Consider the following 56,226-nt stretch of genomic DNA (forward strand, 5'->3'; position numbering starts at 1 on the left):
AGGCCGCTCTGCCGCACCTGGACGCTTCGCGCGGCACGTTGATCAACGTCGCCTCCGCCCTCGGCGACCGAGCAGTCCCATTGCAAGCCGCATACAGCGCGGCCAAGCACGGCATCCTCGGATTCTCGGAGGCGCTTCGCGTCGAGTTACGGGCAGCCGGCTCGCCGGTGCATGTCGTCAACGTGCTGCCGTCGTCGATCAACACGCCATTGTTCGTTCACGCCCGCTCCAAACTGGGGGTGAAGCCAAAGCCCCTCGGACGCGTATACGAGCCGAGAGTGGTCGCCGAGGCGATCGTCGCGGCGGTCGAGCATCCGGTTCGGCGGGTGTACGCGGGTTTCGCCGGCCGACTGCTCGCCCTGGGCGAGCGGCTCAGTCCGCGGTTTCTGGACTGGTATTTCAGCGGACCAGGCGACGCGATAGCCGGCCAGAAAACCACACAGACGGATGTCGCTGCCGACAACCTGTTCACGGCGAGCACCGGCCCTGGCCGAACGACGGGGGACTTCGGGCAGCGCTCGAAGTCGACGAGCGTCTATACCCGCTTCATCGCCCCGAACCCAACCGCCACCCGTGCCGTGCTGGTAGTCGGAGGCGCGTTACTGGTGTTGATCATTCGCCGCGCGAGCGCCGGGCGATGAACCGGGTCCGGGACGCCCGGGTCAGGCCGGAACTGATCCACGTCTCGAGCGGCTGGAATGTGGTCATCACGGACGTCAATGGCCGAATCCGCACGAACCCGCACGGCTTCTTCGCCCGCAATACGCGCATCCTCAGCCTTGAACGAATCACGGTCAACGGCTCGGAGCCGCTGATCTTCAGCACCGCGCGGGTGGGGGCTCACGCACAACTGTCATATGCACAGTTGGTCGAGGGCGAGTCGTTGCCGCGCAGGGGTGCCTACCTGATGGTGGAGCGGTTCCTCGGCGAAGGGCTTCGCACCCGACTGCGCGTGCAGAGCTACTCGGACGTCGAGCACCGGTTTCACGTTGCCATTGAGGTGGACGCTGACTTCGCCGACACCGACGAGGCTGACCGAGGCGAGCGGCGCCAGACCGCGCCGGTGACCGACCGGTGGGATCCCGCCAGCAGCAGCGTGACCTTTCGATACGAGCACCCCGATCTCGACCTGGCCGCGGTGATCGCTGTCGAGGCGACTGCCGCAGTGTCTTACGAAGGCAAGGTGCTCACGTTCGATCTGGTCGTTCCACCCGGCGGCAGCGCCGCCGCCGACGTTCTCACGCAGCCGGTCTTTGACGGAGTGACGGGCCGCGCGCCTGACGCCGGTTATTCCGAGCGGGGGGACTCTGCGGCGGTCGCTCGAACCGCGCTCTGGGCGGAGTTAGCCACCCTGCGCTCAACCAATGCCACCGTCGCGCAGGCGTGGCAGACGGCGATCGGCGATCTGGCCTGCCTGCCGCTTGGCGAGCACCCAGGTCCGGCAGCTCCGGCGGCCGGATTGCCGATCTATCAACAGATCTTCGGACGTGACTCGCTGACGGCCGGCTGGCAGGCTCTGCTCGCCGGACCGACGATGCTTCGGGACGCGCTGCTGCTCGCCGCGGATCGAATCGGGCAGCGCATCGATGATTGGCGTGACGAGGAGCCCGGCAAGGTGTTGCACCAGGGCCGCCACGGTCCGCTGTCGAGGCTGGCCATCGACCCCTACAGCGCCTACTACGGCGACTGGTCGACCAGCCCCGACTTTCTCATCTTCCTCGGCCAATACCTGGCGTGGACCGGCGACCTCAAGCTGGTCAGAAGGGTGCTGCCTGCGGCACGAGAGGCTCTGCAGTGGCTGGAGCGGTACGCCGACCTCGACGGTGACGGATTCGTCGAGTACGAGACCCGCTCCCCGCAGGGGCTGAAGAACCAAGGCTGGAAAGACTCTGACAGCGCGATCGTCGACGAGCACGGCATATCGGTCGAGAATCCCATTGCCAGCAGCGAACTACAGGGCTACCACTACGCCGCGCTGCGGTATGCCGCCTTCGCCTTCGGCACCGCAGGCGACCGCGCCTACGCCGCTGAGCTGGTCGCGAGGGCAGCCACATTGCGGCGACGGTTTCATGGGGCATTCTGGATGCCGGAGCACGGGTCATACGCGCAGGCGCTCGGACCGGACAAACGCCCGGTGCGGTCGGTGAACTCCAACGACGGTCAACTGCTCGCCACCGGGATCGTGCCCAGCCGCTATGCACCGACCGTGGCACGGCGTCTCCTCGAGCCAGACATGTTCAGCGGGTGGGGGATGCGCACCCTGTCGGCTGAGCATCCGGCCTACGACCCCTTCAGTTACCACCGCGGCAGCGTGTGGCCGGTTGAGAGCGGCACCTTGTCCTTGGGGCTGGCGCGCTACGGATGCTTGCCGCAGTTGCACGCTGTCGCGGAAGCGACCTTCGCCGCAGCAGCACTGTTCGAGGGTCATCGGCTGCCCGAGGTGATCTCCGGTCTTCCGCGGGGAGCGGAGCATCCGTTCCCCGGCGTCTACCCGAACGCCTGCTCGCCACAGGCGTGGTCGGCGAGCGCGATCATCGCGATCATCCAGGCGATGCTGATGCTGCGACCGGTGGTCGCTGCCCGTTGCATTCTCGTCGATCCGCATCTGCCGCCATGGTTGCCGGACTTCACTCTTGAGGGAGTGAGACTAGGGCGCACCACCTTCGACCTGGTTGTGCGGCGCACCCGCAACGGTGGGGCGCGCGTGAGCGTTCCTGGCGGTGCAATCGGTGTCATCCACAGGCCCACCTTCCAGACCAGACACGCCCGGGCTAATCGCGTCGGCGCGACCTAATCCGCACGCGGTCCCCTGTGGAGGACTGTCGCGGTGGCCACGACAATCATCGCGATGCCCGCCGCGGCCGTCGACGCCGCAACGACCGTCTCCGACCATGGAGTCGTGTCGTGTGACGCGTACCCGGCGACCATCGGCGCGATCACGAAAGTGGCCAGGAGATAGCCGAGCCCGGTTGCGCCGAACAGGAACCCGCACGCCAACATGGCCGCCCGCGACTTGCGAAACCACAACACCGCGAGAGCGACCAGACCGAATACCGCGACCCAGCCGAGCGCCCCGAACCCTTGCAGTGCAGATGGACTGCCCTCGAGCCCAGAGAGCAGGGCATGCGCTCCGTGGATCGCGAACGAGCCGGCGACGAGGATGGCAAGCACAATCTCGACGATGATGACGAGCACGGCCACGCCGCGTCCGACGGTGGCACGCGCGATCAGCGAGACGCCGAGCGGCATGACCAAGACACCTGCTGCCATAAGCAAGGTGCCGGCGCCAAAGAACTCAGCGGCAGTCCCGATTGGTTCCCAAGGAGCCCAGGGAAACGTGTAATCGTAGAGGTGGTCTTCGGCGGCGAAGTTGGCGCCTTCTGGCGAGTTACGGAACACAACCCACCGCTGGAGCGACGCCACGAGCTGCAGCACGGCCGAGCCGAGAAACAGTGCGGCCGCGAGAAGTGATCCAATGATGGAAACCCAACGGAAGCGAACGGTGCGCGTTCGGTGGTCGGGCAGATCGATTGCCGACATGCGCTCACCTTAGCGACCTGCCCCGACCTGTCAAGCAACAGGGGCGATGGCTCGGGTAGCTGAACCGCGATAACCCACGGCGTTACAGTCGTAACGGCGGCATTATCGTTCGATGATGAGGACGACGGAGGGACACTAATGGCCGGACACCGGATCTTCGGCATCAGCTTTGCCAGCATCTATCCGCTTTACCTGCAGAAGGCAGAGCGGAAGAACCGTAGCAAGGAAGAGGTGGACGAGGTCATCACCTGGCTCACCGGCTACGACCGCACCGGCCTGGACCGGGTGATCGCCGACGGCGTCGATCTGGAGACCTTCTTCGCTGAGGCTCCTGCGATCAATCCGGATGCGTCCCTCATCACCGGCGTGATCTGCGGCTACCGAGTGGAAGAGATTGAAGACCCGCTCATGCAGAAGATTCGTTACATGGACAAACTGGTCGACGAGCTGGCGCGCGGCAAGAAGATGACGTCCATCCTGCGGAGCGCCGCGTAGGAGGCTGGCTAGGCTGTGCACCGTGACCACGCCTGAGCCCTACTACTTCGCACACGGGAATGGCCGATTCGAGTCCACGATTCATGCGCAAGGGGCGTGGAACCCGCATGAACAGCACATGGCACCGGTGTCCGGCATCCTCACCCATAGCCTCGAGCAGTTCCATCCGCGCCCGGAGCTGCGGATGGCGCGGATCAGCTTCGACATCCTCGGGCTGATTCCGGACGGCAAATTCGAGGTGCGCACCACCATGCTGCGCCCCGGCCGAACGATCGAACTCATCCAGGCCGAACTGATCTCGGACGGTCGCGTCGCCGTCCGGGCGACCGCCTGGCGGCTGCAGCGCTCCGACACCAGCACTGTTGCTGCGATCGAAGACGAGCGGATGCCGGGACCGGACGTGTCGATGGAACCGCTCGACCTGTCAGAGTGGCCCGGCGGCTACATCCAGTCGATCGACGCGCGTCCGGCGCCGGCTCATGGGAAGGGCCGCGGGCGCGTGTGGTTGCGCACCGCGCATCCACTGGTCGCCGATACCCCGTTCTCCGACGTCGCCCGCCTGGTCGGCCTCATCGACACGAGCAACGGAATCGCGGCCAGGGTCAGGCCAGGCGCGGGCAACTACCTGTTCCCCAACGTCGACCTGCAGGTGCACCTGTACCGGGAGCCCACAGGGGAGTGGCTGGGCCTTGCGAATTCGGTCACCTTCGGCCCGGACGGGATCGGACTCACCTCAACGGTGTTGCATGACGCGAACGGCCCGGTCGGCCGTGCGGAGCAGATCCTCACCATCCGGGCACCCTGACCAGCCGGGGATCGCTGCTGCGCGGTTTAGTTGTGACGTGTGCGCTAGCGCTGACTCGTTGCCCAAGGCGTGTCAGTCAGTCAGTCCGCAGCCAGATGTTTTCCGAAATCACGGTGACGTCATCCGGCGGAGGGGCATGGCTGCTCACCACGTGGTACGACCCGGTTGACGCCCCGACGCTGAACCCGGCTCCTTCCATGCCGCAAGTGGTGCTCCATTCGGTTTCGTCGGTGTACACCACCAGGCAGAGCTGGTCTGGTTTAGTACCGCGGACCAAAGACAGGTCGTTTTCGCCGTGCGTTGCGACCTGGCGGGCGCTATCGAGGTCGAGCCCGTCGAGGGTGTAGTCGGGCAGTCCGGCGGGCAGTAGGTCCTCCGAACCCGCCTCTGCATTCAAGACTTCGTAGCCGGATGTGCTGGCGCAGGAGCTGAGCGCGATCGCGGACAAAAGTACAGCGATACAAGTACCGGCCGTGCGTATGCGTCTCACGATGGTCCCGGGCATGCTTCGTTCAGGGCGATCTCTTCGGCTGGCTCAAGCGGCATTCCGGGCGGTGACGGCCACCATCCCTGGTTGGGCCAGCGAGCGATGAATTCGTCTCGCGCCGGCGGCGGTGGAATTTCGTAGTTGTTCGCTTCGTAGCACGGGGCGAGGAACTGGGTCAGATAGTCGTAGAGCCACCCGAGTTCCGCTTCGGTGCTCGGCCCGCGCGGACGGCCTCGATGCATCTCCCTACAAACGAACACACCGACAGCGTTCGCCTCCGTGTCGAGGTTCACCTCGTAGCCGGCTCTGTTGCCGTACGCATCGGTGCCGTACCCGAACGGAACGCCTTTCTCGGTTAAGCAGGCGGTGACCAGGTCAAGGCTCTCGTCCGCTGAGATGTATCCCACGAACGGATCCTCGGGACGCACGGCGCTCGGGTATTGGTCGGTAACGAGCTTCCACGACTCATCCTGCAGCTCGAGGCGCCGAGCGTTCGCCTGCTCGTCGCTGAGCGGATCCGGCGTGGGTCTGGGGCCGAGGTCCGGCATCGGCACGGTCACGGCCAGGGGCTCGAATGTCTCGGTCTGGCGTGGCTCCGGAGCCGTGCCGGGCGTCGCGCAGCCCGCCCCGATGAAGACCGTGCCGATGGCCAAGGCGAGCGCACCGATGGAGCGAGCACGGGATGTCGGCATCGTTCTCCTTCGCGAGTGGCGGCTGAACGCCACTCACGCTAGCGGACGCCGACCCCTAAAGTGAAGGAACCTCTCGCCATGGCGCTCAGCGAGTTTTCGCCAGGCCGGCTTCACACCTTCGCGCCCACGCCCTGCGGAACCGGCTCATGCCGCAGATACGTCCGCCGGAATTCCCCGGTCCCGGCAGTCAGTGCCCGCAACTCAATCGCGTACCGCAACAGCTCCTGGTCCGGAATCTCCGCCGTGATCTCGGACCGCTCCCGCCCGACCGAGTTCGTCCCGGTCAGATGGCCGCGCCGGGATGACAGGTCGCTCATTACCGCGCCGACATAGTTATCTGGCACGGTGATGGTCACCGCCGACACCGGTTCCAGCAACTGGATCCGCGCTGCCGCCGCGGCCTCCCGCAACGCCAACGCGCCCGCGGACTGGAACGCGGCATCCGATGAATCGACACTGTGCGCCTTGCCGCCGGTGAGCGTGACCCGGATGTCGACGACCGGGAAGCCCGCCGACACGCCCTTCTGCATCTGCTCGCGGACACCCTTCTCGACCGAACCGATGAACTGCCCGGGGACGACGCCGCCGACGACCTTGTTGACGAACTGGAAGCCCTCGCCGCGCTCGAGCGGTTCGACCTCGATGTCGCAGACACCGAATTGGCCATGCCCGCCGGACTGCTTGACATATCTTCCGTGCCCGGTGGCGGGCGTCGCGAACGTCTCCCGCAATGGCGTGACGATGTCGACGGTGCGCAGTTTGACGCCCTGGCCGCGCAGCCGGTCGAGCACCACCTCGGCATGCGCCTCACCCATGCACCACAGCACCAGCTGGTGCGTCTCGGCGTTCCGCTCGACCCGAAGCGTCGGGTCGATCGCCGCCGCCCGCGCCAGGCTCTTCGCCAGATTGTCCTCATCGGCCGGCGACGCCGCCTCGACCGCGATCGGCATCAGCGGCTCGGGCATCTCCCACGGCACGATCAGCAGGGGCGCCTCACGGTCCGACACCGTGTCACCGGTCTCGGCATTGCTCAGCTTGGTCAGCGCACAGATGTCTCCGGCCACGCTGTACGTCACCGGCCGCAGGTTCGCGCCCATCGGGGTCTGCAGGTGCGTGACTCGCTCATCGGCGTCGTGATCCTGGTGACCGCGATCGGCCAGCCCGCGTCCGCCGATGTGCAGCAGGGTGTTCTCCCGCAAGGTGCCCGAGAAGAGTCGCACCAGACAGACCCGACCAAGGAACGAGTCGATTGTCGTACGCACGATTTCGCCGACCAGCGGCCCGGACGGGTCGACGGTCAGCGCTCGGGCGGGGGCCCCATTCAAGCTCGTCACCGCCGGCACGTCACGCTCCACCGGTGACGGGAATGCCCGGGTCACGAACTCCAGCAGTTCGGCCATCCCGACGCCGACCTCCGCCGACACGGCCAGCACCGGATAGAACGATCCACCGGCGACGGCCCGTTCCAGATCGGTGATCAGGATGTCGAGATCGACCGCTTCACCGCCGAGGTAGCGGTCCATGAGCGTCTCATCCTCGCTCTCGGCGATGATGCCCTCGATGAGCACGCCCCGGGCGGCTTCAGCCTCAGCCAGTTCCGCCTCCGTCGCAGCACGCTCAAGCGGATGCCGCTCGCCCGCGCTGTAGTCCGACACCGTTCCGGACAGCAGCCCGAGCAGCCCGGTGATGGCACCGTTCGTCCGCATCGGCAAGTAGAGCGGCAACATGGATGCCCCGAACGCCTCCTGGCACGCGGCGAGCACTCCCTCGTAGTTCGCCCGGGGATGGTCGATGCGGCTGATCACGACGGCCCGCGGCATCCCGACGTGCTCGCATTCGGCCCACAGGGCAGTGGTTGCGGCATCGACGCCGTCGACCGCGGAGACCACGAACAGCGCCGCGTCCGCCGCCCGCAGCCCGGCGCGCAGATCCCCGATGAAATCGGGGTACCCGGGAGTATCCAGCAGGTTCACCTTGATATCGCCGACCGCCACCGGCAACACGGCGAGCGCCACCGAGCGCTGCTGCGTGACCTCGGACGGGTCTGAGTCGCTCACCGTGGTGCCGTCGATGATCGATCCCAGACGAGTGATGGCGCCGGTGGCCAGCAGCAATGCCTCGGCAAGCATCGTCTTGCCCGCCCCGGAACGACCGACGAGCGCCACGTTGCGGATCTTCTCCGGATGGTTGGCATAGATTGCCGCGGATGCGTCCGCTCGATGTTGCTCCGGACCTCGACCCGAGCCCTTCGACGGGCCGGCACCTTTCGTCGACATGAGGACTCCCGCCGTGGATTGCGCCGCATCGTATTAGTCGATTTGACACCCGGAAGAGACTCGGCGGCAAGAGTGGTTCGCAGCAGATCCGCAGCCGCGCACCGCTCGCCCCGGATTAGGTTCGAGTATGAGCGATCAGCGGGGGAGCAGCCTGGGCGCCACACGCTGGCGACCCAGCCGCCGTCAGCGCCGAGACCCGCCAGCCTGGACGCGTTCCCTCGCCGAGGGTGACGACGCCGGGTTCTTCGGACCGGGCAGCGCGGTGTGGGCCGTCAATGGCGCGCTGCCGACGCTGGTTGCGGGGATCCGCGCTCTGCTGCTGCAGACGCTGCATCCCGGGGCCATGGCCGGCGTCCACGATCACTCGCGGTACAACGAGGACCCGCTCGGACGCCTCGACGGCACCGTCCGCTGGGTCGCCATGACCACCTTCGGCGATCGCCGCAGTGCCGCCGCGGCATCCGCCCACGTGTCCCGCCTGCATGAGCGGATCACCGGCACTTACGTCGATGCCCGGGGGACCGAGCGTCCTTACTCGGCGAACGATGAAGAGCTGCTGAGGTGGGTGCACGACGCGTTCACCGAGGCGTTCATCGGCGCCCACGAGCTCTGGGGTGGACCCATACCGGGCGGCGCGGACGCCTACGTGCGCGAGTGGGCGCAGGCCGGCCGGCTGATGGGAGTGCAGAATCCCCCGACCACGGTCGCGGAACTGCGCGCGGAGATGGCCGGGTTTCTGGATGACGCGAAACCTGACGAGCGCGTGGCTCAGGCGGTGCGATTCCTGCGCCGGCCCGGACTGCCTGGCCTCACCGGTGCCGTCTATCCGATCCTCTTCGGCGGAGCAGTCGCCTCGCTCGAGCCGCACTACCGAAACCTGCTCGGGCTGGAACGGCCGTGGTGGCCCGCGGTGACCTTGACCCGCGTTCTGCTCACGGTGGCAAAACGCGTGCTCGGACCGGTGTCACCGAGTGAGCAGAACGCTCGCGCCCGACTGGCGAGACTGGACAGTACGGCCCCTAGCCATCCGCACCGCTGAGGTCGATCATTGCTGGTGTGACTGGATCGAGTGAGTCGATCGGGCGCCGGTTATGAACCAGGCGGCGCGGCGCATCCAGCGCGTCTACCTGGTGCTCCTGCTCGGGAACACCCTGGCAGCGTCCTTCATCTGGGGGATCAACACACTGTTCCTGCTGGACGCCGGACTGTCCAATTTCGAAGCGTTCGCCGCGAACGCATTCTTCACCGCGGGCATGGTGATCTTCGAGATCCCGACCGGTGTTGTCGCCGACACGGTGGGGCGCAAGGCGTCCTACCTGCTCGGTACGATCACGCTGTCGGCATCCACAGCGCTCTACTGGTTGCTGTGGGTCTGGCACGCGCCGTTCGGCTGGTGGGCGCTCGTTTCGGTGCTGCTCGGACTCGGCTTCACCTTCTTCTCCGGTGCGGTCGAAGCCTGGCTCGTCGATGCGCTGACTTTCCATGACTACACCGGCAGTCTCGAGGCGGTATTCGGTCGCGGGCTGGTGGTGACCGGCATCGCGATGTTCGCCGGGTCGGTGCTGGGCGGTGTCGTCGCCCAAGCGACCAACCTCGGTGTCCCATTCCTGCTGCGCGCGGGACTGCTCGTGGTGATGTTCGTGTTCGCGTTCTTCGTGATGCGGGATCTCGGATTCACCCCGGATCGCGGGGCCGGTCCTCTGAAGGCGACGCGCAACGTGCTCACGCAATCGATCGAGCACGGGCTGAAGCGGCGCTCGGTGCGCTACGTGATCCTCGCCGCCCCATTCGCGTCCGGTGTCGGGATCTACGCGTTCTACGCGCTGCAGCCGTACCTGCTGGAGCTGTGGGGCGACGAGTCGGCATACTCGATCGCCGGCCTCGCCGCCGCAATCCTGTCGCTGTCGCAAGTGGCAGGCGGCGTGCTCGCGCCTCGCGTCCGGGGTCTGTTCGCCCGGCGAACCAGCACGATTATCGGGGCATCGATCGCCAGCGGAGTGAGCCTGATCATCCTCGGGGTGAACAGCCTGTTCTGGCTCGCGATCGCGCTTCTTGTCGTCTGGGGATTCGTCTTCGCGGTCGCCGAACCCGTCACTAGGGCCTACCTCAACGACATGATCCCGTCGAAGCAGCGGGCAACCGTGCTCTCGTTCGATTCATTGTTCGGCAGTCTCGGCGGCGTCTTCATCCAGCCGGCGCTGGGCCGCTCGGCCGACCTCTGGGGTTACGGAACCTCGCTCGTGATCGGTGGCGTGATCGAACTGATCGGCATTCCCCTGCTGTTCGCCAGCCGTCGACAGCGCGACCCGGCGGATACCAACGTGGTGCGAGCGGATGCCGCCCCGCAAGCCTGACCGACGCGGGCCTGCCCCGCCTCACTCCGCGGCAACGCGACCGGACTCGATCGCCTCGCGGAACTTGTCGTAGTCCTTTTCCACGCGATCCGCGTAGGTCAGGGCGTACTCGGCGAACGCCCGGTCGGCGGTGTCGCTGCGCCCAAGGTAGGCCGCGATCGGGACCGGGTTGCTCGCCCGGGCATGCGCGAGAGCGAGGGCGGTTGCGGTCAACTTGGCATACGCGAGCATCGGCCGCGGCTGGACGGCCTGGAGCTCAGGCGACCACTTCATATCCCGCAATTGCCGCACGTAGTAGAACTGACCGTTCACATTCGAGGTCCAGCCGAGCAGGATGTCCGTCGCCGCCTGCATGAGCTGTTGGCCGACCACCACCCGCCGACCGGCATGAGCGTCGTCGTCCGGCGGTTCCACGAGCGCCAGCGGGTCCAGCACGGACCGCTCGGCCTGCTTGATCTGCAGAATGAGCAGGTCATCCGGAGTGCGTCCCTGCAGCAGCAGAACCCACGCGTAGAGACCGACGCTGCCGACCCCGACGATCTTGTGCCCGAAGTCAACGATTCTGAACTGGTCCAGCAGCTCGCGACTGCGAGCCGGCAGCGATTGACGATACCCCTCGAATGCCGCCCGCACCCGCTCGCCGACCTCGCCTTCCAGCGGCAGCCGGAACAGCAACGGGCGCGAATCGAGGAACACCCGAGAGCCATCGACGACATGCGTCAGCTTCCGGACCGCCGACCAGGAGTCGCGCGCGGTGGCAGCACTCACCCCGGCTCGGACCCGGCGCACGCCTTCCCTCCCCATCTCGGCGCGCATCATGTCCTCGACCCGCTGGGTTTCCAGCCGCTGATACGCCACTTGCAGCACCGGGGTGCGGGCATGCTGGGCCATGCCCTCGCGGTACGCTCGCGCCACGGTCGCTGCAGCCAGCCGCGCGAACTTCGGTTTCAGACCCGAGTTCCTCGCCGCGAGCACGAACGACGTCGCCAGCCTCTTCACATCCCACTCGAAGGGTCCGGCACCGGTTTCATCGAAGTCGTTGACGTCGAACACCAGCCGACGGTCGGGGCTGGCGAACAGGCCGAAATTGGCGACATGCGCATCTCCGCACAGTTGGGTGCTCAGCCCGCTATCCGGCTGGGCGGCGAGATCGCGCGCCATCAGGATGGCACTGCCTCGATAGAAGGCGAATGCGGATGCCGCCATCCTTGTGTGCCGCACTGGCACAAACTCGGCATAGCGGGTCTGGGCCTGCGCGTTGATCAGATCGACCGGGTCGGCCCTGCTCTCTTCAGGATTCAGGGTTGCCAGGTTGCTGCGAGGCAACCGCCGTCGGGCGGCCGAGTCTGCTGGGGAGGGCTGCTCGAGTGTCATGGGCGAATCGTGTTGCGCAGGAAGACGATCAACCAGCTGAACACCATCATGAACGCGACCAACTCGACCGCGGTGAGGTTGTAGTAGCCGGTGAGGTAGAACACCGCCAGGAGCGCGATCACCCCGACGTAGACGTAGCCGAGCAGGATGAACACGCGCGGGGTGGCGGGAAGAGCCCAGCGCAGGGCGAGGACCAGCGTCACGTAGACCACCACCATCCCACTCGCCGAAGCGCCGTGTGCCGCGAAGAACTCATCGAGCGGCAGCAGCCCGACGCATGCGAGCAGGATTCCGATGGCGACCAGGCAGTAGCGCACGAAGTTCCGGCCCCTCAACTCCACCGGAGTGGACGTGGGGAGCGCAGCGGTGGCATAGTGCGCAATCGTCGTCACGATGACTCCCGCAATCACCAAGGTGATATTGAAGGAGCGAGCCGAGAAGTCGTCGGAGATACCGAGGGTGCTGAGGTTCTCCTGCCACCACAGCGGATCAGACGCGCTGAGCATGCTGGCAAAGACACCGACGACGACGAAGGCCGCCAGGATGACGGACAAGAACATCGGTGTGACGCTGACCGCCGACAGAAAGACGACGTAGCAGGTGAGGGCAATCGCCGCGCCTGACAGCACCGCAGCCGACAGTGCGTAGATGACCGCTCCCGTGAAGCTCCGGCTGACCAGATCGGCGATTCCGATCCAGGCGAGCCCGGCGGTTATGGCGTGCGCCAGCGCCAATGCCGCGACATCGAACCAACGGAGCGGCATCGCCGGCACAGCACGTTCGCTCGGGTCAGGTGGGAGCTGATCGCGGGTTCGAGTTCTCGCTTCGCCGCTGACCAGCGCGCGAGCGCTGAGGAAGACGACCGCGGCGGTTACGGCGCCGGCAAAACCGACGAACTGGCCGACTGATCCTGGACCGGAGATCGGGGCGGATCTGCCCCAGAACAGGATGGCGGCGATCACCGATGTGACCACGAACAGGGCAGAAGCGATCAACAGCGCGGTGGATTCGAGCGTCTCGGCGTCCTTGGCCGGGCGACGAACCACTCCCGCGATCGGAACGGGCTGACTGAGCGGAGGTTCCTGATGGAGCGGGAGCTCCCGCGCATCCGCACTTCGGGCCGTCATCTGAAAGACCCGCGAAGTGTTCTGCATGGGTGTTCCTCGATCCCGCGAGCTGGCCGCCCCTGCGGCTCGTGCCCCGAAATTAAGTCCGGAGCAGTATGAGGACATCACCCTGAAGGGATGATGTCCCGGCTTTGGCGCTTCTTTAACGTGGCTGGCGCGAGCGAGGGCGGCGGTGTCAGTACCGGTGTGCTCGAACACGAACAGCTCGAGCCCGAGCAGTTGGCGAGGACCATGACTATGTTCATGACGGCTGACGCTGACTTCGATCGTGCGTCAAGTCGGATTGTCCGTCGTTTCGGCATCCGACGATTTCACGCTCACCGAGACGAGCTCGATATTGAGCGCCGGCAGCACATCGAGCAGACCGTGCCAGCTCGCCTGATCCTCCACAGCCCCGACCAAGTGGGTACGGCCGTGCTCGACCCGCGTCACAGTGAATCCGGGAAACGCCTCGGTGAACGCGGGACTCAACGTCCCTCTGATCACGAGTTCCACAGTCTGGATGGTCACGATTACTTTCCTGCCCGCCACCGTCGACCCGAGCTTGAGGCTCCAGTATCAGCCCGACGGCTGACGGCTTCGTCACTCCCTGAGGGTGATCCATCACGGGTTGTCTGCCCACTAGCCGCACACGCCGAGTGTTGGCAGACTGTCAGTCACGAGAGACCTCGCGTATGGCCGTAGCCGAACGAACAACCCATCAGAGTGTCGATCGCCCAGCCCTCCGAGAGCGGTTGGACGGTCTGGTTGCCGTGCCCCTCGCCCTGCTCATCGCCCCGGCGGGTGCGGGCAAGACGGTCCTGTTGCGGCAGTGGGCGGGGCAGCAGCGTGACCTGTCGGTGGTCTGGCTCGACCTTGTTCCCCGCGACAACGATCCCGCACACCTGGCCCGCAAATTCACCACGGGGATGAAAAATTCGGGGACGGATGTCGCGGCCTTGAGCGCGACCGTCCCGATGGTTCGTGGCGGTCTGGGCGCGCGGTTCCTAGAGGAACTCGGCGTGCTGTTCGACCAACTGCCGCCGACTCTCTTCGTGCTCGATGACTTTCACCAGCTGACGAACAAAGCGCTGCTCGGCGACCTCGTCGCGATAGTGGACCAGCTGCCCGTCCAGGTGCATTTCGCCATTGCCACGCGCACAGACTTGCCACTGCTGTGGGCACAGCGCAGGCTGCACGGAGATCTGACCGAGATCCGCAGCGCCGACCTGGCTTTCGACGTTGAACACTCCGCGCAACTGCTCGAGCGCATTTCCGGGAGACGCCTGTCCGCTGAGAACGTCACCCGGCTGGTCGAGCGCACGGAAGGATGGGCCGCCGGTTTGCAACTGGCTGGGCTGATGTTGCGCGCGCGTGAGGACGCCGATGAGTTCGTCGCCGGGTTTGGCGGAACCGACCGACTCGTGGCCGACTACCTCGGCGAGGAGGTGCTTCGCGCGCAGGCGCCGTCGGTGCGGGCGAGCCTGTTGGAGGCATCCGTGCTCGAGGAGATCAGCGGCGACCTGCTCACGGCAGTCACAGGCGAGGCAGACGCGCAACTGTTCCTCGAACTTCTCGAGCGTGAGTCGATGTTCCTGGTCGCGCTGGACGATCGGCGCGCGTGGTTCCGATTCCACTCGCTGTTTCGGGACTTGCTGCGCTATCGCCTTCGCGCGGCGGCGCCCGATGTCGAGCGGGCACTCCTGCGCAAAGCGGCCCGATGGCATGTCGACCAGGGGGACTGGGATCACGCGGTGGAGTACCTGCTGCGAGCGCAGAGCTGGGATGAGGCATATGACCTGATTCGCGCGCGAGGTCACGAGGTGTACGAGCGCGGCGAGATGCTCACCATGATCAGGTGGATCGAGCAGCTGCCCGCTTCGGCGGACCCCGGGCAGACGGAACGCACACTCCTGCTTGGACTCCTGCACTGCTTGGCGGGTCAGATGGTGGTCGCGGCAGACCTGCTCAGTGACGTCCTGAACAGCGAGGAGGCTTCTGACGCGGATCGGCTGATATGTCTGGCGTTCCTCAGTGCGCGAGCGCAGTGGATTCCGCACGGGGAAACCACGACCACGCTGGCCGTACGTGCGCTCGACATGTTCGACCGGCTCCCGCACATCGTGACGCCCAACTGGTTTGGAGTCACCTCACGATCCTCGCTGAAGACTGTGACACTCTTCTCCGGCGGACGTTCCCTGTTTCTGCAGGGCGACTTCGATGAGAGCAGGCGCTGGTTGCGGGCGGCGCTCGCGTCTGAAGGCTCGAGCTATTCGCTGTGGCGCATCAACGCATTGGGGTCGCTCGCGCTCCTGGAAGCCTGGTGCGGGCGCACTGGGGCTGCCCTCGACCTCGCAGGCGAGGCATTGGCGATCGCCGAGGAAGCGGGCCTGACGGAACACCCGGGAACTGCCGACGCCCACTTGGCTCGAGCGTTCGCGGCTGCGGAACGCACTGATTTCGCTCAAGCCACGATCGCGTTGCACCAAGGCGCCTCGCTGGCAGCATCGAACGGGCGGATTCAGTTGCTGTGGCTCGGGCACCTCCTTCAGACAGAGTTGGAGGAGTCTGCCGCCTCCGTCGTCCCGACTTCGCGTTGTCCGCAGCCGACGGGTCCGCCACCACCGATCGTGCGGGACCGCCTTAGTGCCAATCAGTTGCGTGCCTGGAGACTCGATGGACAGCCGGAGCGCGCTCTGGGAGACTCCCCGCGGGCATCCGGAACGTCACATTGGGTGCTTTTTGAGAAAGTGGCCGCGGCGCTAACACTGGTTGAGACAAGGCCGGCGCGGGACCTGCTCTCGTCGTGGCCGGGGATAGCGTCCGGGCTGGCTGCAACCGAAGACCTCGAACGGTTGATCCTGGTGGCATGGCTTTCCCAGGTCGAGGGAAAAGCCCTGAACGCGCAGCGCGAGCTCGATGACGCTCTCCGGCTTGCCCAGGACAATGAGTCGGTCGACCCGTTTCTTCGAGCGGGGCCCGACGTGATCCGGATGCTCCAGCGGCAGCCGGCGCAGCACTCCGAGTTCCACGATCGTATTCTCGAGCGGGGCAGGCGCCTGATGGCCGCCCGCCCCGATGCTGACTTTGCCGGGCGCTTCACCCAGCGCGAACTCGAGATACTGGCCTGTTTGCCCAGCCGGACGACCAACACCGAACTGGCCGAACAGTTCTTCGTCTCGGTGAACACCATCAAGACCCACATGGTCCACATCTATCGAAAGCTTGACGTCCCGAACCGCAGCGCAGCGATCGTGCGTGCCCGAGAACTCGGGCTGCTGCGTTAGCAGCCGGGGTGACGAGATCACCCCGGCAGTATGACGACCGGGCGCACGAGCGGGCATTACATTTTCGCGAAAGAGCACCCGTCGGGCGCGCATTGAGAGAAACGGTCACCGAACATGAACTTTTGGGACTTTGTAAGTTTCTTCTTCTGGAGCTTCGTCTTCATCGCCTATCTGATGGTGCTGTTCTCCGTGCTCAGCGATATCTTCCGCGACCACGAACTCAGCGGGTGGCTGAAGGCGTTGTGGGTCATCCTTCTGATCTTCGTGCCGTTCCTTACGGCACTGATCTACTTGATCGCCCGCGGATCGGGGATGGCCAGGCGCCAGGCCGAGACCATGGCACGATCTCGCGAAGACACGGATTCCTACATCCGATCCGTCGCCGGCTCATCACCCGCGGATGAAATCGCGCAAGCCAAGGCGCTGCTCGACTCCGGGGCAATCAGCGCAAGCGAGTACGAGGCGCTCAAGGCTCGGGCGATGGGCGGCTCCGCAAGCACTACCCGCGTGTAATCCGCGCGTCAGTGGATGAAGGCCTTCAGCAGGATCATCGCGATCCCGAAGGTGGCCGTCCCTGCCGCTCCTGCGAGGCGCGCCCACCAGGGCGCGCCTCGTCTCGCGAAGGCGCGGTAGCCGAGCACCGCCAGCACGGCGACTCCGGTCCACAGCGCCGCCCAGATCGCGGACAGATCGTCAATCGCTTCCGTCGCTCCGAGCAGCAGTACGAGCGATGGAACGATGGCGGAGGTCAATAGGCCGTACGACTGCAGAAGGCTGTGCTTGAACGAGTCCGGAAGACTCGACGGCTGACCCGGGACCAGATTGTGCTGCGCGACCGTACCGGCGTACACGTGGGCCGCCCAGAACACGATCACCGTGAACACGACCGTCGTGAAGACCTCCCAGGAGGTGCCGCCGCCGGCACCCGCGACCACCACCATCCCGGAGACGAGAATCACACCGTAGATCGACTGCTCGGTCGCGAAGGTCGCCAGGAACAGCTGGTCGGCCGAAGATTGATCGGCGTCGCTCCGCTCTGAACGCATTGCCATCTCCTTCGGGAGTGCCGCGCGGCCCCTCGGCAGCGTTCTTGTTCGGGCGGCTGCGGCGATGAGGCCGACAACGCCCATGGTAGGTGCCAATCGGTCAGGATGGAGCAATGAGAAACGCCCACGCCGACCTGCGCGCGCTCGACACAACCACGTGGGATTGGGCGGCGCCGGGGCGCGTGCTGGGTGATCCATCCAACGCCCGCCTGGCAGCGGTGCTTGTGCTGTTCGGTGTCCTCGACTCGGTCCCGGCAGAGTCCACCGCACCGGTCGCGCGGGACCTGGATGTGCTCCTGCAACGACGGGCACCCGCGATGGGTCACCACGCCGGGCAGATTTCGTTCCCAGGCGGGGGAGTGGAGGCCACGGACGTCGACATGGCGGCAACCGCGGTGCGCGAGGCGGTGGAGGAAACCGGGCTGGACCCTGCGGGCGTCGAGGTGCTTGGCGCGCTCCCGCCGCTGGCGTTGCCGGTGAGCAACAATCTGGTGACCCCGGTGCTCGCGTGGTGGGCGCGCACGTCCAATGTCGCTGCGGTCGATCATCGGGAGGCGGTCGAGGTCTTCCGGATGCCGGTGGCCGACCTGCTGGACCCGGACAACCGGGTGACCGCGGTCTTCACCCGCGGCGGGCGTGACTACCGTTCTCCCGCGTTCTCCGTACGCGGTGTCGTTGTCTGGGGCTTCACCGCGCTCGTGCTCGACCGGCTTTTCGACGAACTCGGTTGGTCGGTGCCGTGGGATCCAAACCGCACGATCCCGCTGCCCTAACCGAACGATCCCGTCGGAACCTCTCCGGCAGGCCGGTAGACCGCCGTCACCACGCCGGTGCTCGAGATGCTGCTGTCAGCGAGGCTGAGTCCTGCGGGAGTGGTGCCGTCGGCAAAGAGCCGCTTGCCGACGCCGACGACGACCGGGAAGATCATCAGCCGGAACTCGTCCACCAGGTTCGCTCGAAGCAGTGACTGGATCAGATTGCCGCTGCCGGGGACCACCAGCTCCGGACCGTCTTCCTTCTTCAGCGCTGCCAGTCCGTCGGCGGCGTCGCCCTCGATCAGGACCGAGTTGCTCCAGTCCAGCTGCGGACGGCTCCGCGACGCGACGTACTTGGTCGCGTTGTTGAAGGTGGATGCCCCGTCCGCGTCGCTCGCGTGGGGCCAATACGCGGCCATGATGTCGTAGGTCTTGCGCCCGAGCACCATGGCGAAGGGTTTACCGGTGAACCCGTCCATGACCTGGTTCAGCTGGTCGTTCCAGTAGTTGACCGTCCAGCCGCCATAGGCGAAACCGTCGCTCGTATCCTCCTCTGGCCCGCCCGGCGCCTGCAAGACACCGTCGAGGGTGAGAAATGTCTGCACAACGAGCTGTCTCATCGTGTTCTCTTTCCTTGTGAGGCCGGCTGCACTGCCGGCACACCGCTCCCGATCCTTCTCGCACCCATCGGTGAAGGCAAGACCTCGACCGGGCGGGGGTCGAACCTTACGCTGGAAACCATGACGGGAAAGCGGCCGCCAGAGGATGCTCGGCTCAAAGCCGCCCGATACCGGTTGGACCCCGCGCTCGCCGAAGAGCAGGAGCAGGAGCCGGCAGCGGCGCCGACTGCCGACCAACGCGCTCAGATCTCCGAGATGGCGATTCAGCAGGCGATCCGGCGCGGCGAATTCGACAATCTTCCCGGCACCGGAAAGCCCCTGACCAACCTGAACCGGGTGTACGACCCGGATTGGTGGCTGCGCCAGAAGATCGAGAGCGAACGGATAACCGGGCTCGGACCGCCTGCCCTGACCCTGCGCACCGAGGATGCGGCGCTGAACGAGCGGCTCGACGGTGTCAGCACCGAGGCCGAGGTCCGGAGCATCCTCGAGGACTTCAACAGGCGGGTGATCGAGGCTCGCCGTCAGCTGCTCGGTGGCCCGCCGGTGATCACACCCACCAGGGACATCGACAGTGAACTCGAGCGGTGGAGAGCACGGCGTGCGGCGTTGCGTGAGCAAGCTCAGGCGGTGCAGCAGGTTGAGGCGCCGCCGCCTGCTCGAAGTTGGCGCGAGCGCAGACGGGCGAAAAAGGCCCGCTGAATGCTTCAAAAAAGCTGAGAATAACCGCAGAAAGTGCTGGGACCAATTCTTTGAGGATTGATCGTTCTGTTAGCAGCGATCGCCACCAGCGTGCCGATCGAGCGGCATTAAGTCTGATCTAAGGCTCGGGGCGGTGCGGACCCGCATGGAGGCAATGCACCCGACATTTGGATGACTTATTCAGAAAAGCCACGAAAGCTGTCGGCTTCGTCCGGGCACAGTGCCTGGAATCGTTCGAGCTTGAGCTTGCGACGCGTTCGCGCCGGTTGGCTCTCTGGTGAATCTCTATGTCAAACCGAATTAGTCGTTTGTTCCCGTCCGGCCGACGCCGGGCCAGCGTTACCGAAAAGCACCCCAAGCAGCAGCACCCCAAACATCTGAAGCACCACCTTCACAGCGTCCTCGCGGTTGGCGCTGTCGTCGCCCTCGCAGGCGTCGCCGCAACCGGCTTCACCGCGCAGTCCGCTGCTGCGGCTGAGGCCACCGAGCAGGCCACCGCACAGCTCGTGCAGCAAGCCGTCGATCAGAACTCCGACAAGCGCATCATGTTCGAAGACCGAACGGCGGGTGCGGCCACAGTCGCGGCAACGACTGCGCACGGCGTCATCGCTGCGGCACAGGGCAAGGCGGATGCCACGGCTCTCGCCGCCTCGGTCGCCGCACTTGAGCAGGCCGATGACCGCGCGCCGATCCAGCTTCTCCAGCTCGTCAGCCAGGTCGAGACCGACGCTGCGGCGGTGCAGGGTGCCATCGTCGAAGCCGACCGCGTCGCCGCGGAGGCCGCTGCCGCAGCCGAAGCTGCTGCTGCGGCGAAGGCTGCCGAGGCGGCAGCCGCCAAGCGGTCGACCTCAACGGGCTCATCGGGCGGCAGCGCAGTCAACGTGAGCCCGGGCAGTGCGCAGGCGATCGCTCGCGACATGATGGCTTCCCAGTACGGCTGGGGCGAAGACCAGTTCAACTGCCTCGTGAAGCTCTGGAACAAGGAATCCGGCTGGAACGTCAACGCGTACAACAGTTCCAGTGGCGCTACCGGTATCCCGCAGGCGCTGCCGGGCAGCAAGATGGCCACCGCCGGCGCTGACTGGAAGACCAACCCCGCCACGCAGATCAAGTGGGGCCTCGGCTATATTGCCGGCTCGTACGGCGACCCGTGCTCCGCGTGGTCCACGTCCCAGGCAAAGGGCTGGTACTGATCCGCTGATCACGAACGCGCGCTGATCGTGAAACGCTCCCGAGTTCTCTCGGGAGCGTTTCGCGTTTGCCGTTGAATACGGGAAAGGGCTCTGGTAAGTCTGAGGTCCACGTCTACCGCCACCCCGGAGCACTCATGGGCAAGCTGATCTACGGCATGAACACCTCGCTCGACGGGTACATCGCCGACGAGCGTGGTGACTTCGACTGGAGCGCGCCCGATGCCGAGGTGCACGCGTACATCAACGCCCTGACTGCGTCCGCAGGAACGCACCTCTACGGCCGCAGGATGTATGAGGTCATGCTCGCGTGGGAGTCCATCGAACTCGAGGGCGAGCCAGCCGAGATCCGCGACTTCGCCGCCCAATGGCGTGAGGCCGACAAAGTGGTGTACTCGCGCACCCTGTCTGAGGTCTCCAGTGCCAGGACCCACCTTGAGCGCGAGTTCGACGCCGACGGAATCCGAGCGCTGAAAGACAACGTCGAATCCGACATCCTGATCGCCGGTCCGGACCTCGCCAGACACGCGTTCCTCGCCAACCTGGTCGACAAATGCCACTTGTTCGTCTCACCGGTCGTCGTCGGTGGCGGCAAGCCCGCTTTCTCCCAAGGCCTCCGAGTCGACCTGGACCTGGTGCAGCAGCGAACGTTTGACAGCGGCGTCATTCACCTCGGCTACCGGGTGCGCTGACCCTTCATCAAGATCGCCTGAGAACGCTCTCTCTGCCTTGACAATCACGCACCACGAGCAGAGTGTTACATACGCAAGACCCGACCACACACCCGAACTACCCGCGGCGGTCGCTGCTGATCGCCGGTTCAGGAAGTTATGCAGTACGTCCTCGGTATTGACATCGGAAACAGATTCGTAGCCGCTTCGCTTACCCCTATCGAAGACGACGAATCGGTTGTTCCGCACGCGCTCTTCGAAAGCCCGGTCCCAGCACTCGTGTACGTCGACGACTCCGGTCGTCTGATCGCCGGAGGCGGAGCGGAGCGAGCAGGAGCCGAGCATCCGGAACGCCTCATCCGCGACTTCACGGAGCGGGTCGGAGATCCGACGCCGATCATTGTCGACGACTTCGAGTTCACCGCCGATGAGCTGTATGCAGCCGTCGCCCGATGGGTGGTCGACGAAGCCCAGCAGCGCGAGGGTGACCCGCCGGACGCGATCGTCGTGAGCCATCCGACGGGTTGGGGCGGCTACAAGGAAGAGCTGGCCGCGCAGGCGCTCGCCTCCGCCGGATTGCCGGCCGCGGTGCTCATGAGCGAGGCGGAAGCCGCCGGGCGGCGGCACGCCGTTGATTTGCCTCCTGGCACCATCCTTGCTGTTGTCGATGCTGGAGCACTGAACCTTGATGTCGCCTTGCTGCGGAAGGTTCGCGAGGACTCGTTCGACACCATCGCGACCAGAAGCGTCGAAGGGCGCGGTGGCGCGGATATCGACGATCTGGTGTTCCACCACGTCGCCGCGAACCTGGGCTCTTCGTACGCTGAACTCGACACCTCCGACCCCGAAGTCGTCGCCGCGCTCGGCCAGTTGCATGCCGAATGCGCGGTCGCCAAGCAGACCCTGTCGTCGGATTCCGAGGCATCGGTCCGGGTTGACCTGCCTGGTGCGCACACCCAAGTGCGCATCGTGCGCTCCGAGTTCGAGACTCTCATCGAGCCATTCGTCGACACCGCAGCCGCCACACTCAGCGAACTGCTGGAATCCGCACACATCCGTTCCCGCGATCTGGCGGTTGTCGTGCTGGCCGGCGGCATTGCCCGCGTTCCACTCGTCGCCCAGATTCTGTCGCAGGAGTTCGAGCGCCCGCTAGCCATCGATCCCGACCCCACAGTGACGGCCTCCTTGGGAGCGGCATCAGCGGCAGCGGCCGCGGCGATGATCGTGGCGGATGCAGCGGGGTCCGCCATCCCACAGACGAGCGACGACGCTGCCACACCCGAAGGCGACCTGCAGCCAGCGGCGAACGTCCGTCCGTTCCTATGGCCGCCCGCTCGGGGTTCCGTTCGCCGAATCGGCGCCGGAGTTGCTGTGGCCGCTGGAGTCACCGGGGCACTCGTGCTCACCGGGACCATGTGGGATTCGGTGGTTCTCAGCGTCGGCTCGTTGTTCTCAGGAACCGATGGTGACAACAGCGCGGCAGACCCCAGCGCCGCTGACGCCGGGGGAGCCCAAGGCGCGGCCGCCGCGCCCAACCCGACAACTCCGGATGGATCCCGCGGCAACGATGCTGCTCCGAAGTCGTCGAAGAAGGACTCGGCAGGCAAAGACTCCGCGAGCAAGGACTCTGCGAAGAAGGACAAGGACACGGTCGTACCCCGCCGCGGCGCGAAAGCGAACGCGCCGGGTGCCGGATCGACCGCGGTGCCAGCGCCGACGATCCCCGGGCCGACCCCAGCGCCTGCCGACCGAAGCACCCCGAACGGGACAACGCCGAGCACGCCGGCGAACCCGAGCCCTGATCCGACGCCGGATCCAACTCCGGACCCGACGCCGGATCCAACTCCGGACCCGACGCCCGACCCGACTCCGGATCCGACGCCCGACCCGACTCCGGACCCAACGCCTGATCCGACGCCGGATCCGACTCCGGACCCGACACCTGATCCGACGCCTGATCCGACACCGGACCCAACGCCTGATCCGACTCCCGACCCGACACCTGATCCGACTCCCGATCCGACACCGGACCCGACCCCGGACCCCACACCGGACCCGACCCCGGATCCCACGCCGTCTCCGACACCGACACTGGCGCCGACCCCCGACCCGACACCGACACTGGAGCCGACCCCCGACCCGGCACCCACCGTGGCGCCGACCGACCCCGCACTGGAATCCCCGGCCGGGTGATGGAGCGTGCTGAACCTCGGATGCTCGAGCGCCGAGTCAGGCTGCGGCATCCGCGGCACGGTCGCAGCGTCCCTGCTAGCCGAAGTTGCCGCCGCGCCCGGCGAGAGGCTGCTCACTGGGGTGTCCGGAGTTGCCGGGTCCGGTAAGAGCGCGCTCCTGGACGATCTGGCCGACCAGTACCGTTCGCTCGGGGTCTCGGTGCGCCGCGAACTCGTCGATCTTGACCGAGCCGGCGAGGAGTGGGACCCGGTGGCCCGGGAACGCACGGCCGTGCTCGTCGACGACGCTCACGAACTGCCCGACCAGACTCTTGCCCGCATCCGCGGCCTGGTGGGCCAGCCCCAGCTCAACCTGGTTGTCGCCTACGGACTGTGGCCCAACCCGCCACTGCTCAAGCGCCTCGCGAGCGATCTGAGCCGCCACCACCTCCCCGTGGTGCTCGGCCCGTTACTTCGCGCGGACATTGCGGCCCACATCACCGCCGCAGCGGGCCTCGCCCCGAATCCATTCGTCGACAAAGTCTCCGAACTTACCGGCGGCGTGCCCTGGCTGGTGCACGCCGTGATGCGCGCCACGCGCGAAGACGGTCGACGAGTCGTGATCGACGCGGCAGTGTTGCGAAGTATCAAGGAACAGCTTGGCTTGGAGCTCACGGGCGTCGACGAAGAACTGCACGAACTCCTGCTCGCCCTCGCCGTCGGATTCGACCTCGCCGGCCGGCTTCCTCCACACCTGGACGGCGTTGACCTCGACGGACTGATCGCCAGGGCCCGCGCCGCTGGGTTCGTGCTTTCCGATGGTCGGATCGTGCCGCTCATCCGTGGCGCACTGCTTCAAACAACGCCGGTCTACCGCGTGCACTCGCTGCAGCGCGCCCTGGTGGACGTGTGCATCGCCGATGGGCGGCCGCTCGACGAGGTCGCCCGAGTGCTCGCGCTCGGCGGGCTCAAAGACGCCCGGATCGCAAACGCCCTCGAACACGCCGCCGATCGTGTGCTGCCCACCCAGCCGACGCTCGCCTCCACCCTCTACGACGAAGCCACCGCTGCGGGTGGTGACGAGCTGGCCACGGCCGCGCGCCGGGCCCAGGCGGCATCTTCGATCGGTGACCTGGACGGCGCCGCCCGGATCGTCGATGACCTGCTTCACCACGAGGATGCCCCCGACCTGACCCGAGGGGTCGACGTCGCCGCGGCAGTCTGGGCCCAGCGGGGCATGCTGGCTCGCAGCGCCGAGATCTACCGATGGTTGGGCGTCGAACAGGTCGGTGAGTCCGCGGCTCTCGCGGCGGTCGCCATGATCGGCACGGGCGACCGCGACGGTGCCGATCGGATGCTCGCCGCGACCGCGCCGGCCGGATCGGTTTCGGTGCTCACCGTCGCTTCCACGCTGATGGGCCAGGGGCTGCTGCACTCCATCGATGAGAGTGCGCACGACGCGCTGCCCGCCCTCGTTCGAGCCTCCGACATGATGACCGCTTCGGGTGCGACCGCAGCGATGCCCGAGTTCCCCGCAGCCTTGGCCGCCCTGGTGGCGCTCAACACCGGCGACCTGAGCATCGCCGACTCGGTGCTGGATGCCGCGATCGAACGCGGCCAGTGTGGACCCGCCGCGCGAGGACGATTCCTGCTGCTGAAAGCGTGGGCCGCGATGATGGCCGACCGCACCGATCTCGCCGCGCAATGCATCCGCCAGGCCACCGAATCGCAACAACAGCTCACGCCGCGTGATGAGTTGTGGTTGCGTGCGCTCGAAGTGGGTCTGGCCAGGCGGGCGGACGACGTTCCCGGCATGGTGTGGGCGTGGCAGCGCGCACGCGAAAGCATCCTGCACGTCGCCGTGGATCTCTACAGTCTGCTGCCGCTGGGGGAATTGCTCATCGCAGGCAGCCGGCTGGGCGAAGTGCATCGAATCGAAGCAGCGCTCGCCGAGGCGTGGATGCTGCTCGATCGGCTCGGAGACCCCCCGCTCTGGGCGCTCCCACTGCACTGGTCCGCTATCCAGTCCGCGATCCTTACCGAACGCCCTGCTGACCTCGCCCCGCACGCGGCGTCACTCGCGCACGCCAAGGCGCACAGCCCGATGGCGGCCGTGCTCGCTTCCGCTGGCAAGCAATGGGTGTCGGTCCTGGCTGGCAAGGTCGACGTCAGTGCGGTCGAAACCTCGGCGCGTGCACTGGCTTCAGTGGGTTTCACCTGGGACGGTTCACGGCTCGCCGGCCACGCCGCAGCCCGGGCGGATGACCGCAAGGACATGGCCCGGCTCCTCGCCTGCGCGCGCGACCTGCACCCACGCACGCCAACCGACGAAACGCCGACGGCGTCGGCTCCGGGCCGCTCGCAGGTTCGGGATGCGTCGGTGTTGAGCGCCCGGGAACGAGAAGTCGCCAGGCTGGTCCTCGAGGGCAAGACGTACTGGGAGATCGGCGAGGCGATGTTCATCTCACCGCGCACGGTCGAGCACCACATCGCCCGGATGCGGCAACGGCTTGGCGCGACTTCCCGCGGCGAGCTGCTCGACCAGTTGCGAATCGCGCTCGGGCCGGACGGGGAAGCCCCCCATGGCCCCTAACCGGCCCCGAAGCAAACCCCCCACCCCCCGGCGCGAGTTAGGGGTTACATCCCCGATGACCCGCGCCCAGAGCCTTCGTACGGTCGTATCAAGCCGAAAGCACCACCGCCGGCCCGACCCGAAACCACACATCCAACGAAGGATCTACCCATGACCACAATCACCACCGCGCTGCTCGAGTTCTTGATGAACCTGTTGAAGAACCCGGATGCAGCCGCTGCGTACCGCGCAGACCCCGAGAAGGCCCTCGACGACGCCGGCCTCGCAGACGTCTGCTCGGACGATGTGGACGCCGTCATGCCGGTCGTGCTCGACTCCGCGCGCGTTCGCGAACACGACAAGGACGACAAGGACAAGGACCACGACCACAAGGACCGTGACCACGATCACAAGGATCGCGACCACGATCACAAGGACCGTGACCACGATCACAAGGACCGTGACCACGACCACGACCACGACAAGGACTGGGACGACCACGGACACGCGGTTCAGCAGATCTCGCACGTCGTGAACAACTACTCGTACACGAACGACACCAACGTCGACCAGTCGGTGCACCAGAGCATCTGGGCGAAGGGTGACGTCAACCAGTGGTTCGACAACGACTCGATCATCGCTTCCGGCGACCACGCGATCGCGGCCGTCGACTCGGACATCGATGTCGACAACTCGACCGACAACTCGGTTGACAACTCGGAAGACAACTCGGTCACCGTCACGGATTCGTTCAACGACAACTCCGACAACTCGGACAACTCCGACAACTCGGTCACCGTCGGGGACGTAACCATCGAGGACTCGTTCAACCCGGATGTCGAGATCGAAGACTCGTTCAACGACAACTCCGACAACTCCGTCGACAACTCGACCGACAACTCGACCGACAACTCCGTCGACCTGGATGTCGACATCGAGGATGTCACCATCGAGGACTCGTTCAACGACAACTCCACTGACGTTGACATCGAGGACTCCTTCAACGAGGAGACGACTGAGGTCGACGTTGACATCGAAGACTCGTTCAACGACGAGTCGACGACCATCGAGGACTCCTTCAACGAGGAGACGGACGTGGACGTCGACGTCGACGTCGAGGACTCCTTCAACGAGGACAACTCGATCCATGTGGAGGACGTCGAGGTCGAGGTCGACGACTCGTTCAACGAGGACTCGTTCAACGAGATCGAAGACTCCGTCGTCGTGAACGACGTCGAGGTCGAAGCAGCTCCGGAGGCTCACCCCGCCGGCTAGTAAAAACAGAACACTACAACCCGAACAGCGGGCCCAGCAGGAAGCTTCTTCCTGCTGGGTCGCTGCGCGCAACTGAAAAGCCCCGAAGGAGACGTCAATGAGCGACTTGGTGAGACTGGTGGAGCGGGGCATTGAGCTCGCCAAGACCGGGGAACGCCCAGACCTGGGCCGTCGGCTCGAACAGACCCGGCGTCGACTGCTCGACCCGAGCACGCGCGTGATGGTTGTCGGTGAATTCAAGCAAGGCAAAAGCCAACTCATCAATGCCCTCGTCGGAGCCCCGGTATGTCCGGTCGATGACGATGTCGCCACCTCGGTTCCCACCGTCGTCCGGTACGGCGACAAGCCATCCGCCGTGCTGATCGCGCCCCAAGCCGGGGCGGCGGACGGGGAACAGACCCTCGTCAGGCGCAACGTCTCGATCGATGCCCTTGCCGCGCACGTCGCCGAAAGTGGAAACCCGGGGAACCAGCAGCGTCTGGTCGCCGCCGAGGTGTTCATCCCTCGCAAGGTCCTGGGCGGTGGACTCTCGTTAGTCGACTCTCCGGGTATGGGCGGGGTGGACTCCACTCATTCGCTGGCCACCCTCACCGCGCTGCCGACCGCTGAGGCGATGTTGCTGGTCTCGGATGCCTCCCAGGAGTACACGGGACCCGAGATCCAATTCCTCCGGCACGCACTGCGGGTGTCGCCGAACGTCGCATGCGTGCTCACCAAGACCGACCTGTATCCCGACTGGCGTCGCGTCGCCGAACTGGACCGCGGCCACCTCGACAAGGTGGATCCGAACATTCCGCTGTTCGCGATCTCCTCCGAGATGCGTCTGCTCGCCGGCCGGCTGGAAGACGCCGAACTCAACACCGAATCAGGGTTCCCTGCACTGGTTGCCTACCTTCGGCAACACGTCCTCGCCCAATCCGCTCTGCTGCAGCGCCGCTCGGTCGCCCACGATCTGACCTCGGTCACGGACCACCTGCGGCTGTCGCTCCAAACGGAGCTGAGTGCGTTGACCGACCCCGAGAACACTCCGCAGATGCTCGCCGAACTGCAGGCCGCGAGGGAACGTGCTGACGACTTGCGCCGCAGGTCCGCGAGATGGCAGGTGACCCTCAACGACGGCGTCAGCGACCTGATCGCCGACATGGAGTATGACCTGCGCGACCGGATGCGCAGCATCCAGCGGGATGCGGATGCCGCGATCGATGCGGCCGACCCCGGACCGATCTGGGACGAACTGGTCGCCTGGCTCGAGGAACGCGTCGCGTCCGCCGTGTCTGACACGTTCGTGTGGACCAACGAACGCTCCCAGTGGCTGTCCCAGCAGGTGTCCGAGCACTTCACGGGTGAAGAGCGCCCGCTGCCGATGTTCCGGGTCGACAGCACCGACGAGGTACTCGAACCTGTCGAGCCCGTTTCTGAACTGGACTCCGGCCGGCTGGGGCCGATGCAAAAGGTCTTCATCGGTATGCGCGGGTCGTACGGCGGCGTGCTGATGTTCGGCCTGCTGACTGGGATCATCGGGATGTCACTGATCAACCCGATCTCCATCGGTGCCGGTGTGCTCCTCGGTGGCAAGGCCTACCGCGACGAGCGCGAGACCAGGCTCAAGCGCAGGCAGTCTGAAGCCAAAAACCTGATCCGCAGCCACATCGACGATGTCATCTTCCAGGTGGGCAAGCAGCTCAAGGACAGGCTCCGCCTCGTGCAGCGTGCAACCCGGGACCACTTCACCGAGATCGCTGAGGAGCACGTGCGCTCGCTCAACGATTCGGTGCTAGCCGCGCAGAAAGCGGCGACCTCGTTCACCCTGGAGCGGGAACACCGAATGAAGGCGATCCGCGAGGAACTCGCCAGGGTCAGCGACCTCCGCAAGCGTGCCGAGCAGGTCGACACCGCCGCCACCGAGAAGACCACGCCGCAGAAGGCGGCATCATGACGACTGCGACGCCGATCCAGGTTGCCGGGCTTGTCGCCGACGCCCTCGAGGTCTACCGCGACGACCCGACGGCGCGCACCAGGCTCAACGCTTTCGCCGAGCGGTTGACCCAGCCGTTGCGGGTCGCGATCGCCGGAATGGTCAAGGCAGGCAAGTCGACGCTGCTGAACGCGATCATCGGTGAGGAGATCGCACCCTCAGACACAGGGGAGTGCACCAAGATCGTCACCTGGTACCGCTACAGCGAGACGCCGCGGGTCACGTTGTTCCCGACCGTCGGCGAACCGCGCGGCCTGCCCGTCAAACGCGTCGACGGCCGGCTCAGCTTCGATATCGGGCAGACGAAAGCCGAGGACGTCAAGCGCCTGGTCGTCGACTGGCCGGTGCAGAGCCTCCGCGGGCTCACCCTCATCGACACCCCGGGCATCGCCTCACTGTCCGAGGACGTCTCGGCGCGCACCACCGACTTCCTCACCCCCGAGGACACCGCCTCCGAGGCTGACGCCATCGTCTACGTCATGCGTCACCTGCACTCGGCCGACCTCGGCTTCCTGACATCCTTCCGCGATGCCGTTGCCGGCGACTCCGGCACTGTGAACGCCATCGGGGTGCTCTCGCGAGCCGACGAGATCGGAGCCGGCCGGATCGACTCGCTCATCTCCGCCCGCGACATCGCCGAGCGTTACCGCCGAGACGACTCGCTGCGGGAACTCGTGCTCGGGGTGCTGCCGATGGCGGGCTTGCTGGCGCAAAGCGCCCGAACCCTGCGCCAATCCGAGTTCAACGCGCTCGCCGAAGTGGCTGCCCTCGATCGCGACGAGCGGGAGCGGCTGATGATCTCGACCGACCGATTCACCCGAGCCACGGACGTTACCCTCAGCCCCGAGGTGAGGGCGACGCTGCTCAGCCGTTTCGGCATGTTCGGAATCCGGATGGCATCCTCGCTGATTCGCAATGGGTTCACCGAACCCACCGAACTCGCCCACGAGTTGGCCAGGCGCAGCGGCCTCGGCGAACTCACCCGCCAACTGAGCGGACTGTTCCAGGCCCGGGCCGAGCAGCTGAAGGCTAGGGCAGCTCTCATCGGCGTGCAGAAACTCATCCGGGAGCGCCCGCACCCGGGCACGGACGCCCTTGCCGCCGAGATCGAGCGCATCTTCGCGGGAGCCCACGAGTACCGCGAACTGCAGGTGTTGGCTGTCGCCCGTACGACCGGGCTGCCGCTGGCTCGTGACCTCGCGGATGACGCGGAACGCCTGGTCGGCGGGCGGGGAGTGTCGGCCGCCGAACGGCTTGGTCTGGCGCCGGATGCCTCGGTCGAGGAAGTGCGGTCGGAAGCACTCGCGCAGGTGCACCACTGGCGGGCCCTGGCCTACAGCCCGCTCATCGACCGGGCTGGTGCGAAGGTGTGCCAGGTCGTGGAACGCAGCTGCGAGGCGATCCTGGCCGAGACCCGGTCAAGTCCGTTGGTGACCGTCACCGTTCCGATCAGCCCGGAACCAGCCCCAGGCACCCGGCATGAGGCTGGTGAGGAAAGCCGCAACCGCTAGCAGGAGCTGAGCCGCCAGCAGGATGCGCAGGTACAGTCCCTCCTGCTCCGAAGTGACCAGGAACGCATCCGCAAGCACGGCGACGGCGGTGTGCACCAACAGCAGAAAGAAGATCGCCCACCGAACCGCCCCGTGCCTTCGCATCATCCGGCGAACCAGGATGCCCTCCACCAGGACCACCACGCTGACCGCCACGAGAGTCGCCCAGAACAGGAACGTGGCCACGTTCTTCAGCGTTCCGGCATCCTGACCCGGTTGGACATCCTCGACCACCCCGGTCAGCCACTCCACCTGCGTGTTCCGTGCCAGGAAGGCGAACAGCAGCACCCCCATGCCCGCGACGAAACTGGCCCACCACAGGTACCGCGAGACAAGAATCGTGACAGTCGGCGGCACCGTCTTCGGCACGGGAGCGGGCGTCAGGTTCGACATCCGGGGCCGCGGCGGCCGCGCGGGCGGGGCGCCGGGTCCATCCGGACGCTCCGCCAGATTGTCTGTTTCCGACTCTGGAGACATACCTCGTAATGTAACCCCAACCCGGCCTCCAGGAAGCCCGCGACTGGATTCCCACCCTCCCGATTGACGCGCATCAGGCCCACAATGGCCGGACGACCGACAACGAAGACGTGAGGAAAGATGATGGCCACCCAGCTCAACGCGTACCTGAACTTCCGCGACAACACCAAAGAGGTGATGACCTTCTATCAGTCCGTATTCGGAGGCGAGCTGGACACCAGCACCTTCGGCGAGTATCAGGCCAGCGAAGACCCGTCCGAGCAGGACAAGATCATGCACGCCCAGCTGACCACCGACAACGGCCTGGTGCTGATGGCTGCCGACACCCCGAACAACATGGAATTGGTCAATGGCACGAACTTCGCCCTCTCGCTGAGCGGTGATGATGAGGCGGAGCTGCGCCGCTACTGGGACAAGTTGAGCGATGGAGGGCAAGTGACCATGCCGCTGACCGCCGCCGAGTGGGGCGACACCTTCGGCATGCTGGTTGACCGTTATGGCGTGAACTGGCTGGTCAACATCTCCGGACAGCCGCAGGCGTAACAGCGGATGCCGACGACGCCCAGCCACCCCAGCGCCGTCCGGCACCCGGTCGTAGCCGTTCGTCGACGGCAGGTACTCCCGGCCTGGGTGCGGACGATCGACAGGGCCGCCGCCCACCGGGTGCGGAATCGGCGCACGCACCCGCTCGTTGACCGCGGCTACGCCAGGCTCTCCCATTCGGCGAACCGCAGCGTGCTCTGGCTTTCCATCGCGGCGGGGCTGTTCGTGCTCGGCAATCGCCGGGCAGCGGTCCGGGGCAGCGCGTCCATCGTCGTCGCCAGCGCGCTCGCCAACTTGGTCGGCAAGCGCGTGTTCGGTGGCGATCGGCCGCTGCTGAAGGACATCCCGGTCGGGAGGCGGCTCAAGCGGCATCCGACCTCCGCATCATTCCCGTCCGGCCATTCGGCGAGCGCAGCCGCCTTCGCCACCGGGGTCGCTCTCGAATCACCACGCGCGGGGGCCGCCGTCGCGCCCGCGGCGCTGGCGGTCGCCTACTCACGGTTGCACACCGGAGCGCACTGGCTCTCGGACGTCATCGGTGGCTTCGCCATCGGCGCCGGGGTGGCCCTCGTCGGCCGGTGGTTGGTGCCATCCCCGCAGCCACCCGCGCCCGAATCGGCTCCGCGAGGCGGTACACCGACAGCGCTGCCTGCCTCCGCTGACGGCGCAGGCGTGTTCATCGTCGTCAACCCGGCCTCAGGCGGCACCCTCGGGCCGGACCCGGCGACCGTGCTCGAGCGTGCCCTGCCGGCCGCCCGGCTGCACCGCTCTGCCGAGGGCGAGGATCTCGCCGCGATCGTGCGGGCCGCCCTCACCGGGGAAGACCCGCCGCGGGTGATCGGCGTCTGCGGGGGAGATGGCACGGTGGCAACCGTGGCCGGGGTCGCCCAGGCGGCGGATGTCCCGCTGCTGGTGTTGCCCGGCGGCACCTTCAACCACTTCGCCCGCACGGCAGGACTCGAATCCGTTCAGCACGGCATCGACGCCCTGGCGGCCGGCACGGGGCTGCGGGTGGATGTCGGGACCCTCAGCCGCGGGGACCGTGAGCCGGTGACCGTGCTCAACACGGTGTCCCTGGGCGTCTATCCCGATTTCGTCGCCGAGCGCGAGAAGCTCGAGCCGCGCTTCGGGAAATGGCTGGGTGGCGTCGTCGCCGCCGGTCGCGTGCTGCGAACAGTGGATCCGGTCACGGTGCTGCTGAATGGCCGGAGGGTCCGGGTGTGGTCCCTGTATGTCGGGGTCAGCCGGAACAGCCCGGCGACCGTCGCGCCGCTTCAGCGACTACGCCTGGGTGGAAACGTTCTTGATGTGCGCATCCTGCACGCCGGACGCCGTGACGGCGCTGCGCTGTCGCTGGCGTTCGGACGTCGCACCAGCCGCATCCTTCGATGGCTGCTGCCAGGCTCCAGCGTGATCGAACGGTTCGTCACCGATGCCGTGACCCTTGAAGTCCCGGCGGGCGAAGGCAGCCCTGCGGTGTTCGCGCACGACGGCGAAGTCGAACACGCGGCCGTGGAGGTCGCGCACAGGTTCACCGTGCGGGTCGCGCCGAGAGCGCTGTCCGTATACAGCCCACTCGGCGCCGACCGCCCGGAGCCTGACCGTCCGCTTTAGGGTGCGGTTCGGGTACTCGCGGTGCGGTTCCGGGTGAGCAGGAACCCCAGCGCGATCATCACGATGCCGAGCACCAGGTGCAGCCAGTTGTCCGCGGTGTTCATCGGCACGAAGTTCGCCGGGTTCTCGCCCGCCACGAACAGTCCGTACAGCCAGAGCACCAGGTAGACGACGCCGCCCCAGATCAGGAAGTTGCGGGCGCCAGGAGCGGTACGCGCGAAGGCGACCCCGGCGATCCCGAACAGCAGGTGCACGATGTTGTGGAGGATCGACACCTGGAACACTCCAAGCAGGAGCGCTTCCGATTCGTGGCCGGCGAACATCATCGTCTCGTAGTTGGTGGTCACTCCCGGAATGAATCCGAGGATGCCGACCAGCAGGAACACGATTCCAACAATCAGGCTGGCGGTCTGGACAGGAGTAGCTGTCATCCCCGTCCGGTTCGCAGATACGTTTGACATTTCACGCTTCCTCACTAACTGGGAAGGGCGTGTGCAGTTGCCCTGTGTTTGCCGAGGGTACGCCGCTGCGGTCCCGCTGAAAACCCCTCGCACTCAGGCCCGCTGGCCGAGTTCCGCCAGGACGAGCGGCAGTGCATCCACCAGTTCTCGGGCCAGGAATCCGGTCGGTCCGATCCGGGCGGCGAGTCGATCGCCAGCCGTCGCGTGCAGGTGCGTTCCCCAGCAGGCCGCCTGCTCGGCGGTGGCGCCCCGCGCGAGCAATCCGCCGATCGCGCCGGCCAGCACGTCACCGCTGCCCGAGGTGCCAAGCCCCGCCTGGCCGGAACCCTGCTGCCAGAGCGCTCCGTCAGGCGTCGCGACCAGCCCGAAGGCGCTTGTCACTGCCGCGTACTGCTCCGAGATCGCCCGGATGTCGTCCTCTCGATCGTCCACATCACGGCCGAGAAGCCGTGCCATTTCCGCGTCATTCGGGGTGAGGACGAGCCGCCCCCGCCACGGCGCTGTGGCTGCGGTGACATCCGGGAGCACACCCAGCGCGTAGGCGTCCAGCAGCACCGGCGTCGAAGCGCCGATTTCGGGCGCGAGTGCCGTCAGGAGCAGCCGCGCCTCATCGGCGTCATCGAGTCCGGGGCCGATCACGACTGCGTCGGCGCGCTCGAACTCCTCCCGAAGCAGGTCATTCGTTCGCCCACGGACCGCGCCGGTCGCCGTCTGCTCGAGGGAAATCACTCCCGATTCGGGAACGGCGACCGCGACCTGTGCGGCGACTGATTCAGCCACGGCGATGGTCAGCCTCCCGGCGCCGACCCGCAGGGCAGCGAGCCCGGCCAGCATGGCTGCACCTGGCGACCGCCGAGCGCCGCCGATGATCAGGATGCGCCCACGATCGTTCTTGGACCCCGCCCCGCTCGGCAACTCCCAGTTGCGCAGGATGTTCGGCGTCAGCGCCTCACTGCGGGAAGGCATCGCGGGTCCCCGTGTGCACGGTCACTTCGGCGCCGAGCGCTTCGAGATGGTCGACGCGGTTGTACAGGTCGAGAGTCCACGGACCATCCGCTTCGTGCCGGACCAGCCGGCTGATCGACGCATTGAGCAGGGGTGTGGTGCTGGCCAGTTCCAGCACCTGAGCCTCGGTGAGGTGCTCGCAGATGTACCGGATCAGGGTGAGCACGGCATCGTGGGAGACGATCAGCACCCGCCGACCGGACTCGAGCCGGTCAAGGTCGATCAACATGGACCGCAGCCGGAGCACAACGTCGGCCCATGATTCACCGCCAGGCGGACGATAGTAGAACTTCCCGAGTCGGCGCCTGCGCGCGGCTTCGACGGGCAGTCGTGCCTCGACACCCACGGTGGTCAGGGCGTCAATGATGCCGAGCTCCCGGTCGCGGAGTCTCTCATCCACGCGCACCGGCAGTTGTGCCCGCTGGCCGGCGGCGAGCAGCCGCGCCGTATCCGCGGCCCGCAGATACGGTGAGCACCAGATCGAGTCGGGGAACTGGTCGTCGTCCAGGCCCTGCAACCACCGGCCGACTGCGGCGGCCTGGTCGGCGCCGATCTGGCTGAGCGGCACGTCGGCGTCCCTCAGGGGAACGTCGATCTCTTCGGCGCGCGCCAACTCGGCAGCGGAGGCCGCGACATTCGCGGTGCTCTCACCGTGGCGGATCAAGGTCAAGGCAATAGCTCCCACCCGACCGACCGTACGCCCGCGCCTCATCCCCGCCAAACGACGCCCGTGCCACGGGTGACCCTTCCCCGGTCACGTCCGGCTCGCGTAGCCTGACCGCATGGCCAGCGACGCGGTGATGCTCCCGGTGGGCGAGCGGGAAGTCCGGATCTCAAGCCCGAACCGCGTGTTGTGGCCAGAGCTCGGGTTGACCAAGCTCGACCTGGCCCGCTACCTGGTCGAGGTGGGTGACGCCTTCGTCGCAGCCAACGGCGACCGACCGTTGTCGCTGCAACGGTTCCCCGAGGGAGTCGATGGTGAGCAGTTCTTCTCGAAGAACCCGCCGAAGGGTGCGCCGGACTTCATCCGATCGGTGAAGGTGGTCTATCCCAGCGCCCGCTCGCACCCGCAGCTGGTGATCGACGAGCCCGCCGCAGCAGTGTGGGCGGTGCAGATGAACACGATCGTGTTCCACCCGTGGCCCTCGCGCGCCGAGACATCCGATTACCCCGACCAGTTCCGGGTCGATCTGGACCCGCAACCGGGCACCGACTTCGACGACGCCATTCCCGCAGCGCTGGAACTGAGGAAGGTGCTGCAGGAGGCGGGCCTGGAGCCGTTCATCAAGACTTCCGGCAACCGTGGACTACACGTGTTCGCTCCGATCGACGCGACGCATGAGTTCCTGGATGTCCGGCACGCCGTGATCGCGGCGGCCCGCGAGCTGGAGCGACGGATGCCGGACAAGGTGACCACCGCATGGTGGAAGGAGGAACGCGGCGAGCGCGTCTTCGTCGACTTCAACCAGGCGAACCGTGACCGCACCATGGCGGGCGCCTACAGCCCGCGAGCATTGCCGCACGCGCCGGTGTCCTGTCCGATCGAGTGGGACGAACTGGAGAGCACCGATCCCAGGCAGTTCACCATCCTCACCGTCCCCGAGCGGCTCCGGACCAGCGGCGACCCGTGGGCCGAGTTCGGGGCAACGCCGGGCAGCATCGACACGCTGCTCGGCTGGTGGGAGCGCGACCTCGCCGACGGACTCGGGGAACTGCCGTTCCCGCCGGACTACCCGAAGATGCCGGGCGAACCACCCCGCGTGCAGCCGAGTCGGGCCAAAAAACCGGACTGAGGCCCGCCCTCACACCGACCTTGCAGGCGTCTCCTACTGCGCCAGAGCCGTGCGAAGCGTAGTGTCGGCACAGGGAGAAGAGGCCTCATCATGACTGCACTCTGGACGCGCTGGGCACCCGCCGCTGCGGCTGTCGCCGTGATCGCGGTAGGCACCGTCGCCGCGACCGCCGCACCCAATGTCGACCTGCCGGACAAGACGCCGGCGGAACTGATTGAACTCGCCGCGGGCAGCAGCGTGCAGGCGTTCTCGGGAACGGTCGAGCAGTCGTCGGAGATGGGGTTGCCCGAACTGCCCGATGAGCGCGGATTCGCGGATGCCGCGGACGCCCTTGAGTTCCTCACCAGCTCGCACACCGCCCGAGTATGGGTGGATGCGCCGGAACGCGGCCGCGTGCAGCTGCTCGATACCCTCGCCGAGCGTGGCGCAGTCAAGAACGGCAGCGAGCTCTGGCTGTACTCCTCCGAAGAGGAGGAGGTGACGCATGTGACCCTGCCCGCGGGCGGTCTCCCCGAGCCCTCGCCCGGGCCGACGCTCACCCCCAATGAACTGGCAGACCGTCTCCTCGCCGATCTGGATTCCAGCACGGCAGTGACGGCAGGGGATGACACCCGAGTCGCGGGCCGTACCGCCTACCAGCTCGTCCTCACCCCACGTACCGACGACACCCTGGTCGACTCTGTGGTGGTCGCACTGGACTCCGAGACCGGTTTCCCGCTCAGCTTCGCCGTGCACGCCACCGGACAAGCTGAACCCGCGCTCGCCGTGGCCTTCTCGAGCGTGAGCTTTGAGACCCCGACCGCCGACACGTTCGCCTACACGCCGCCGGCTGGCGCGACCGTCGAAGAACTCAGCGCCGAGGAGATCGCCGCGAAGCTCAGTGCCGGTGGGCATTCGGCGGCCGATCACCCGCTGCCGCTCGTCACCGGATCGGATTGGGCCACCGTTGTGGAACTGCCCGCCGGCGCGCTGCCCGCTGAGGCGTTGGCCTCACCGCTGCTGGCGCAGGTCACCCAGGTCGTGGACGGCGGTCGACTGTTCAGCACGGCACTGTTCAGCGTGCTGGTGACCGATGATGGACGCGTGTTCGCCGGGGCAGTCCCCGCGACCACGCTGCAGGCGGCGGTCGCCGCGCGGTGACAGGCCTCGCGATCGAGACGCACGGGCTCAGCAAACGCTTCGGCCACCGCAGCGTCGTCACCGACCTCGACCTCGCGGTGCCGAGCGGCTCGGTGTTCGGCTTCCTCGGCCCGAACGGCTCGGGCAAGACCACCACGATTCGGATGCTGCTCGGCCTCGCCGCCGCATCCGAAGGCCGGATGCGAGTACTCGACCAGGACCTGCCGAAGGCGCTGCCCCGAGTGCTGCCGCAGGTGGGAGCGCTCGTGGAGGGGCCGGCGTTCTACCCGTTCCTGTCCGGGGTGGCGAACCTCGAACGGCTGGACTCCGCCGACCGGTATGCGCCTGCACGGACCCGCAAGCAGCGCGTGCACGAAGCGCTCGAGGTCGTGGGGCTCGGTCACGCGGCAACCAAGAAGGTGCGCGCCTACTCGCTCGGCATGAAACAGCGGCTCGGTATTGCGGCGGCCCTGCTGGCCCCACGCGAGCTGCTCATCCTCGATGAGCCGACGAACGGATTGGACCCGCAAGGAACCCGGGAGGTGCGGAACCTGGTGCGCTCGCTCGCCGACAAGGGAACCACGGTGTTCGTGTCCAGCCACCTGCTGTCCGAGGTGGAGCAAGTCTGCACGCACGCAGCGATCCTGTCGGCCGGTCGCCTGGTCGGCCAGGGCACCCTCGACGAGTTGCGGAGCGTGGGCACCGGGCAGGTCCTAGTACAGACGCCGGATGTCGAGACGGCGCGCACCGTGCTCGCTGAGCTGGGGCTCAGTCCCGAGCCATCGGACGGTGAGCAGGTGCGCGCGATCCTGCCGCAACAGCAGCCGATCCCGCCTGAACGGATCGTCTCGGCACTGGTTGCGCGAGGAGTGCGCGTCCGCGGCTTCACCCTGAGCGGAGCCAGCCTCGAGGACCGTTTCGTCGAACTCACGGGAGAGGGGTTCGAAGTTGTCCAGTGAGATGACAGCCAGCGACACCGCCGCAACCGAGCGAACGGTGAAGCCCTCGAGCGGCTGGCGGCTGGTGGCATCCGAGATCTCACTGCTCTACCGCCGCCTGCGCACCTGGGCGATGATGGCGGCGCTCGCCGCCATCCCGGTGCTGATCGCGATCGCGGTGCGGCTGACCTCTGGGCCGCCCGAGGGTCGGGGACCGGCGTTCCTCGACCAGATCACCGAGAACGGCATGTTCGTGGCCCTCACCGCGATGATCGTGGCGGTGCCACTGTTCCTGCCGTTGACGATCGGCGTCGTCGCCGGAGACACGATCGCCGGTGAGGCAAACCTCGGCACGCTTCGCTACCTGCTCACCGCGCCCGCCGGCCGGCTGTGGCTGTTGATCGTGAAGTACCTCGGTGCGGCTGTCTTCTGCCTGACCGCCCCGCTGATCGTCGCGATCAGCGGCATCCTGATGGGCCTCGCCCTGTTCCCGGTCGGCCCGGTGACGTTGCTCTCCGGTGAGACGGTCGAATTCGGCGAAGCGCTCGCGCGGCTGGCGTTGATCGTCCTCTACATCACCGTCTCGCTGCTGGGCCTGTCAGCGATCGGCCTGTTCATCTCGACCATGACCGTCATCCCGGTGGGGGCGATGGCCACCACCGTCGGCGTGGCCGTGGTGTCGCAGATCCTCGGCTCGCTGCCACAGTTGGAATGGCTGCACCAGTGGTTGTTCAGTCACTATTGGTTCGGTTTCGCCGACCTGCTGCGCGACCCGATCTCCTGGCAGTCGTTCGGGGACAACGCCCTGCTGCAGCTGGGTTACCTGATCGTGTTCGGCGCGCTCGCCTACGGCCGGTTCACGACCAAGGACGTGCTGTCCTGATCAGGCAAGCACTCGGCTGAGGTCGTACGCGACCGGCGTCTCAAGCTGTTCGAAAGTGCACGAGGTCGGATCGCGATCGGGACGCCAGCGCTCGAACTGCACGGTGTGCCGGAATCGCGCGCCCTCCATCTGGTCGTAGCGCACTTCAAGCACCCGGCTCGGCTCAAGGCGCACGAACGAGACATCCTTCGCCGACGAGAACCGGCTGCGGTCGGTGGCGCCGGTGAGTGCCACGCCACTGTCGTCACGGCTGACCAGCGGCTCCAACTTGTCGATGAGTTCCAGCCGGCGCTTGTCGCTGAACGCCGACGCGCCGCCGACATTACGGAGTGTGCCGTCGGCGTCGTACAGGCCGAGGAGCAGTGACCCGACGCCCTGGCCGCTGGTGTGCACCCGATAGCCGAGCAGCACGACATCCGCGGTGCGCTTGTGCTTGATCTTCAGCATGGTGCGCTTGCCGGGGGAGTAGGGCGCCGTCATCGGTTTCGCCACCACACCGTCAAGACCTGCCCCCTCGAATTCGACCAGCCACCGCCTGGCGAGCTCCGGATCCTGGGTCAGCTGAGTGAGATGCAGCGGATCGCCGATCCCAGCCGTCAGCGCCTCGAGCTGGCTGCGTCGCTCGGCGAAGGGGACGGCGAGCAGCGATTCGCCGCCACGGGCCAGCAGGTCGAAGGCGACGAACATCGCCGGGGTTTCCTCGGCCAGTTTCCGCACCCGGCTGTCCGCGGGGTGGATGCGCTGCGACAGCGCCTCCCAATCCAGGCGCTGCGCGCCCGGCTCACCCGTGGGAACCACTATCTCTCCGTCGAGCACACACGGCTCAGGCAGCAGCCGGGCGAGCGCGTCGGTCAGTTCGGGGAAGTACCGGGTGAGCATCTTGGAGCCACGGCTCCCGATCTCAACGGTGTCGCCATCGAAAACGACGATGCCGCGGAAACCGTCCCACTTGGGCTCGTAGCCGAGACCACCCTCGGCGCTGTCCGATTCGGGGATCGCGGTGACCGCTTTGGCGAGCATGGGCACGATCTGCGCGCTGACAGGAGGCTGCATGGGTTCGATCCTGCCCTTCCCGTCCTCCCAGCACCAGTACGTAACATCACCTGCGGCGATGGCAGAGTGGAATGCACCGGCGCGTTCTCCGGTTCGCTATCGTGACGCGCACTCGAAAGCAGGTTCACCGTTCGATGACCACCACCACCCAGGCAGGAGTTCAGCCGCTCAGCGACTCCGACATCGCCGGCATCCGGCAAGACTTCCCAATCCTCCGCACTACCGTGAACGATGCTCCTCTGGTGTACCTCGACTCCGGGGCGACCGCGCAGAAGCCGCTGTCGGTGCTCGACGCGGAGCGGGAGTTCTACGAGCAGCACAACTCCGCGGTTCACCGTGGGGCGCACACGCTGGCCGCGCTGGCGACCGAGTCCTTCGAGAACGCCCGCGCGCGGGTCGCGCGGTTCATCGGCGCAGCCGACGACGAAGTGGTGTGGACCGCGAACGCCACCGAGGCACTGAACCTGATCGCCTACGGGATCTCCAACGCCAGCCTCGGACGTGGCGGCGACGCGGCCGCCGCCTTCCGGTTCGGGCCGGGCGATGAGATCGTCGTCACCGAACTGGATCACCACGCGAACCTGATCCCGTGGCAGGAACTCGCTCGGCGCACCGGGGCGACGCTTCGATTCATCCCGATCGATGATGACGGCGCCCTGCGCATGGACGCCCTCGACGTGATCACCGAACGCACCCGGCTGCTCGCCTTCACCCACGTCTCCAACGTGCTCGGGTCGGTCACCCCGGTCGCTGAGCTGGTTGGCCGCGCCCAGGCGGTCGGCGCGCTCACGGTGCTCGATGCCTGCCAGTCGGCCCCGCACCTGCCCCTGGATGTTGCCGCCCTCGGTGTGGACTTCGCGGCGTTCTCGGGGCACAAGATGCTCGGGCCGACCGGGATCGGCGTGCTCTACGGCCGCCGCGACCTGCTGAACGCGTTGCCACCCTTCCTCACCGGTGGATCGATGATCACCACGGTCACCATGGAGGGCGCCGACTACCTGCCTGCCCCGCAGCGGTTCGAGGCGGGCACGCAGAAGGTGTCACAGGCGATCGCCCTGGCCGCCGCGATCGACTATCTTGACGGCGTCGGCATGGACCGCATCGCCGCGCATGAGGCGCGGCTCGGCGCCCGGTTGGCCGAGGGGCTGTCGGAGATCCCCGGCGTCCGGCTGCTCGGCCCCGCTGCCGGGCAGGACCGGGTCGGCTTGGCGAGCTTCGATGTCCGAGGCATCCATTCGCACGATGTCGGACAGTTCCTGGACGAGCAGGGCATTGCCGTCCGGGTCGGTCACCACTGCGCCCAGCCGCTGCACCGACGGCTCGGCGTGACCTCGTCGACCCGCGCCAGCGCCTACCTGTACACCACCGACGACGAGATCGACCAGTTGCTCACCGGGGTCGCCGACGCGATCCGCTTCTTCGGACCGATCCCATGAGCGATCTCAAGGAGCTCTACCAAGAGCTCATCCTCGACCACTCGCGGCACCCGCACGGTTACGGGCTGACCGAGGGCGCCGCCGCGCAGTCGCACCAGGTCAACCCGACCTGCGGTGACGAGGTCACCCTGGCGCTGCACGTCGAAGAGGGGACGGATGCCGTCACCGCGGTGCACTGGGAAGGTCACGGCTGCGCCATCTCGCAGGCCTCCGCTTCGCTATTCGCCGAGATGGCCGACGGGCAGACCCTTGCCGGGCTGCAGGAGCGGATCGAAGTGTTCCGCACGGCGCTGCGCTCCCGGGGCACGATCGAACCCGACGAGGCGCTGCTTGGCGACGCGGCAGTGCTCGGCGGGGTGTCGCGCTATGTGGCCAGGGTGAAGTGCGCGATGCTCGCCTGGGTGGCCGCGGAACATGCCATCGCCCAGGTCAGGGCGAACGACGGCCACTAGTCGTCACTCGTGCAGGGAGGACAGGATCGCGATCACGTCGTCGTGCCAGCGCCTGGCGGCGGGCAGCACCCGGGTGAAGTAAGCGACATCGTGCGTGACCCCGAGGTACTGCACCGCGCTTGCCTCGACACCGGCATTGCGCAGCGCCGCCGCATAGGCGGCGCCGTCGCCACGCAGCGGGTCATACTCGGCCGTCAGCACGAACGCCGGCGGCAAGTCGGCATGCGACTCGGCGCGCAGTGGCGATGCAAGCGGATCCTTGGCGTGTGCGCGGTCCCGCAAGTAGGTCTTGACGACCGAACGCAACTCTCGCGCGGCGAGCACGCTGGGGATGCCCATGGCGCGGGTCGGTGCGTAGTCGATGTGTCCGCCGGTGAGATCCACAACCGGTACTTCCAGCATTTGCAGTCGTAGCGGCAGATTGCCGCGGTCACGATTGACCAGGGTGACGGCCGCGGCGATGTTTCCTCCGGCGGAGATTCCGGCGATGCCGATCCGGCTCGGGTCGATGCCCAGCGTCAGGGCCTGATCGAATAACCAGGTGAGCGCGGCGTGTCCTTGCTCCACGGGAACCGGGAACCGGTGCTCCGGGGCGAGTGCATAGTCGACAGCGACGACGGCGATGCGTGCCTCGGCGGCGCGTCGGCGGAAGGCGGCATCCGTGGTCGGATAGTCGATGCCGCCGATCCGGAATCCGCCTCCGAAGAATGCCAGCACCGCGGGCAGGCGGGAATGGCTGGCGCGCTCCGCGGCGGCTGGTTCGAAGGGGTAATAGATCCGCACGCGCACGCTCGGGTAGCCATTCACCGCCACCTCGTGCTCGACGATGTGCAGGTCGGGGCCGGCGGTGCCGACCGTGCGCAGTTCCTTGCGGTCCCAGTTCAGTGCAGCCCGACGAAACTGGGCACGCTTGCGCCTGGGCTCGCGCCCAGCGCGCCGCAACTCCAAATCGGCCGCAGGCGGTGCCGCAAGGCCCCCGGTTGAGGTCTGCGCGAGCTCGGCTGCCGCGACCTCGGCCCGGTCTGAGCTGGGGCGCCCGAATCGCCACGGCCAGCGAAACACGGTCTTCATCCGGTCGACGGCTCGCCCGAACAGGTAGCGGCGATGGGTCTGCAGGCGCTCAGTGAAGAACGGGTCGAGTGGCATGTTGACCTCCGGTGCTTCGTGCCCGAAATTCTAATCCCGTCCGTCCCGGCACGCCGGGGTGGATCCGGGCGGTGTCGGTGGGGCGACGTACTCTCGCCTCATGGAGATCAGGACTTGCCCCGAATGCCGCACCGAAACCGTCAGCGCCGGACTCGCGTTCTGGCCGGGCATCGACGAGCCGGTCGCGGTTGCCGAGTGCCGGGATTGTGGCTGGGCCGGCGTCGACGCCGAGCTGGGTGCGTCACCGGCGGTGCGGGCCGCTGCGGCCTGAGCTAGCCGGCTGGTCGAGCTTCTAGCCCGCTGTTCGAGCTTCTAGCCCGCTGGTCGAGCTTGCCGAGACCTCAGCGCAGCCGCTTGATGATTTCGCTGACCGCCGCCCGACCTGCCCGGTTCGCTCCGATTGTGGAGGATGACGGTCCATAGCCGATCAGGTGCACTCGCGGTTCGATCTCCACCCGGGTGCGATCCATCACGATGCCACCGCCCGGGGCTCGCAGGTGCAGCGGGGCAAGGTGATCCAGGGCAGCGCGGAACCCGGTCGCCCAGAGGATGACACTCGCGGGCTGGAATGACCCGTCGGCCATGCGCACCCCGTCCGGTTCGATCCGGGTGAACATCGGATGCCGCTCGAGCACGCCGCGCGCGGCGGCAGCCCTGAGTGCTGGGGTCCAGATGAGGCCGGTGACCGATACGACGCTCTGCGGCGGCAACCCCTGGCGCACCCGCTCTTCGACGAGCGCGACCGCGTCATGGCCGGCCTTGTTGTCGAACTCGTCATCACGCCAGACCGGCTCGCGCCGTGTCACCCAGGTGGTGGTCGCCACTCGAGAGATCTCATCGAGCAATTGCACCGCTGAGATCCCACCGCCGACAACGACGACGTGCTCGCCGGCGAACTCGCTGGCGGCGACGTACTCCTTGGTGTGCAGTTGCCGGCCGAGGAAGGTGAATTGGCCGGGGTAGACGGGCCAGAACGGCTTCGTCCAGGTGCCGGTCGCGTTGATCACCGCGCGGGCCGAGAACATGCCCGCGGAGGACTCGACGAGCAGCCGGCCGTCGGGTTCGGCGTCCTCACGCCGAACCGCCGAGACGGTCACCGGCCGGATGACGCCGAGCTCGAGCTCTCGTTCGTAGTCGCCGAAGTACCGCGTCAGGAACTGCGAGCTTGGCTCGTCGGGGTCGACATCGGGCTTCGCGATACCCGGCAGGTCGCTGATGCCGTTCACGGTTGCCATGCGCAGGCTCTGCCACCGGTGCCGCCACGCCCCACCGGGGCCATCCTCCGCGTCAAGCACGACATAGCTGCGCTCGGGTTCACGGCCCTCGAGCGTGACCGGCTCGAACCCGCTGCGCCGCAGATGGTATGCCGCCGACAGCCCCGCCTGTCCCGCCCCGATCACGACGACATCCGCCAGAGTCACCGCCCCGGCCCGTTCAGCAGGATTGTGGTTCAGGAGCAGGGTGTCGGTCACGATGAGGTCAACGCGCTGGGGCGGCTGGATCTTCCGGAATAGGCTCCCGAGCATGGCATCCGAGCTGCAGTCCGCCGCGGCTGCCGTGTATTCCGGCCGTCTGGAGGAGTTCACGGCTGCGCGCGACGAGCGGTCGAAAGCGGCCAAGGCGGCCGGCGACAAAGAGCTCGCCACCGCGATCGGACGGTTGCGCAAGCCGACCGCAGCCGCCTGGCTGGTGAGCATGCTGGTCGCCCACCGGCCCCAGCTGGTCGACGAGGTCACCGGGCTCGGCCGTGACCTGCGACGAGCGCAGCAGCGTCTGGACGGCCCCGAGATGCGCCGTCTGAGCCGGGTGCGGCAAGAGGTCATCCGCCGGGTTGCGGCGGAGGCATCCGCTGTCGCCGCGGAGCTCGGCAGCCCCGCCAGCGCTGCCGTGCTCGAGGAAGTCACGCAGACCTTCCAGGCCGCTGCCACGGATGCCGCGGCCGCCGCCGCTGTCCGAAGCGGCTTGCTCACCAAGGCGCTGCCGGCCGCCGTGACCGGCACGGATCTCACAGCCGCACTCGCCCTACCTGACGCGATCGACCTTGCGGCTGAGGAACCGGACGCGGAGCCGAAGCAGCCGGCTGAAACCATACCCGTTCCGAAGCGCCCGAGTAAGCGGGACACCGAGCGTGCCCAGAAGCAGCGCGAGCGGGCGCAACGCGCTGTTGAGGCGGCACGCACCGCGCTCGATGAGAAGACCCGTTCGGTCGAGGACGGGCGCACCCGTCGCCGCGAGCTCGAACAGGGAATCGAGGACCTCCAGCAGCAACTGGATGACCTTGAGGATGCCCTTTCCGACCTCGAGAGAAGCCTGCGTGGTCTGGAGAAAGACCGGCGGGCTGCGCAGCGCGACCTGCAGGACGCTGAGCGGGCCGTCGCCGACCTGCCGGATGCGGGTTGACCGCAGTCACCTCACCGCGCTAGTCATCCGACCGCGCGAAGCCGCGCCCCGCGCTGAGCACCTGCACCTCCTGGCGACCGCCGACGAAACGCTCCACCTCGTCGAACACCAGGACCAGATGAGCGTGATCCGCTGAGACCGCGCTCACCCCGACCAGGCTGCGCCGATGCAGGTCAAGGTGCCCGGCCTCCGCGACCGCAAGCTGGAAGCGCCGGCGCAGCTCCGCGATCAGCGGGCGGATGATCGCGCGTTTCTCCTTCAGCGAGTGCACGTCGCCGAGCAGCAGGTCGAACTCAATCCAGCCGATCCACATGCCTGCGAAGTGTACGCCCGCGCTTACGCTGGAACGGGCAGCGCCAGTACAAAGGAGTACCGATGCCGAACGAGCCAGAGCGGCCCGGCGCCGCAGAATGGGTACCCGACACCGACGACGTCGCCCGGCTGCGGGAGGCAGCACCTGCCTGCCGTGGCTGCGAACTGTGGCGGGACGCCACCCAGGTGGTCTTCTCGGCGGGCACGAACGCGGCGCGGATCATGCTCGTCGGAGAACAACCCGGAGACCGCGAAGACCTTGAGGGGACGCCGTTCGTCGGACCCGCCGGGCGGCTCCTGGCTGAAGCCGTCGACGAAGTCGGGTTCCGGCGGGAAGACCTGTACCTCACCAACGCGGTCAAGCACTTTCGGTATCACGTCGAGCCGCGCGGTAAACGGCGCATCCACGACAAACCCGACGCCGTGCACATTGAGGCATGCAGGCCATGGCTCGCTGCCGAGATCCGGGGCGTCGCACCGGGCCTGATCGTCTGTCTCGGTGCAACAGCCGGGCGGGCGGTGCTCGGCCGCACCGTCCGGATCGGAGCCGAGCGCGGCCGCATCCAGGACAGCGATACGGGGCGCGTGCTCATCACCACGCACCCATCATCCGTGCTCCGGTTGCGGGGTAAGGACGGTTTTGCGGATGCTTACGCCGAACTTGTCGCCGACCTGACGGTCGCCCGGCAGGCGCTCTAACCGGCGACGGCCGCAGGCATCGGCTGTTCGGCCGGCTTCCGCACCAGGAAGGTGCCCGCGAGCGCCAGCAACGAGATCACCGCACCGCACACGAACGCCGCGTGGATCCCCTCGGCCAGTGCCGCCACGGGAGCATCCCCTGCGGCGCTGGCAGACGCGGATACTGCCGCCATCACGGTGATGAACAGGGCTGTGCCCACCGCGCCGGCGACCTGCTGCACGGTGCCGACGATCGCGCTGCCGTGGGAGTACAGCTCGGGCTTCACCGCTCCGAGCGCGGAGGTGAACAGCGGGGTGAACATCAGGGCCAGGCCGACGCTCAATCCGACGTGCGCGGCGAGCACGAAACCGAAATGCGTCGTGGTGGTGAAGAGGGTCATGCTCCAGAACACCAGGCTGACGATGGCCGCGCCAGGCACCACGAGCACTGTCGGCCCACGGCGATCGTAAATGCGACCCACGACTGGGCCGAGCAAGCCCATCACCAGGCCGCCGGGCAGCAGCATCAGCCCGATCTCCACGGGCTTCAAACCGAGCACCGTCTGCAGGTAGATCGGCAGCAGGATGAGCGTGCCGAACATCGCCACCATGGCAACCGCCATCAGCACGATCGGGATGGTGAAGCCGGATGACGTGAACGTCCGCAGGTCGAGAAGCGCGGCATCCGTGCGCTGCAGCCGCAGCTGGCGCAGCACAAACACGACGAGGGCGGCAGAGCCCACTGTCAGCGGAATCCAGCTCGGCACCGAAGCGCCGCCCTCCGCTGCCTGGCCAAGGCTCGACAGCCCGTAGATCAGGCCGCCGAAGGCCAGGGCGGACAGGATGACCGACAGCACGTCAATCGGAAGCCTGGTCGGGGTGGTCACGTTCTTGATGCCGGCAGCGCCCAGCAGCAGCGATCCGATCGAGATCGGCAGCACGAGCCAGAACATCCAGCGCCAATCGAGCGCGCTCAGGATGACGCCCGAGATTGTCGGCCCGAGGGCAGGCGCAACCGAGATCACGATCGAGATCATGCCCATGGTCGAGCCGCGCTTCGCCAGCGGCACCAGGGTCATCACGGTCGTCATCAGCAGCGGCATCATGATGGCGGTGCCACTCGCTTGAATGACGCGGGCCAGGACCAGAGTGCCGAACCCGGGGGAGAGCGCAGCAAGCAGGGTGCCGGCGCTGAACAGCGTCATCGCGGCCATGAATACCGGTCGGGTGTTGAACCGCTTCAGCAGGTACCCGGTGATCGGGATGACGACCGCCATCGTGAGCATGAACGCCGTGGTCAACCACTGCCCGGCGCTTGCCGTGATGTCGAGGTCTTTCATCAGCCGCGGCAATGCCACGCCCATGATCGTCTCGTTCAGGATCACCACGAACGAGGAAACCAACAGCAGCGAAATCACCAGCTTGGTGCGCGGTTCGAGCCGGTCGGTGCCCTGGGTGTTTTCTGGCGCGAGCGTGCGGCCTGGCATGCGGAATCCTCTCGATGTCGACGACGAACGCGGTGCCGGGAAAAGAACACATCCGGCGCAGGCGAACGAGAGACGATAACACGAAGAAGATTCCCGCTATTTCCCGCCATCCGTTGATCGAGCCTGCCGAGATCTCGGCAAGCTCGATCAGCGGTTGAGGAGGTGTGAAGACACCGCCCGGGCCGCTCCCGCAGCGACCCGGGCGGCGCCAGTCAATAGGCGCCCACCGGGCGCAGCAGCATCTTCGCGGTCCGCCAGAGGATGACCAGATCGCCGGCGATCGACCAGTTCTCGACGTAGTACAGATCCAGGCGGACGCTGTCTTCCCAGCTGAGATTCGACCGGCCGCCGACCTGCCACATCCCGGTCAGGCCGGGCTTGATGAACAGCCGCCGCTGCACGTGCCGCTCATAGGCCTCAACCTCACCCGGGAGCGGGGGACGTGGACCGACCAGGCTCATATCGCCGATGAGGACGTTCCACAGCTGTGGGAACTCGTCGAGCGAATACTTGCGTAGTACGCGACCGATACGGGTCACCCGCGGGTCGTCGCGCAGCTTGAACAGCACGCCGGCGCCTTCGTTGGCCGCCCGCAGTTCCTCGAGCCGGGCCTCGGCGTCCACCGCCATCGACCGGAACTTCCAGATCTGGAAGGTGCGCCCGTCGCGACCGACCCGCTCCTGCAGGAACAGGGCGGGGCCGGGGCTGTCGAGCTTCACCAGCAGGGCGATCAGGGCCAGCACCGGCAGCAACACCACGAGCGCGGCCGCGGTCACCACGACATCGAACACTCGCTTGAAGATGTGCCGGAACCCCGCATACGTCGGCAGTTCGACATGCATGAGCGGAAGCCCTTCAACGGGGCGGAAGTGGATGCGTGGACCGGCGACATCCGTCAATCGTGACGCCAGCACGAGTTCCGCCTGTGTGCCCTCCAGATCCCAGCCGAGCGACCGGATGTAGTCGGATCCGCCGTGCGGATTGCCGGCGACGATGACGACATCGGCCGCGCATTGTTCGGCCACTTCGGCCACGGTGTCGAGGGTCGCCACCACCGGGATCTCGTCGCCGTCCACATGGAGGGATCGCTGTGCCGGGTGGCTGAGGGCTACTCCGATCACGTCGTACGCGGCATCGCACTTCTGTTGGATCTGTCGCACGACATATTCGACGTCGCGGCGGCGTCCGACCACGATGGCGTGCGCCAGGTAGTGGCCGTATTGCCGCTGCCGGGTGAGCCACTTGCGGGCGAGCCATCGGCAGGTGAGCAGCCCTGCCAAACCGGCCGGCGCCGCCGTGATGAAGTACGAGCGCGGGGCGACCTCGCCCGCGACGAGGAAGGTCATCGCGAGAAAGCCGAACGCCAGAATCGTCGCACTGATCACCCGCTGGTATTCGGCCGCGCCAGTGCCGATGATTCGACGTTCACGCGTCCGCAGCACTGCCGTCGCCGCCAGCCAGGTCAGACCGATCAGGGTGGTGATTACCCAGGCGCGTCTGGCTCCCGGACCGCCGGTCATGGCGACCGGGTTCACGAGGAAGGCCGCACCGATCGATGCCGCGACAATCACGGCGACGTCGATGCCCAGCAGTTTCGCCCGGTATTTCCGGGCCCAGGCCGCGCCCGGCTCGGGCACGGCACGCGCTGACGGAAGGGTGCTGGTCGGGCGCGGGGTTTCGGGCGCTCGACGACGACGGATGGGGCGTTGCAGGGCGGGGCCGAGAAGCAGCCGCCCGGTAGCCCGGTGGCCGATGCCGCTCATGAGCGTGCTCGGACTTCCGGGATGGTGATGCTTGGGGTCAGGGGATGGGTTGAGGGAACGGTGAACGTCGGGGACGTTAAGGACACTTGAACACCTGCACTTCGGGTATACAGGTAACCGCTTTGGGTAAGCGCGTGGAATTGAATCGGGTAGTGCGCGCAGCGGGAATGCGCTCGTATGCCTGGTGACGGTACCGCCTAACCGTCGGGTTACCTTGGGACAAGGTCGCTCAGACGGTACCGTCACCCGTTCGGGGGTAATTCTCGTGACACTTTACAGGTGGCTGAGAATCTACCGTGTACCCAATTTGGGGGTCAATACGTTATTTCCAGCGTGTCGCGCTCGAGATCGACTCGTTTTTCTGATAAGAGAAGCGAGCATCGCTCGACCTTCGCTGGGGAAGGCGGCATAAAGTTGCTGCGATGCCGTCTCACATTCGGGCTCGGCCGTGCGTCTACAGGGTGTGGCGATGAAACCGTTTGAACAGGTCGTGAGCGAGCACGGCCCAGCCGTCCTGCGCGTGTGTCGGGCCGTTCTCGGCCCCGTCGATGCGGATGACGCCTGGTCTGAGACCTTCCTCGCGGCGTTGCGGGCCTATCCGGAGCTTCCCGCGGGGAGCAACGTCGAGGCGTGGCTTGTCACAATCGCCCACCGCAAGGCGATCGACATCCATCGAGCCCGCGCCCGCCACCCCGTCCCCGTCGAGCTGGTGCCGGAACAGCCGGTCAGCGACGACGATTGGGATGGCGACCTGTGGCGGGCGCTTGCCGCCTTGCCGACGAAACAACGCGAAGCGGTCGCCTACCACTACCTCATCGGACTGCCGCACCGGCAGATTGCGGCGATCACCGGGAGCAATCCCGCTGCCGCGCGTCGCGCCGCCGCCGACGGTATCGCCACCCTCCGCCGCACGTACCCGACTCGAGAGAATGGAGCCCGACAATGACGAACAGCATCCTCGACGCAATCCCGACCCACGACCCGGACGCCTCCGCGCGGTTGCACGAGAAGCTCGTGCGCGAGGCGGAAGCCGAAGGCATCCTGGACGTCGGCTACCGCACCATCGACACCCCAATCGGGGCGCTGCTGCTGGCGGCCACCGAGCACGGTCTGGTGCGGGTGGCGTTCGCCCTGGAGGGCCACGAGCTGGTGCTCGAGCGACTCGCCAGTGTTATCAGTCCCCGCATCCTGCACGCCCCGCACCGGCTGGATGCTGCCGCGCGTCAGCTGGACGAGTACTTCGCCGGCACCCGCACACGGTTCGAGCTCCCGCTGGACTGGCGGCTCGCGAAGGGGTTCCGGCTCTCGGTCATCCAGCAACTGCCGACCATCGAGTACGGGCACACCGCCAGTTACGCAGAACTGGCGGCGGCCGCTGGAAATCCCGGCGCCGTGCGCGCCGTGGGCACCGCGTGCGCGACCAACCCGCTGCCGATCGTGGTGCCCTGCCACCGGGTCGTGCGAAGCGACGGCACGATCGGCCAGTACCTCGGTGGCACGCCGGTCAAGGTGACCCTGCTCGAACTGGAGTCGGCTGCGTGAGCGACGGGCTGGTCGTGATGGGAGCTGACGGTCTCGCCCGCCCCGCGTGGGCTGCCGGCGATGACCTGCTCCGCGACTATTACGACACGGAGTGGGGGATGCCCGTCCGCGACGAGCGCGGGCTGTTCGAGCGGATCAGCCTGGAGGGATTCCAGGCAGGACTGTCCTGGGCGACGATCCTGCGCAAGCGGCCTGCCTTCCGGGCAGCGTTCGCCGGGTTCGACCCTGACATCGTCGCCCGGTACACCGACGCCGATGTCGAACGGCTGATGGCCGATGCCGGGATTGTGCGCAACCGGATGAAGATCCGGGCGACCATCACGAATGCCGCTGCCACGATCGCACTGCGCGATGAAGGTGGCCTGGCCCGATTCGTGTGGTCGTTCCAGCCGGAGACGACGCTCGCGCCGCGTCAGTCGTCTGATATTCCGACGAGTTCGCCGGAGTCCGTGGCGCTGTCGAAGGCATTGCGGGCAAAGGGTTTTGCGTTTGTCGGGCCGACGACGATGTTCGCGCTGATGGAGGCGATCGGCATGATCGACACGCACCTCGTCGACAGTCACCGCCGGGGCACCTCTGGAATCTGGTCGGCCGGATGACCGGGGCGGCAGTCATCGAGATCCCGGCCGCGGTCGAGGTCGCGCCGCTCATCGGCGCACTGGCTGCGCATGCTGTCCCCGGTCTTGAGATCACGGATCGCGATCGCCGCACGCACACCCGGCTGATCGCCACCTCCGGCGGCCCGGCGCTCACGACCATCGCGTTCGGCGATGGGCATGTTTCGGTTCAGGTGGAGCGGCCGGATGCCGCGGACGAGGTCGTCGAAACCGTCAGAACCTGGTTCGACCTGGACACCGACCTTGGTGCGGTCCGCGACGCGCTCGGAGCCGACTCGGTCGTCGGACCGCTGATCCGGGCGCGGCCGTCGCTGCGCATCCCTGGCTCGGTCGACGGATTCGAAACCGCCGTGCTCACCGTGCTCGGCCAGCAGGTGTCGCTGGCGGCTGCACGTACACTCGCGGGCCGACTGGTCGCGGGCTGGGGGAGCCTGAGTGAGGCCGGCTTCAGCGTGTTCCCGACCCCTGCGGTGCTGGCAGCCGTCGATCCCGAGGAGCTGCGCCAGCGGATCGGGCTGACTACCGCGCGAGCGCGAACCCTGTTCGCCCTAGCCGGCGCGTGCGCCGGTGGGCTGCGGATTGATCCCTCCGGTGACCACGCCACGATTCGGGCGGAGTTGCTCGCCTTGCCAGGGATCGGCCCGTGGACGGTCGACTATCTAGCAGTGCGGGTGCTGCGCGATCGGGATGCTTATCCAGCGGGCGATCTGGTGTTGCAGCGAGCGCTCGGTGTGAATTCCGCCCGGCAGGCGGTCGAGGCGGCGGAAGGCTGGCGCCCATGGCGGGCGTACGGGCTGTTCCACCTCTGGACCGCCGCCGCGTACAAGTAACGCCCCCGGTGGAATCCACCGGGGGCGTCACTGTTGCTCTAAGAGTTAGAGGGGGCGAATGTTCTCCGCCTGCAGGCCCTTCGGGCCACGAGCAACCTCGAACTCGACGCGCTGGTTCTCCTCGAGCGAGCGGTAGCCGCCACCCGTGATTGCGGAGAAGTGAGCGAAGACGTCCGGGCTGCCATCCTCGGGAGCGATGAATCCGAAGCCCTTTTCGGCGTTAAACCATTTGACGATGCCAGTAGCCATGTCGTGTTATTCCTGTTCTGAAGTTTCCCACCTCCGGGTTCGGTGGCGGGTGTCGCGGTGTTCTTCTTGCGCCTTCAGAAAAGCCAGGCTTCTCGTTTCAACGGTTCAACAACACCACCCCTCGATGAGGGTGTCGCGCGTGATACGTGCGACAGCGGTTGCGGCAAGGCTAGCCCATCCGGGGGTCGGGGGGAAGTGCTTTCACCGGATCATCAGTCTCGGCGCGTCATTCAAGGTCATTCGTCAGGTCGACTCCGTAGGGTGAACACATCTGCAGGGCATCTGCCCGCACCTCTCGACTGGGAAGTCGATCCCAGACCGGAGGTCCACGTGACCGTTGTCGCAACACTCGGACCGGTGCGTCCGACCTCACCGAGGATTCACGGCGCTTCGCCAGTGAGCACCTACTCCGCCCTGCTGAACACCGTTCGCGAGGCCGGGCTGCTCCGCCGCAGCCGCACCTTCTACATCACCGTTTTCGCCGTTCTCACCGTTGCCCTGCTCGGCTGTGCGGCGGGATTCATTCTTCTCGGCAACTCCTGGTTCCAGTTGCTCATTGCCGCGGCGCTCGGCGTCGTGTTCACGCAATTCGCCTTCCTGGCCCACGAGGCATCCCACCGTCAGGTCTTCGAGAGCGGACCCGCGAATGATCGCGCCGGTCGATTCCTCGCCGCCGGCGTCGTCGGCATCAGCTACCAGTGGTGGATGACGAAGCACACTCGTCACCACGCGAACCCGAATACCATCGGCAAGGATCCCGACATCGCCGTCGACACGATCTCCTTCATCGAAGAAGACGCCGCCAAGCAAAAAGGCATCCTCGCCGCCATCACCCGAGTGCAGGGGTACCTGTTCTTCCCGCTCCTCACGCTCGAGGGTCTGAACCTGCACTACCAGTCGATCCGCTCGTTGTTTGCGCGCGGCAAGGTCGACGGACGCAAGCGTGAGCTCGGCATGATCGCCCTCCGCCTGGGCAGCTACGTCACCGTCGTCTTCCTGGTGCTGCCGATCGGCCTCGCCTTCGCGTTCCTCGGCGTGCAACTGGTCGTCTTCGGCGTGTACATGGGCGCCTCGTTCGCTCCGAACCACAAGGGCATGCCGGTCATCGCTGCCGGCGCCAAGGTGGACTTCCTCCGCAAGCAGGTGCTCACCAGCCGCAACATCAGCGGTGGCTTCTGGATGAGCATGCTGATGGGTGGGCTGAACTACCAGGTTGAGCACCACCTGTTCCCGAGCATGGCGCGCCCGCACCTGCGCCGCACTCAGGAGATCGTCCGGGAGCATTGCCAGACCCAGGGGATTCCTTACACGGAGACCACACTGGCGCGGTCCTACGCAATCGTCATCGACTACCTGAACCGGGTCGGGCTGTCCGCCCGCGACCCGTTCGACTGCCCACCGGCTGCGCAGTTCCGCCGTCGCTGAGCTGGCCCGGCCGGGCACCAACGCATCCGAAGCATTGTCTCTTCGAGGCGTTCTCGTCTAGGCTGGGCGCTTGCGGCCCGGGGGGACCGTGTCGTCCCCTCCCCGGCTTCCGGGGCTAATGCACAGGTCATTCGCGCGCCGCAGTCCGATAGTCTGGTTAGTCAAGGAGGTTCAGGATGGTTGATCCCACGCGTGAGGACCCGGCCGCCGAGAACGAGCCGAACGAAACCACGAAGACTTTCGGGCATGATTTCGGCGCACAGCTGGCAGGGCTCGAAGCAGGTGTTTCGCTCGAGGAGCAGGAAGCGATCAATGCGCTTCCCTCCGGCTCAGCGCTGCTGATTGTCCGCCGCGGTCCGAACATCGGTGCGCGGTTCCTGCTCGACTCCGACGTCACGGCGGCTGGCCGCCACCCCGACGCCGACATCTTCCTCGACGACGTGACCGTGTCGCGCCGTCACGCCGAGTTCATCCGCACGGGGACGCGGTTCGAAGTGCGAGACCTGGGTTCGCTGAACGGCACCTACTACGACGGAGAGCGGATCGAGACCGCGACTCTCACGGACGGCTCCGAGGTGCAGGTTGGCAAGTTCCGCCTCACCTTTTACGCCTCCCGAGTCGACCTCGCGAACCTGGCGCGCCGCTAGTGGGGCGCGCCGCATCGGCCGCGCGCGCGTCAGCCGGGCCAGCGCTGCTCAGCATCGGGCAGGTGCTGGCGAAGCTCAACCCTGAGTTCCCCGACCTGACACCGTCGAAGCTTCGTTTCCTTGAGGAACGACAACTGGTTTCGCCCGCCCGCACCGAGTCCGGTTATCGCAAGTTCTCTCTTGAGGACCTCGACCGCCTGCGGCTCATCCTGTCGATGCAGCGCGACCATTATCTGCCGTTGAAGGTCATCCGCGGCTACCTCGACGACCTCGATGCCGGCCGCAACCCGGTGTTGCCGAATGGCGCAGCGGTGGCCGGGCCGTCGATGCTGCCGACCGAGCGTCGGTACACCCGTGAGGAACTGCTGCGCGAAGCCGGCGCGACCCCCATGCTGTTGAACGATGCGGTGACG

General features: G+C 66.8%; 55 protein-coding genes (2 of these 55 cut by a window edge). 35 read left to right on the top strand and 20 right to left on the bottom strand.

The annotated features are described in order from the left end of the window. Both GO591_RS05710 and GO591_RS05715 read left to right on the top strand, forming a co-directional pair. Nucleotides 1-641: the 3' portion of an SDR family oxidoreductase gene (locus tag GO591_RS05710; protein WP_157155932.1), read on the top strand. 382 nt of this gene lie to the left of the window's left edge; 641 of the gene's 1,023 nt are visible here — the last part of the coding sequence; its start codon lies off the left edge, out of view; its stop codon occupies nt 639-641. Next, nucleotides 638-2,794, top strand: coding sequence for an amylo-alpha-1,6-glucosidase (locus GO591_RS05715; protein ID WP_157155933.1), 2,157 nt, complete (start codon nt 638-640; stop codon nt 2,792-2,794). The genes GO591_RS05710 and GO591_RS05715 overlap by 4 nt, the downstream gene beginning before the upstream one ends. Here GO591_RS05715 and GO591_RS05720 read toward each other — a convergent pair. Further along, entirely contained in the window at nt 2,791-3,540 is a 750-nt protein-coding gene (locus GO591_RS05720) for a hypothetical protein (RefSeq protein WP_157155934.1), read from the bottom strand. The genes GO591_RS05715 and GO591_RS05720 overlap by 4 nt on opposite strands. A gap of 138 nt (nt 3,541-3,678) precedes the next feature. Here GO591_RS05720 and GO591_RS05725 point away from each other — a divergent pair, with 138 nt between their 5' ends. Together GO591_RS05725 and GO591_RS05730 are read left to right on the top strand one after the other, a co-directional pair. After that, entirely contained in the window at nt 3,679-4,035 is a 357-nt protein-coding gene (locus GO591_RS05725) for a DUF2200 domain-containing protein (RefSeq protein ID WP_157155935.1), read from the top strand. A gap of 22 nt (nt 4,036-4,057) precedes the next feature. Further along, complete coding sequence (locus GO591_RS05730) at nt 4,058-4,840, top strand: thioesterase family protein (RefSeq protein WP_232466287.1); 783 nt, start codon at nt 4,058-4,060, stop codon at nt 4,838-4,840. Nucleotides 4,841-4,916: 76 nt separating this feature from the next. On the opposite strand, the gene GO591_RS05735 is transcribed toward GO591_RS05730, so the two are convergent. The 3 genes from GO591_RS05735 to GO591_RS05745 all read right to left on the bottom strand — a co-directional run bounded on the left by GO591_RS05735 (nt 4,917) and on the right by GO591_RS05745 (nt 8,295). Then, a complete protein-coding gene (locus GO591_RS05735) occupies nt 4,917-5,288 on the bottom strand; it encodes a hypothetical protein (RefSeq protein ID WP_157155936.1) in 372 nt (123 codons plus the stop codon). Between the two features lie 38 nt (nt 5,289-5,326). Further along, nucleotides 5,327-6,019, bottom strand: coding sequence for a hypothetical protein (locus GO591_RS05740; RefSeq protein WP_157155937.1), 693 nt, complete (start codon nt 6,017-6,019; stop codon nt 5,327-5,329). Between the two features lie 110 nt (nt 6,020-6,129). Then, nucleotides 6,130-8,295: an elongation factor G-like protein EF-G2 gene (locus GO591_RS05745; protein ID WP_157155938.1), complete on the bottom strand. Its 2,166-nt coding sequence runs from the start codon at nt 8,293-8,295 to the stop codon at nt 6,130-6,132. Nucleotides 8,296-8,422: 127 nt separating this feature from the next. Between GO591_RS05745 and GO591_RS05750 the strand changes: the two genes are divergently transcribed. Both GO591_RS05750 and GO591_RS05755 read left to right on the top strand, forming a co-directional pair. Continuing rightward, nucleotides 8,423-9,334 carry an oxygenase MpaB family protein gene (locus GO591_RS05750; RefSeq protein WP_157155939.1) on the top strand — a complete coding sequence of 304 codons (912 nt, stop codon included), beginning with the start codon at nt 8,423-8,425 and terminating at the stop codon, nt 9,332-9,334. A 52-nt stretch (nt 9,335-9,386) separates the two neighbouring features. Next, entirely contained in the window at nt 9,387-10,649 is a 1,263-nt protein-coding gene (locus tag GO591_RS05755; RefSeq protein ID WP_157155940.1) for an MFS transporter, read from the top strand. Between the two features lie 21 nt (nt 10,650-10,670). Here GO591_RS05755 and GO591_RS05760 read toward each other — a convergent pair whose 3' ends face one another. From GO591_RS05760 to GO591_RS05770, 3 genes are all read right to left on the bottom strand, one after another. Continuing rightward, entirely contained in the window at nt 10,671-12,023 is a 1,353-nt protein-coding gene (locus GO591_RS05760) for a DUF2252 domain-containing protein (RefSeq protein WP_157155941.1), read from the bottom strand. Continuing rightward, nucleotides 12,020-13,069, bottom strand: coding sequence for a hypothetical protein (locus GO591_RS05765; protein WP_232466288.1), 1,050 nt, complete (start codon nt 13,067-13,069; stop codon nt 12,020-12,022). The genes GO591_RS05760 and GO591_RS05765 overlap by 4 nt, the downstream gene beginning before the upstream one ends. 354 nt (nt 13,070-13,423) lie before the next feature. After that, a complete protein-coding gene (locus GO591_RS05770; RefSeq protein ID WP_157155942.1) occupies nt 13,424-13,660 on the bottom strand; it encodes a hypothetical protein in 237 nt (78 codons plus the stop codon). A gap of 242 nt (nt 13,661-13,902) precedes the next feature. On the opposite strand from GO591_RS05770, the gene GO591_RS05775 reads away from it, so the two are divergent. Further along, nucleotides 13,903-16,416, top strand: coding sequence for a winged helix-turn-helix domain-containing protein (locus GO591_RS05775; RefSeq protein WP_157155943.1), 2,514 nt, complete (start codon nt 13,903-13,905; stop codon nt 16,414-16,416). 114 nt (nt 16,417-16,530) lie between these two features. Beyond that, nucleotides 16,531-16,929 carry an SHOCT domain-containing protein gene (locus GO591_RS05780; protein WP_157155944.1) on the top strand — a complete coding sequence of 133 codons (399 nt, stop codon included), beginning with the start codon at nt 16,531-16,533 and terminating at the stop codon, nt 16,927-16,929. 8 nt (nt 16,930-16,937) lie between these two features. On the opposite strand, the gene GO591_RS05785 is transcribed toward GO591_RS05780, so the two are convergent. Continuing rightward, nucleotides 16,938-17,462, bottom strand: a complete 525-nt coding sequence (locus tag GO591_RS05785) for a hypothetical protein (RefSeq protein WP_157155945.1) — start codon at nt 17,460-17,462, stop codon at nt 16,938-16,940. A 113-nt stretch (nt 17,463-17,575) separates the two neighbouring features. Between GO591_RS05785 and GO591_RS05790 the strand changes: the two genes are divergently transcribed. Next, entirely contained in the window at nt 17,576-18,235 is a 660-nt protein-coding gene (locus GO591_RS05790) for an NUDIX hydrolase (RefSeq protein WP_157155946.1), read from the top strand. Here the strand turns inward: GO591_RS05790 and GO591_RS05795 are convergent. Then, nucleotides 18,232-18,837, bottom strand: a complete 606-nt coding sequence (locus GO591_RS05795; protein WP_157155947.1) for a dihydrofolate reductase family protein — start codon at nt 18,835-18,837, stop codon at nt 18,232-18,234. The two genes, GO591_RS05790 and GO591_RS05795, sit on opposite strands and share 4 nt — an antisense overlap. A 120-nt stretch (nt 18,838-18,957) precedes the next feature. On the opposite strand from GO591_RS05795, the gene GO591_RS05800 reads away from it, so the two are divergent. The 8 genes from GO591_RS05800 to GO591_RS05835 all read left to right on the top strand — a co-directional run bounded on the left by GO591_RS05800 (nt 18,958) and on the right by GO591_RS05835 (nt 30,904). Next, nucleotides 18,958-19,539: a DnaJ family domain-containing protein gene (locus GO591_RS05800; protein WP_157155948.1), complete on the top strand. Its 582-nt coding sequence runs from the start codon at nt 18,958-18,960 to the stop codon at nt 19,537-19,539. A 287-nt stretch (nt 19,540-19,826) separates the two neighbouring features. After that, nucleotides 19,827-20,732, top strand: coding sequence for an aggregation-promoting factor C-terminal-like domain-containing protein (locus GO591_RS05805; protein ID WP_157155949.1), 906 nt, complete (start codon nt 19,827-19,829; stop codon nt 20,730-20,732). Nucleotides 20,733-20,866: 134 nt separating this feature from the next. Further along, a complete protein-coding gene (locus tag GO591_RS05810) occupies nt 20,867-21,421 on the top strand; it encodes a dihydrofolate reductase family protein (protein WP_157155950.1) in 555 nt (184 codons plus the stop codon). Nucleotides 21,422-21,559: 138 nt separating this feature from the next. Further along, on the top strand, nt 21,560-23,593 hold the full coding sequence (locus GO591_RS05815; protein WP_157155951.1) for an Hsp70 family protein: 2,034 nt from the start codon (nt 21,560-21,562) through the stop codon (nt 23,591-23,593). A 6-nt stretch (nt 23,594-23,599) separates the two neighbouring features. Further along, the gene (locus GO591_RS05820) at nt 23,600-26,164 is read left to right on the top strand and encodes a LuxR C-terminal-related transcriptional regulator (RefSeq protein WP_232466289.1); all 2,565 of its coding nucleotides are present in this window, start codon (nt 23,600-23,602) and stop codon (nt 26,162-26,164) included. Between the two features lie 150 nt (nt 26,165-26,314). Continuing rightward, the gene (locus tag GO591_RS05825) at nt 26,315-27,418 is read left to right on the top strand and encodes an IniB N-terminal domain-containing protein (RefSeq protein ID WP_157155952.1); all 1,104 of its coding nucleotides are present in this window, start codon (nt 26,315-26,317) and stop codon (nt 27,416-27,418) included. A 97-nt stretch (nt 27,419-27,515) separates the two neighbouring features. Beyond that, complete coding sequence (locus tag GO591_RS05830; protein WP_157155953.1) at nt 27,516-29,354, top strand: dynamin family protein; 1,839 nt, start codon at nt 27,516-27,518, stop codon at nt 29,352-29,354. Next, nucleotides 29,351-30,904, top strand: a complete 1,554-nt coding sequence (locus GO591_RS05835; protein ID WP_157155954.1) for a dynamin family protein — start codon at nt 29,351-29,353, stop codon at nt 30,902-30,904. The genes GO591_RS05830 and GO591_RS05835 overlap by 4 nt, the downstream gene beginning before the upstream one ends. On the opposite strand, the gene GO591_RS05840 is transcribed toward GO591_RS05835, so the two are convergent. After that, nucleotides 30,812-31,420, bottom strand: coding sequence for a hypothetical protein (locus tag GO591_RS05840; protein WP_157155955.1), 609 nt, complete (start codon nt 31,418-31,420; stop codon nt 30,812-30,814). The two genes, GO591_RS05835 and GO591_RS05840, sit on opposite strands and share 93 nt — an antisense overlap. A gap of 123 nt (nt 31,421-31,543) precedes the next feature. Between GO591_RS05840 and GO591_RS05845 the strand changes: the two genes are divergently transcribed. Continuing rightward, complete coding sequence (locus GO591_RS05845) at nt 31,544-31,963, top strand: VOC family protein (protein ID WP_157155956.1); 420 nt, start codon at nt 31,544-31,546, stop codon at nt 31,961-31,963. Nucleotides 31,964-31,969: 6 nt separating this feature from the next. Continuing rightward, entirely contained in the window at nt 31,970-33,577 is a 1,608-nt protein-coding gene (locus GO591_RS05850) for a bifunctional phosphatase PAP2/diacylglycerol kinase family protein (protein ID WP_157155957.1), read from the top strand. On the opposite strand, the gene GO591_RS05855 is transcribed toward GO591_RS05850, so the two are convergent. The 3 genes from GO591_RS05855 to GO591_RS05865 all read right to left on the bottom strand — a co-directional run bounded on the left by GO591_RS05855 (nt 33,574) and on the right by GO591_RS05865 (nt 35,713). After that, on the bottom strand, nt 33,574-34,038 hold the full coding sequence (locus GO591_RS05855) for a DUF4383 domain-containing protein (protein WP_198295572.1): 465 nt from the start codon (nt 34,036-34,038) through the stop codon (nt 33,574-33,576). The two genes, GO591_RS05850 and GO591_RS05855, sit on opposite strands and share 4 nt — an antisense overlap. A 93-nt stretch (nt 34,039-34,131) precedes the next feature. After that, nucleotides 34,132-35,004 (bottom strand): NAD(P)H-hydrate dehydratase, encoded by an 873-nt coding sequence (locus GO591_RS05860; RefSeq protein ID WP_157155958.1) that lies wholly within the window; start codon nt 35,002-35,004, stop codon nt 34,132-34,134. Beyond that, on the bottom strand, nt 34,988-35,713 hold the full coding sequence (locus GO591_RS05865; protein WP_347877698.1) for a histidine phosphatase family protein: 726 nt from the start codon (nt 35,711-35,713) through the stop codon (nt 34,988-34,990). Before GO591_RS05865 ends, GO591_RS05860 begins: the two co-directional genes overlap by 17 nt. 112 nt (nt 35,714-35,825) lie before the next feature. Here GO591_RS05865 and ligD point away from each other — a divergent pair, with 112 nt between their 5' ends. The 4 genes from ligD (at nt 35,826) to GO591_RS05885 (ending at nt 39,776) form a co-directional block, all read left to right on the top strand. Next, nucleotides 35,826-36,836, top strand: coding sequence for a non-homologous end-joining DNA ligase (ligD, locus tag GO591_RS05870; protein ID WP_157155960.1), 1,011 nt, complete (start codon nt 35,826-35,828; stop codon nt 36,834-36,836). 90 nt (nt 36,837-36,926) lie between these two features. Then, nucleotides 36,927-37,976: a LolA family protein gene (locus GO591_RS05875; protein WP_157155961.1), complete on the top strand. Its 1,050-nt coding sequence runs from the start codon at nt 36,927-36,929 to the stop codon at nt 37,974-37,976. Further along, entirely contained in the window at nt 37,973-38,914 is a 942-nt protein-coding gene (locus GO591_RS05880; RefSeq protein ID WP_157155962.1) for an ABC transporter ATP-binding protein, read from the top strand. Before GO591_RS05875 ends, GO591_RS05880 begins: the two co-directional genes overlap by 4 nt. Nucleotide 38,915: 1 nt before the next feature. After that, nucleotides 38,916-39,776, top strand: coding sequence for an ABC transporter permease (locus tag GO591_RS05885; protein WP_157155963.1), 861 nt, complete (start codon nt 38,916-38,918; stop codon nt 39,774-39,776). Here GO591_RS05885 and GO591_RS05890 read toward each other — a convergent pair whose 3' ends face one another. Further along, the gene (locus tag GO591_RS05890; protein WP_157155964.1) at nt 39,777-40,829 is read right to left on the bottom strand and encodes an ATP-dependent DNA ligase; all 1,053 of its coding nucleotides are present in this window, start codon (nt 40,827-40,829) and stop codon (nt 39,777-39,779) included. It abuts the gene before it with no gap. A gap of 134 nt (nt 40,830-40,963) precedes the next feature. Here GO591_RS05890 and GO591_RS05895 point away from each other — a divergent pair, with 134 nt between their 5' ends. Together GO591_RS05895 and sufU are read left to right on the top strand one after the other, a co-directional pair. Continuing rightward, nucleotides 40,964-42,265, top strand: a complete 1,302-nt coding sequence (locus GO591_RS05895; RefSeq protein WP_157155965.1) for an aminotransferase class V-fold PLP-dependent enzyme — start codon at nt 40,964-40,966, stop codon at nt 42,263-42,265. Further along, complete coding sequence (sufU, locus tag GO591_RS05900) at nt 42,262-42,717, top strand: Fe-S cluster assembly sulfur transfer protein SufU (RefSeq protein WP_157155966.1); 456 nt, start codon at nt 42,262-42,264, stop codon at nt 42,715-42,717. The genes GO591_RS05895 and sufU overlap by 4 nt, the downstream gene beginning before the upstream one ends. 3 nt (nt 42,718-42,720) lie before the next feature. Here the strand turns inward: sufU and GO591_RS05905 are convergent, their stop codons facing one another. After that, a complete protein-coding gene (locus tag GO591_RS05905) occupies nt 42,721-43,863 on the bottom strand; it encodes an alpha/beta hydrolase (protein WP_157155967.1) in 1,143 nt (380 codons plus the stop codon). Between the two features lie 100 nt (nt 43,864-43,963). On the opposite strand from GO591_RS05905, the gene GO591_RS05910 reads away from it, so the two are divergent. Beyond that, the gene (locus GO591_RS05910) at nt 43,964-44,134 is read left to right on the top strand and encodes a hypothetical protein (RefSeq protein WP_157155968.1); all 171 of its coding nucleotides are present in this window, start codon (nt 43,964-43,966) and stop codon (nt 44,132-44,134) included. Between the two features lie 70 nt (nt 44,135-44,204). Here the strand turns inward: GO591_RS05910 and GO591_RS05915 are convergent, their stop codons facing one another. After that, on the bottom strand, nt 44,205-45,389 hold the full coding sequence (locus GO591_RS05915) for an NAD(P)-binding domain-containing protein (RefSeq protein ID WP_157155969.1): 1,185 nt from the start codon (nt 45,387-45,389) through the stop codon (nt 44,205-44,207). On the opposite strand from GO591_RS05915, the gene GO591_RS05920 reads away from it, so the two are divergent. Continuing rightward, on the top strand, nt 45,388-46,263 hold the full coding sequence (locus GO591_RS05920) for a hypothetical protein (RefSeq protein ID WP_157155970.1): 876 nt from the start codon (nt 45,388-45,390) through the stop codon (nt 46,261-46,263). The genes GO591_RS05915 and GO591_RS05920 overlap by 2 nt on opposite strands. A gap of 19 nt (nt 46,264-46,282) precedes the next feature. Here GO591_RS05920 and GO591_RS05925 read toward each other — a convergent pair whose 3' ends face one another. Then, nucleotides 46,283-46,576, bottom strand: coding sequence for a DUF503 domain-containing protein (locus GO591_RS05925; protein WP_157155971.1), 294 nt, complete (start codon nt 46,574-46,576; stop codon nt 46,283-46,285). Nucleotides 46,577-46,638: 62 nt separating this feature from the next. Here GO591_RS05925 and GO591_RS05930 point away from each other — a divergent pair, with 62 nt between their 5' ends. Beyond that, complete coding sequence (locus GO591_RS05930; RefSeq protein ID WP_157155972.1) at nt 46,639-47,274, top strand: UdgX family uracil-DNA binding protein; 636 nt, start codon at nt 46,639-46,641, stop codon at nt 47,272-47,274. Here the strand turns inward: GO591_RS05930 and GO591_RS05935 are convergent. Then, on the bottom strand, nt 47,271-48,740 hold the full coding sequence (locus GO591_RS05935; protein WP_157155973.1) for an MDR family MFS transporter: 1,470 nt from the start codon (nt 48,738-48,740) through the stop codon (nt 47,271-47,273). The two genes, GO591_RS05930 and GO591_RS05935, sit on opposite strands and share 4 nt — an antisense overlap. A 212-nt stretch (nt 48,741-48,952) precedes the next feature. Continuing rightward, entirely contained in the window at nt 48,953-50,503 is a 1,551-nt protein-coding gene (locus tag GO591_RS05940; RefSeq protein WP_157155974.1) for a sugar transferase, read from the bottom strand. Nucleotides 50,504-50,972: 469 nt separating this feature from the next. On the opposite strand from GO591_RS05940, the gene GO591_RS05945 reads away from it, so the two are divergent. The 4 genes from GO591_RS05945 to GO591_RS05960 are packed head-to-tail and all read left to right on the top strand — an operon-like array spanning nt 50,973 to nt 53,492. Then, on the top strand, nt 50,973-51,449 hold the full coding sequence (locus tag GO591_RS05945; RefSeq protein ID WP_157155975.1) for an RNA polymerase sigma factor: 477 nt from the start codon (nt 50,973-50,975) through the stop codon (nt 51,447-51,449). Further along, a complete protein-coding gene (locus GO591_RS05950) occupies nt 51,446-52,045 on the top strand; it encodes a methylated-DNA--[protein]-cysteine S-methyltransferase (RefSeq protein ID WP_157155976.1) in 600 nt (199 codons plus the stop codon). Before GO591_RS05945 ends, GO591_RS05950 begins: the two co-directional genes overlap by 4 nt. A 17-nt stretch (nt 52,046-52,062) precedes the next feature. Next, a complete protein-coding gene (locus GO591_RS05955) occupies nt 52,063-52,644 on the top strand; it encodes a DNA-3-methyladenine glycosylase I (protein ID WP_157157796.1) in 582 nt (193 codons plus the stop codon). Continuing rightward, nucleotides 52,641-53,492, top strand: coding sequence for a DNA-3-methyladenine glycosylase family protein (locus tag GO591_RS05960; protein ID WP_157155977.1), 852 nt, complete (start codon nt 52,641-52,643; stop codon nt 53,490-53,492). Before GO591_RS05955 ends, GO591_RS05960 begins: the two co-directional genes overlap by 4 nt. A 45-nt stretch (nt 53,493-53,537) precedes the next feature. Here the strand turns inward: GO591_RS05960 and GO591_RS05965 are convergent, their stop codons facing one another. Beyond that, nucleotides 53,538-53,741, bottom strand: coding sequence for a cold-shock protein (locus GO591_RS05965; protein ID WP_157155978.1), 204 nt, complete (start codon nt 53,739-53,741; stop codon nt 53,538-53,540). Between the two features lie 330 nt (nt 53,742-54,071). On the opposite strand from GO591_RS05965, the gene GO591_RS05970 reads away from it, so the two are divergent. The 3 genes from GO591_RS05970 to ftsR form a co-directional block, all read left to right on the top strand. Next, complete coding sequence (locus GO591_RS05970) at nt 54,072-55,166, top strand: fatty acid desaturase family protein (RefSeq protein WP_157155979.1); 1,095 nt, start codon at nt 54,072-54,074, stop codon at nt 55,164-55,166. A 176-nt stretch (nt 55,167-55,342) separates the two neighbouring features. Further along, entirely contained in the window at nt 55,343-55,813 is a 471-nt protein-coding gene (locus tag GO591_RS05975; protein WP_157155980.1) for an FHA domain-containing protein, read from the top strand. Then, nucleotides 55,813-56,226, top strand: the 5' portion of a protein-coding gene (ftsR, locus tag GO591_RS05980; protein ID WP_157155981.1) for a transcriptional regulator FtsR. It continues 288 nt past the right edge of the window; only the first 414 of its 702 coding nucleotides appear in the window; it begins with the start codon at nt 55,813-55,815; its stop codon lies off the right edge, out of view. Before GO591_RS05975 ends, ftsR begins: the two co-directional genes overlap by 1 nt.

It is taken from the genome of Diaminobutyricimonas sp. LJ205 (assembly GCF_009755725.1).
In the GTDB taxonomy this organism is placed as follows: domain Bacteria; phylum Actinomycetota; class Actinomycetes; order Actinomycetales; family Microbacteriaceae; genus Ruicaihuangia.

Excerpts from the sequence above, each read along its gene's own strand:
- GO591_RS05715 (WP_157155933.1), top strand. The coding sequence starts at position 638 with ATGAACCGGGTCCGGGACGCCCGGGTCAGGCCGGAACTGATCCACGTC.
- GO591_RS05720 (WP_157155934.1), bottom strand. The coding sequence starts at position 3,540 with ATGTCGGCAATCGATCTGCCCGACCACCGAACGCGCACCGTTCGCTTC.
- GO591_RS05725 (WP_157155935.1), top strand. The coding sequence starts at position 3,679 with ATGGCCGGACACCGGATCTTCGGCATCAGCTTTGCCAGCATCTATCCG.
- GO591_RS05740 (WP_157155937.1), bottom strand. The coding sequence starts at position 6,019 with ATGCCGACATCCCGTGCTCGCTCCATCGGTGCGCTCGCCTTGGCCATC.
- GO591_RS05745 (WP_157155938.1), bottom strand. The coding sequence starts at position 8,295 with ATGTCGACGAAAGGTGCCGGCCCGTCGAAGGGCTCGGGTCGAGGTCCG.
- GO591_RS05750 (WP_157155939.1), top strand. The coding sequence starts at position 8,423 with ATGAGCGATCAGCGGGGGAGCAGCCTGGGCGCCACACGCTGGCGACCC.
- GO591_RS05755 (WP_157155940.1), top strand. The coding sequence starts at position 9,387 with ATGAACCAGGCGGCGCGGCGCATCCAGCGCGTCTACCTGGTGCTCCTG.
- GO591_RS05760 (WP_157155941.1), bottom strand. The coding sequence starts at position 12,023 with ATGACACTCGAGCAGCCCTCCCCAGCAGACTCGGCCGCCCGACGGCGG.
- GO591_RS05780 (WP_157155944.1), top strand. The coding sequence starts at position 16,531 with ATGAACTTTTGGGACTTTGTAAGTTTCTTCTTCTGGAGCTTCGTCTTC.
- GO591_RS05785 (WP_157155945.1), bottom strand. The coding sequence starts at position 17,462 with ATGCGTTCAGAGCGGAGCGACGCCGATCAATCTTCGGCCGACCAGCTG.
- GO591_RS05790 (WP_157155946.1), top strand. The coding sequence starts at position 17,576 with ATGAGAAACGCCCACGCCGACCTGCGCGCGCTCGACACAACCACGTGG.
- GO591_RS05795 (WP_157155947.1), bottom strand. The coding sequence starts at position 18,837 with ATGAGACAGCTCGTTGTGCAGACATTTCTCACCCTCGACGGTGTCTTG.
- GO591_RS05800 (WP_157155948.1), top strand. The coding sequence starts at position 18,958 with ATGACGGGAAAGCGGCCGCCAGAGGATGCTCGGCTCAAAGCCGCCCGA.
- GO591_RS05805 (WP_157155949.1), top strand. The coding sequence starts at position 19,827 with ATGTCAAACCGAATTAGTCGTTTGTTCCCGTCCGGCCGACGCCGGGCC.
- GO591_RS05810 (WP_157155950.1), top strand. The coding sequence starts at position 20,867 with ATGGGCAAGCTGATCTACGGCATGAACACCTCGCTCGACGGGTACATC.
- GO591_RS05815 (WP_157155951.1), top strand. The coding sequence starts at position 21,560 with ATGCAGTACGTCCTCGGTATTGACATCGGAAACAGATTCGTAGCCGCT.
- GO591_RS05825 (WP_157155952.1), top strand. The coding sequence starts at position 26,315 with ATGACCACAATCACCACCGCGCTGCTCGAGTTCTTGATGAACCTGTTG.
- GO591_RS05830 (WP_157155953.1), top strand. The coding sequence starts at position 27,516 with ATGAGCGACTTGGTGAGACTGGTGGAGCGGGGCATTGAGCTCGCCAAG.
- GO591_RS05835 (WP_157155954.1), top strand. The coding sequence starts at position 29,351 with ATGACGACTGCGACGCCGATCCAGGTTGCCGGGCTTGTCGCCGACGCC.
- GO591_RS05840 (WP_157155955.1), bottom strand. The coding sequence starts at position 31,420 with ATGTCTCCAGAGTCGGAAACAGACAATCTGGCGGAGCGTCCGGATGGA.
- GO591_RS05845 (WP_157155956.1), top strand. The coding sequence starts at position 31,544 with ATGGCCACCCAGCTCAACGCGTACCTGAACTTCCGCGACAACACCAAA.
- GO591_RS05850 (WP_157155957.1), top strand. The coding sequence starts at position 31,970 with ATGCCGACGACGCCCAGCCACCCCAGCGCCGTCCGGCACCCGGTCGTA.
- GO591_RS05855 (WP_198295572.1), bottom strand. The coding sequence starts at position 34,038 with ATGTCAAACGTATCTGCGAACCGGACGGGGATGACAGCTACTCCTGTC.
- GO591_RS05860 (WP_157155958.1), bottom strand. The coding sequence starts at position 35,004 with ATGCCTTCCCGCAGTGAGGCGCTGACGCCGAACATCCTGCGCAACTGG.
- ligD (WP_157155960.1), top strand. The coding sequence starts at position 35,826 with ATGGCCAGCGACGCGGTGATGCTCCCGGTGGGCGAGCGGGAAGTCCGG.
- GO591_RS05875 (WP_157155961.1), top strand. The coding sequence starts at position 36,927 with ATGACTGCACTCTGGACGCGCTGGGCACCCGCCGCTGCGGCTGTCGCC.
- GO591_RS05885 (WP_157155963.1), top strand. The coding sequence starts at position 38,916 with ATGACAGCCAGCGACACCGCCGCAACCGAGCGAACGGTGAAGCCCTCG.
- GO591_RS05890 (WP_157155964.1), bottom strand. The coding sequence starts at position 40,829 with ATGCAGCCTCCTGTCAGCGCGCAGATCGTGCCCATGCTCGCCAAAGCG.
- GO591_RS05895 (WP_157155965.1), top strand. The coding sequence starts at position 40,964 with ATGACCACCACCACCCAGGCAGGAGTTCAGCCGCTCAGCGACTCCGAC.
- sufU (WP_157155966.1), top strand. The coding sequence starts at position 42,262 with ATGAGCGATCTCAAGGAGCTCTACCAAGAGCTCATCCTCGACCACTCG.
- GO591_RS05905 (WP_157155967.1), bottom strand. The coding sequence starts at position 43,863 with ATGCCACTCGACCCGTTCTTCACTGAGCGCCTGCAGACCCATCGCCGC.
- GO591_RS05910 (WP_157155968.1), top strand. The coding sequence starts at position 43,964 with ATGGAGATCAGGACTTGCCCCGAATGCCGCACCGAAACCGTCAGCGCC.
- GO591_RS05920 (WP_157155970.1), top strand. The coding sequence starts at position 45,388 with ATGGCATCCGAGCTGCAGTCCGCCGCGGCTGCCGTGTATTCCGGCCGT.
- GO591_RS05915 (WP_157155969.1), bottom strand. The coding sequence starts at position 45,389 with ATGCTCGGGAGCCTATTCCGGAAGATCCAGCCGCCCCAGCGCGTTGAC.
- GO591_RS05925 (WP_157155971.1), bottom strand. The coding sequence starts at position 46,576 with ATGTGGATCGGCTGGATTGAGTTCGACCTGCTGCTCGGCGACGTGCAC.
- GO591_RS05930 (WP_157155972.1), top strand. The coding sequence starts at position 46,639 with ATGCCGAACGAGCCAGAGCGGCCCGGCGCCGCAGAATGGGTACCCGAC.
- GO591_RS05935 (WP_157155973.1), bottom strand. The coding sequence starts at position 48,740 with ATGCCAGGCCGCACGCTCGCGCCAGAAAACACCCAGGGCACCGACCGG.
- GO591_RS05940 (WP_157155974.1), bottom strand. The coding sequence starts at position 50,503 with ATGAGCGGCATCGGCCACCGGGCTACCGGGCGGCTGCTTCTCGGCCCC.
- GO591_RS05945 (WP_157155975.1), top strand. The coding sequence starts at position 50,973 with ATGAAACCGTTTGAACAGGTCGTGAGCGAGCACGGCCCAGCCGTCCTG.
- GO591_RS05950 (WP_157155976.1), top strand. The coding sequence starts at position 51,446 with ATGACGAACAGCATCCTCGACGCAATCCCGACCCACGACCCGGACGCC.
- GO591_RS05955 (WP_157157796.1), top strand. The coding sequence starts at position 52,063 with ATGGGAGCTGACGGTCTCGCCCGCCCCGCGTGGGCTGCCGGCGATGAC.
- GO591_RS05960 (WP_157155977.1), top strand. The coding sequence starts at position 52,641 with ATGACCGGGGCGGCAGTCATCGAGATCCCGGCCGCGGTCGAGGTCGCG.
- GO591_RS05965 (WP_157155978.1), bottom strand. The coding sequence starts at position 53,741 with ATGGCTACTGGCATCGTCAAATGGTTTAACGCCGAAAAGGGCTTCGGA.
- GO591_RS05975 (WP_157155980.1), top strand. The coding sequence starts at position 55,343 with ATGGTTGATCCCACGCGTGAGGACCCGGCCGCCGAGAACGAGCCGAAC.